The sequence below is a fragment of the Kribbella antiqua genome, assembly GCF_004345665.1.
In the GTDB taxonomy this organism is placed as follows: domain Bacteria; phylum Actinomycetota; class Actinomycetes; order Propionibacteriales; family Kribbellaceae; genus Kribbella; species Kribbella antiqua.
Window position 1 is genome coordinate 168,222 of sequence record NZ_SLWR01000008.1, and the last position, 56,709, is coordinate 224,930.

The following is a 56,709-nucleotide window of genomic DNA, read 5'->3' on the forward strand; positions in this document are numbered from 1 at the left end:
ACGGGTGTCGCCGGGCTCACGCTCGGCGGGGGATTCGGCAACCTCAGCAGGCGATTCGGCTGGACCGTGGACAACCTGGAGGAGGTTGAGATCGTCACCGCCGACGGCCGGCTGGGCAGAGCGGCCGCGGACGAACGCGAGGATCTGTTCTGGGCTTTGCGTGGGGGCGGCGGCAACTTCGGAGCGGTCACGCGCTTCAGCTTCCGCCTGCACGACATCGGCTCCCTGATGACCGGCGGGATGATCGCCTGGGACGCGGAAGACTTCGACGCCGTTGCCACGCTCTACCGGGACCTCTGCGCTACCGCACCGCGGGAGCTGAGCCTGCACCTCATCATGCAGCTCGCACCGGCGACCGCCCTCATCCCTGACGTATGGCGAAACCGGCCGATCGTCGCCGTGGTCGCCTGCCACACGGGTAGCGAGTCGGCCGCGGCGAAAGACCTCGCACCGCTTCGAGCCCTTGGTACGCCGATCGTCGACACGATCACGCGCAAGCCGTACGTCGAGCAGCAGAGGACGTTCGACGCCGGGCAGCCCGACGGCCTGCATCAGTACTGGAAGTCGGAGTTCTTGCCCGGCCTGCCGGACGGTCTGTTCGACATGTTCCGCAAGCACGCAGCCGAGATCACTGCGCCGATGTGCCAGCTGTGGTTGGCGCAGCTCGGCGGCGCGGCGGCCGACCTGGGCAACGAGTCCACTCCGTTCGGGAACCGCGATGCCGAGTACATCTGCCTGATCGCGAGCGGGTCGCCACCGGATGCGCCCGACGGCCCTCGCCGACGCGAATGGGCACGCACGGCCTGGGAGGCGATCAAGCCGTACTCGACCGGCGGCAACTACATCAACGTGCAGACCACTGACGATGACGACCTGCGGATCCGGCAGGCATACGGTGCAAACCTGGACCGGCTGGCCCGCGTGAAGAGTGCCTACGACCCGGACAACCTCTTCCGCGTCAACCGCAACATCCGCCCGGCGGCCGTCGTCAGCGCACCGTAGAGGTCCGAACACGCCTGGTGGTGGGTACCGGTTGGAGAATAGCCCTCCACCAAGGAGTCTCAATGTTCGCGATCATCGCCGCCGTCATCTTCGGGCTCGCGCTCATCCTCGACTGGGCCAACGTGAGCGCCAGCGACGCGTTCACGCCACAGACCCTCCTCACCGCCGGTCTCCTCTGCCTCGCGCTTCACCTCGCCGGCATCGGCTCGGCCCGCCGCTGGGGTCGTCGCCGCTGACTAGCTGAGCCAGACAACGATGCCGGTGTGGCCGGTTAGAACGCTGGCAGCTCCGGCGCGGATGGCGTTGGCGGCTCGGGAGGGTGTGAATGTCGAGGCGTCGTAGTTGGAGGACATGCCCAGGCCCTCGCCTCGGAAGGAGGCGCCGGTCCAGTCGGCGGCGGTGACGTTGGCGGTGGGCTCGGCCAGTTCGGCGCCGACAACGAGGAACTGCTGGTCGAGATGGCTGGCGGTCACCAGGGCCAGCGGATCGATAAGAGTGTTGCCGGCGCTGACGATGAGGTCCGGCTTCAGACCGATGGCCTCGGTGATCTTCGGAACGTAGCTACCAGAGGCCGCCTCCACCGTCTTCAGGCTGACCTTCTCTGCCGCAGCCCAGTCCCGTACGGCGGTGACCAGCGTCTGCGTCTGAGCGTCGTCCCCAGCAGTGAGCAGGACCACGCGGTAGCCCGATGGCGGATGTACGTCGTTCCAGGAGCCAGGGCTCGGCGTGATCGTCGCCTCCGGTGAGGGCGGCGCCGCCGGGTTCAGGAAGCCGGGGCCGAGTGTGCCAACTGGCGTCGGTGCGGCGTGGGGCCGGGACCAGTCGTCAGCGGTGTTGCAGCCACTGGCCAGGACGACGATCGCGAGTACGACGGCCACAACCCAGGCAGGCCGAACTCGCTGATGCACGAGGACTTCTTACCTCATGAATCCCCGTTCCCAGAGGGGGTGCGTCCAGCGTTCGCTCACCGTCCCACAGTCGTTCACCGAACAGGTGCAGCGTGCGCTGCATGCTGGCCTTCACCCGCCGGTGCGCCTCCGTCCTCGCCGCCGCACTGGTCCTCCTGCTGAGCGCCGTACCCGCTCAAGCCCACGGCTTCAGCTCCACCGTGTACGTCGACCTGACCGCGCCGGCCAAGGGACATGTCCGGGCCGAACTCGGCCTCGAGTACGACCTGCTCGTCGTATCCACCGCTGACTACCAGAAGAACGATGCGCTCTTCAAACTCGGTACGGCGGCCTTCGACGCCGGCGACTCGGTCAAACAAGCCGCAGCGCTGACGACCGACGCCAGCTCGGTCACCAAGTACGTCACCGATCGCTTCGCAATCGCCGTCGACGGTCACGCCTGTACGGCGACGCAGCAAGGCGACTTCAGGATCGAGCAGCGCGAGGGCGTCCCGTACGCGTTCATGGACCTGGACTACAGCTGCCCAGAGAAGGCCGACGCGCACGAGGTACGGAGTGGTCTGTTCCCTGACAGCGAGGGCTATGTGAAGGGGACCAAGACGATCGTCACCTACGACCTCGATCTGCAGAAGGGTAGTAGTGCGCTCGACTCCGAGCACCCGTCGTTCTCCACGCACCAGTCCTGGACAGAGCGGTTCTGGGAGTTCTTCCGGCTCGGGGCGGAGCATCTGCTCACCGGACTCGACCACATTCTGTTCCTGCTCGCCCTGATCGCAGGATCACGCCGGCTCCGCGAGATAGTGCTGGCGGCAACGACCTTCACGCTGGCCCACTCGGTCACCTTCATCCTGGCGGCGCTCGGCGTCGTACACGTGTCTCCGTCGTTCATCGAGCCGGTGATCGCGCTGTCGATCGCGATCGTCGCGTTCTGGCACTTGTGGCGGCTCTGGCGGCGCGGACGGCTCGCGACAGACCTCGAGACCAGTGGTCGCAGTCATGTGAGCCTCGACCGGGCCGGATGGACCCGGCTGGGCGTCGTGTTCTGCTTCGGCCTCGTCCACGGCGTCGGCTTCGCGGGTGCGCTGGGGATCCAGCAGGCGTGGTCGTGGACGCTGCTGTGGTCGCTCCTGGTGTTCAACGTGGGCATAGAGACCGTGCAACTGACGCTGATCGCACTAACATTCCCCCTGCTGGCTCTGCTGCGTCGCAAAGCGCCGACGGTCGCACTGTGGACCACTGGCTTCATCGCGGCCGGTGTGTCGGTAGCTGGCTTGGTCTGGTTTGTGCAGCGGCTCTGAGACGGGTGTTGTAGCGCGGGTGGTAAACCCTCGTTCACCCGTGATCCACCGGCGAGGCGGACGCTCTCCGATGGGCCTGTCTGGCTCAACTCGTCACTAGTAACGGACGGACACTCGATGAAGCTCAGCAACTGGGCACGGACCCGTGTGGCCACGTGCGTCACGGCGGCGGTCGTTGCGACCGCCACGGCGTTCGGGGGAGCGGCCCACGCAGCCGACCCCGTCACCACCTCCGGCATCATCCTCGGCGTCGGCGCCAACGAGTCCCAGCGCGTCGTCAGCTGGTACTCCTCGGCCGGCACGGCACAGGTGGTGCAGGTCGCTCCCACCTCGCGACTGGTTCACGGCCAGTTCCCGAAGAACGCGACCACCTTCTCGGCCAGTGTGGCCGCGAACAGCGTCAACGGCGGCTACAACGGGCACGCGACGATCGACGGTCTCCGTGAGCACACGTCGTACTCGTACCGCGTCGGCACCGGCGGCGGCTGGAGCCCGACGTACTCGTTCAAGACGCAGGACTTCGACGGCGACTTCAGCTTCCTGTTCTTCGGCGACCCGCAGATCGGCTCGTCCGGCAACGTCGCCAAGGACGGCGCCGGCTGGCAGGACACCCTGAACGTCGCGCTCACCGCCAACCCGAACACCGAGCTGCTGGTGTCGGGTGGTGACCAGGTCGAGACCGCGAACACCGAGACCCAGTGGGACGCGTTCCTCGCCCCGGACAAGCTCCGCCAGTACCCGTGGGCCGCCACCATCGGTAACCACGACGTCGGCGGCAAGGCGTACGAGCAGCACTTCTGGACTCCGAACACCGACCGCTCGACGGCCTTCTACAAGGGTGACCCGGGCACGACGTCCGGCGGCGACTACTTCTACATCTACAAGGACGTCCTGTTCATCGACCTGAACAGCAACGCCTACGCCAGCGGTGCGGACGCCGCACACGTCGGCTACATCACCGACGTCGTCAAGAAGTACGGCGCCAAGGCGAAGTACACGGTGCTCGTGTACCACCACTCGATCTACTCGCCGGCCGACCACGCCAACGACGCCGACAACCAGCAGCGCCGGCAGGACTTCCCGACGGCGTTCTCGAAGCTGGGCGTCGACCTGGTGCTGCAGGGGCACGACCACAGCTACTCCCGCAGCTACGTGATCAAGAACGGCAAGAAGGCCAACCCGGCCGAGCAGCCTGGCGCGACCCAGGTGGCGCAGGGACCCGGCGGAGTCATCTACGTGACGGCCAACTCGGCGTCCGGTTCGAAGTACTACGACCTGACGGCTCCTGACACCACTCAGGACCCGAACTACGGTCCGGACCCGCTCAACCCCAAGAACCACTGGGCCAACTCGGTGGAGAACCAGGAGCACGTCCGTACCTACGTCAAGGTCGACGTACACAAGAACAAGCTCGTGGTGGAGGACGTGCGCAGTGGTACCTGTGCCGCTCCCGACGCGGCCGTGGAGCTCGGCAAGGTGTCGTGGTGTGGTCCGGACAGCGGAGCCACCCCGGCCAAGCCGGTCGGCTCGCTGGTCGACAAGGTCGTCGTACACCCGTACCGCGGCAACGGCCACTTCGGCGATCCGGCACCGGTCCAGGGCTGGACGACTCAGCAGAACGATGACACCACAACCCTCACGTCAGTGAGCTGACACCGGATGGGGTGGGCTCTGTCGGAGCCCACCCCGTCTAGAAGGACCACTCGATGTTCCGTACGACGGCAGCCGTCTTGCTCGCGGCACTCGGCTTCATCAGCCCCGTATCAGCTGCGGCAGCTGACGACGTCCCCTGGACAGTCAGTACGGCGGCCAACAGCCTCGGCTCGGATCGCCCGAACTACAGCTACACCGTCAACCCAGGCGATCAGGTCCGTGACGGGCTCGTGGTCGCCAACCACGGCAAGACACCGCTCGACCTGGCCGTCTACGCGGCAGACGGCTTCACCAACGACGCCGGGAAGCTCGACCTGCTCACCAAGGACGCGAAGTCGACCGGCGTAGGCGCGTGGGTCTACGCGAACCAGAGCCAGGTGAAGGTCGCACCGGGCCAGTCCGTCCAGGTGCCGTTCACCGTCACGATCCCAGCCGACGCCACGCCAGGCGACCACGTGGGCGGCATCATCACCTCGCTGACCTCCAACGACGTGGACCGCCGCCTCGCGCTCCGCATCAGCCTCCGAGTGAGCGGTGCACTCCAGCCAGCTCTGTCGGTGGAGAAGCTGAAGCTGAACTACGCAGGCGGCAACAGCACGATCACCTACACGGTCCACAACACCGGCAACACCGTCCTGGCGGCCCGGCCCACAGCCACCGTCGCAGGCCCTTTCGGCCTCAAACGCGTCAGCGCCCCTGAATCCGCCGACTCACCCGAGCTCCTCCCCGGCGAGTCCTGGCAAGCCTCCCTACCCATCCACGGCCTGACCCCTTTCCTCCGCCTCACCGGCACAGTCTCCGTAACCCCCCTCCAAACCGACGCAGCCGGCTCCACCGCCCCCCTCCCAGCCCAAACCGCCACAACCCACACCTGGACCCTCCCCTGGTGGCTCCTACTCGTCATCACCGCCCTGATCGGCGGTGCCGTCGGCCTGTTCCTCGTTCGCCGGCGTCAGGGTCGATCCCTGTCGCAAGTCGTCGAAAACCCTGATGTGGTGGCGGCTGGGGGTCAGTAGTGCTGTCGGAGGGGTCGGGTGGGCGGTTCGGTGAGTACCGAATCGAGCGTGGCGGCTGATACTGGTCTGGTGGACGGGGTAGCGGAGGCCAGGAGTGCCTATGAGGCGCGGGCCTGGTCTCGTGCGTTTGAGCTGTACGGCGCCGCGGGTGAACTGGACGCCGACGACCTCGACCGGTACGCGATCGCGGCGATGCTGGCGGGGCGGATGGACGAGTACTACGCCATCAGGGAGCGCGCGTACGAGCAGCAGCTAGCCCAGGGGGACCTGCTCGGCGCGGCTGGCGCGGCGCTCTGGGCGGGGATGCAGCGGATGGCTTCCGGCGACGTGGTCGTCGGTGGCGGCTGGCTGTCGCGCGCCGCACGGCTGATCGAGGAGGACGGCACCGACTCGATACCCGCGGCCGTCCTGGGCATGAGCCGGGCGTTCACAGTCGACGACCTCGAGCAGGCGGTGGCTATCAGCGCTGAGGCGGTCGCCGCTGGCCGGCGGCTCGGCAGCAGCGATCTGGTCGGCCTGGCATTGCACCAGCAGGGCCTGCTGCTACTCCAGTCCGGTCGTACGGCGGACGGCCTGGCGAAGCTCGACGAGGCCATGGTCGAGCTGAACTCCGGCTCGCTCTCGCCGATGGTGACCGGCATCGTGTACTGCGGTGCAATCTCCGGCTGCTGGACGGTGTACGAGCTCACCCGCGCCACCGAGTGGACCGCCGCGATGACCCGCTGGTGTGAGAGCCAGCCCGAGCTGGCCAACTTCACCGGCGAGTGCAAGGTACGACGTGCCGAGCTCAAGCAGTTGCGGGGCGCCTGGACCGATGCCCGTGCCGACTTGGCCCGGGTCAGCTCGGCAGATGTCGACGTCTGGGCGGCTGGTTGCGCGGCGTACGTACGCGGGAACCTCGATCGGCTTCAGGGACGCTTCTCAGAGGCTGAGGAGTGCTTCTCCGAGTCAGGCCGGCTCGGCTACGACCCGCAGCCAGGGCTGGCGCTGCTGCGCCTGGCGCAGGGCAGTGTGGAGGCAGCTGCCGCGATGATCCGTCGCTGCCTGGCTGAGGGGCAGGACGATGCCAAGCGGGTGGAAGTCACCTACGCCGCGACCGAGATCCTGCTGGTGGTAGGTGACACCGAAGCGGCCACCTGTGCGGCCGACGACCTAAACAAGCTGGCGGACAAGTGCCGCACCAGCATCGTGCACGCCCTGGATGCCCAGGCGCAGACGATGCTCCGGCTCGCCGAGGGCCGGCCGGACGCTGCGCTGACCCCGGCGCGGTCGGCGCTCCGCCGTTGGGTCGAGCTACACGCGCCGTACCAGGAAGCACGTACGCGTCTGCTGATCGCGGATGCCTGCCGGGCGCTCGGCGACACCGAGTCGGCAGAGCGCGAGTCGGTGACAGCTGCGCAGCTGTTCGAGCAGCTTGGCGCCGTACCGGATCTCAAGCTTGACCACCAGCTGCTCTCTCCGCGTGAGGTCGAAGTACTGCGACTTGTCGCGACAGGTGCGACCAATCGCGCTATCGCGGCCCGCCTGGTGCTGAGTGAGCGGACTGTCGACCGGCACGTGAGCAACATCTTCACCAAGCTGGGTGTTTCGTCCCGGTCCGCGGCAACGGCGTACGGCCTCGAACACAAGCTGGTCTGACAGGTACCCAGTCACCCACTACCGGCGGTTGGGTGATTTCACCGACGCGGCGCCGACGCTCGCGCTCCTACCTTCGACACAACCGAAGGAGGGGCTATGCAGTACGAAACAGTAGTGATCGGGGCCGGACAGGCTGGTCTGTCAGCCGGCTACCACCTCGCCCAGCGCGGCGAGCCGTTCGTGATTCTGGACGCGGCGGACCGAGTCGGGGGATCGTGGCTCAACCGCTGGGACTCGCTCGCACTCTTCACACCGGCCATACGGGACAGCCTGCCTGGCGCCGAGTTCGGCGGCGGCTACACGTTCCCGTCACGGGAAGAGCTGCTCAGCTATCTGGAGCGGTACGCCGAGCAGTTCGAACTGCCGGTACGCCTCGGAGTGCATGTGGACGGGCTGTTCCGCGAGGGCGAAGGTTTCCGGGTGACCGCCGGCTCGGAGTCGTTTCTCACCCGCAACGTCATCCTGGCGACCGGTGCACACCGCGTGCCGAAGATCCCGGCCTTCGCCGGCGAACTGTCGCCGGACATCGTGCAGCTGCACTCGGCCGACTACCGCAACCCCGGTCAGCTGCAGCCGGGCACGGTGCTCATCGTCGGCGCCGGGAACTCGGGTGCCGAGATCGGGGTCGAGGTCGGCAAGACGCACAAGGTGCTGCTGGCCGGCCGCAACGTCGGCTACCTGCCGATCGAGATGCGTGGCTGGCAGGGAAAGCTGACGTTCCCGGTAATCTGGTGGGTCTGGGAGCACATCCTGACCGAGAAGAAGAAGCCGGGCCGCAAGGTGCAGGCCGAGGCGCTCGAGGGCCACGGCGAGCTCCTGATCCGGCAGAAGGAGAAGGACCTGCTGGCGGTCGGGATCGAGCGCATCGCCCGCATTGCCGGCGTGGTCGACGGCGTCCCGCAAACCGAGGACGGCGACCTGGTGGACGTAGCGAACGTCATCTGGTGCACGGGCTTCAAGTCCGACTTCGCCTGGGTCGACCTGCCAGGCTTGGACTCGTCGGGGCGGCTCGCCAGCGAGCGTGGCTGCGTGACCGGGCAGCCCGGGCTCTATGTACTGGGCCAGGAGTTCCAGTACATGTTCAACTCGCACACGATCGGTGGCGTCGGCAAGGATGCGGCGTACGTCGTCCGCGACCTCAGTCGGCGGGCCCCGGCCCGGGAGCTTGACCTCAAGTCAAGTTGAACTTGCACGATCTGGGGCATGAAGATCGAAGGTCAGATCCCTGGTCAAGCCGATGTCGACGCGATCCTGGCGCTGGTCGACGCCGTTCAAGAGGCCCAGAGCAACGAAGACGTGGAAGCCTTCGTTGCTCTGTTCCGCAAGGACGCGTTGTGGGTGACGGGACACGGCAAGCGTCTCTACGGTCGCGACACCATTGCCGAGTTCACCAGTCGCGTGTTGCCTGGGGCAACGAAGGATTCGTACGCCAGCTACGTCCCGGACCACCTGCTGTTCGTCCGCCCCGACATCGCGGTGGTCAACGTCAACCAGACCTACGCGCGCCGGGTCGGCTCGACCGCCGAACTGCCGGTCGAACACGGCAGCCCGGTCTACTTCCTCGCCAAGGACGACGACACCTGGCGGATCGCAGCCGCCCAGAACACCGTCGTCGTACCGTCAAACAGCTAGTTCGCCCAATTCGGACCAGTCGTCCTGGGGGAGTTTGAAGTTGACGATGCGAGGAGTCTCGACCAGGCACGGCGGGAGCGTCTGCTGGGCGGCTTTGAAGTGGGCCGAGGTGACGTGGGCGGAGGCGGCGTCGTCGTCGGCGAAGGCTTCGACCAGAACGTACTCGTCGGTGTCGTCGATCGAGCGGGACCAGTCGAACCACAGGCAGCCCGGCTCCGCGCGAGTCGCCTTGGTGAAGTCGGCGGCGATGGACGGCCAGTTCGAGGCGTGTTCGGGACGGACGCGGAACTTGGCGGTGATGAAGATCATGAGCAGCAACCTCCGATAGGCAACAGTCCCGATGCTAGTGCCCATCCCGCATCGCCTTCAGTACGCCGCAAGCCTCCGCCGAGACGGTGAGGTCGCGCCAGGTGGTCAGCGCCGGGATGGTCGGCGGCTGGGATTGTCAGCGCAGGGTGAAGCCGGTGCCGAGGGGGTCGCGGGGGTCGAGGGTGAACGTGGCGGTGCCGGTGCGGTACGCCGCGCCCTCGACCTCGGTGACAACCCCGCCGGCCACCTCCTCGACCACCCGCCCGAGGAACGTCGTACCGACGATCGACTCATGCCGCAGCACCTGACCAGGCCCGATTCGCCCCTCGTCGTACAGCAGCGCAAGCCGCGCCGACGTACCCGAGCCACAAGGTGACCGGTCCACCTCGCCATCCGCGAAGACGGCGACGTTCCGCTGATGCGGACCAGCCGCGCCCTGTCCGAGATCGTCGTACAGAATCGTCCCGTAGAGACCGCTCAGCCGTGGATCCGTCGGATGCACGGTCTGCGAGTCCAGCGCCCACTTGATCTCACGCCCGACCGCGATCAAATCGACATAGTTGGAAGGCGTCACCGACAGCCCGACCGACGACGCCGCGACCGAGGCGTAATACGCGCCCCCGAAACTGATATCCGCCTGCACCTCGCCACGCGAGGTCGACACCGGCACGCCACGACGATCGACGTACGACGGAACGTTGCGAAAGGCAACCCTGTCGACCGCACCACCAGAACAGGTGACCCGGGCAACGACTCGTCCGGACGGCACGTCGATCACGACCTCCGTATCCCCATCGGCCGGAGCCGGAACTCTTCCGCTCTCGACCGCCCAGGTGCCCAAGGCAATCGTCCCGTGTCCGCAAGCGGTTGAGTATCCGTCCTTGTGCCAGAACAGCACACCGAGGTGCGCGCCATCGTCGTTGCCCGGCACAACGAAGCCGCCGTACATGTCCGCGTGCCCACGCGGCTCGTTCACCAGTAGTTGCCGGATCGCGTCAACGTCCGCGGAGCCCATCGCGTACTCACGCCGCTCAGCCACCGTCGTACCGCGGATCTCCGGGAAACCCTCGGTCACGATCCGGAAAGGCTCGCCCGCTGTGTGGTAATCGGTCACGTTCATGAAAGCCCCAGATACGTCAGGACGGCGAGCACGCGGCGATTGTTGCTGTCGTCATCGGTGAGGCCGAGCTTGCCGAACAGCGACGTCGTGTACTTGCTGATGGCACTGTCACTGAGGAAGAGCCGTTGCCCGATCGCCTGATTCGACAGACCTTCGGCCATCAGGCTGAGTACGTCGTGCTCGCGCTCGGTCAGCCGGTCGAGTCGCCGGTTCGACGAGCCGCTGGACAACAGCTTGCTGATGACCGCCGGGTCCATGGCAGTCCCACCGGCCGCGACACGCTCCAGCGCGTCGATGAACTGATCGGCGTCGAAAACGCTCTCCTTGAGCAGATAGCCGATGCCCCCAGCGCCGTCGGCCAGCAGCTCCCGCGCGTACAACTGCTCGACATGCTGGGACAGAATCAGAACCGGCAAGCCAGGCACCTCGCGCCGAGCGGCCAGCGCGGCTCGCAGGCCCTCGTCAGACTGACTCGGCGGCATCCGTACGTCGATGACGGCAACGTCCGGCCGCCACTTGAGCAGGGCGTCGACCGTCTCTGGCCCGGTGCTTGCGGTCGCCACGACTTCGTGTCCGTAGGCCTCGATGAGACGGACCATTCCGTCCCGCAGGAGATAGAGGTCTTCGGCTACAACGATTCGCATGGCACCGTCATCTTCGCACGAGTCGGCCCGCCGGCCGGGCTGCTGACCTCCAGAGTGCCGTCGAACGCGGCGAGCCTCCGCCGCAGCCCCGCGAGGCCGCCCGCCGCACTCACCTCCGCGCCACCCCGACCGTTGTCTTCGACTTCTACGACTATGGCGACGTCGTCCAGCGCGATGGAAATGTGAGCCTGGGTCGCGTGCGCGTGCTTGACCGCGTTGGTCAGCAGTTCGGCGGTTCCGAAGTACACGGCGGACTCGATCGGCGGATCCAGACGCAGCTCACCCTCAGCAGTGACGGCCGTCTCGACCGGGCAGTCCATGGCCAGCGCGCGTACGGCGTCGACCAGCCCCCGCTCGTTCAGCACCGGCGGGTTGATGCCGCGGACCAGCTCGCGCAGCTCCGACAACGAACTGGCGGCTCCGACTCGCGCCTCGCGCAGCAGCGCCTTGGCCTGGCGCGGGTCGGTCTCCATCAGCTTCTCCGCGGTCGCCAGCGAGAGTCCGAGCGCGACCAGGCGTGCCTGCGCGCCGTCGTGCAGATCCCGCTCGATCCGGCGGATCTCGGCGGCCTGCGCGACCGTCGCGTCGGCCCGCTGCGCGGTCAGCTCATCGACCCGATCCGCCAGCGCCATCGCCGGCGTCGGCCGCAGGAAGCGTACGGCGACCGGCGCGAACACTCGCCAGGCGTACGGCGCACTCGCTACGGCCACGACTGCTCCGATCGCGCCGAGCAGCGGCTCTGACTGGGAGAAGCCGAGGACGGCGGTCACGACTCCGGCGGGCGGAACTGCCGCGGCCAGGCCGGCGGTGACTGCGAGGATCGCCGTGAACCTCAGGTCACGCCAGTTCGCGGGATCCTTCCAGCGCACCCGCATCGCCAGATCCTTCTCCGCATCCCGGCGACTGCGCTCGTACGAATAGCCGTTCCACCAGTAGCCGGTGGACAGTTGCGTCACCGCCCCGGGCTCCCGATAACCGGCGAGGATGACCGTGCCTGTCCAGCGGGCGACGAGGGAGCGAGCGATCCGGCAGACCGGCCGGGCCAGCAGGAGAGTGCCGACGCAGACCCACACCAGCGGTGCGATCCACGTCCACGGGTTCCGCCACCAGATCGCCAAGCCCACGCCGGCAGCCCAAACGGCGGGCACCAGCATGCTGACGACCAGCACCACACATGCCCGGACGAACCCCACGAAAACGTTCACCACCGGAAAAACCCTCCTAGCTACTGTCAGTAAGTTCACTGTGCACCAACCGGAACGCGAAATCCGCCAGATCGGCAGAGGAGTGGGGCTAGCCCCACCCAACCGTGCATCCAGCCCCACGCCAGACAGACGTCAGCCGCTGTCGCCCGGGATGGGCAGCAGCGGCTGACGTTTGCTTCTGGAGCGCCTGAAGAGGTGAGCAGGTTCAGGCGGCTTGCGGAACGCGGGTGCGGTTCTTCTGCGCCCAGACCGCCCGGCGCAGCTTGGCCTTGTCCGGGTAGCCGGCGGCTCGGCCGATCATGTAGACGTCGTGACTGCGCATGTTGACCATGCCCGCGACGTACCAGACCGGGCTTCCCTCGGCCAGCATGGTGACGATCATCGTGGTGACGGTGGTGTCGGTGGTGGTGTTCATTCTGACCCTCTCCTTTGGTCGCTCTTACTGATACGTCGGACCAGCGGAGCCGGATTCGACATCACCTCGACAAGTTTTTTGCGCGGATTTTCCCGGGCTCCGGAGCAGGCCGTCGTACGCCGAAGCCGCCTCTCCGGCGCAGGCCGTCGTACGCCGGATCCGACCGCCGTACGCCGGATCCGACCGCCGTACGGCGATTCCGGACCAGACCGGCGGCGGAAGAACTCCCGGCGCAACAGACCCGGCGGCGGAAGAACCCCGAGCAGCAGACTCGGCGGGCCGGCAACTGCCCCTGAACAACAGAGCGCCCCGATCGGAGATCGGGGCGCTTGTCCGTGTGGGTCCCGGGGGGAGTGGGACCTCCACACGTTGGGGGGACCTCGACGGTAACCCCGGGGCGGGGTCATCACCGAATCGATTCGTCCTGCAGCGAACCACTCAAACGCCGAACGGTGCGAAAACTGCGCTCAGCGGCCAGTGCGGCGCCGGTACAACGATGTCGCCAGAACGACCGAAAACAGGAGCAGACCACAACACCACGCCAGCGCGATCCAGCCGGCATTGCCCATCGGCGTTCCGATCAAGAAGCTGCGCACGGCCTCGACCGTCGGCGTGATCGGCTGATGCTCGCTGACCGGCCGCAACCAGGACGGCATTGTCTCGGGCGGCACGAACGCGCTGCTCAGATACGGCAGGAACAACATGAAGAAGCTCAGTGTGCTCGCCGACTCCACCGTCTTCGCGATCACCCCCAGCCCGGCGGCGAGCCACGAGAGCGCGACCACATACAGCAGCAGCAAACCGATTGCCGCCAGCCACTCGCCGGCGCTCGCCGTCGGCCGGAAGCCCATCGCCAGCGAGGCGAGGATGACGATCGCCGTCGACGCTGCGTTACGCGCGATACTCGCAGTAACATGCCCGGTCAGCACGGCGAAGCTGTGGATCGGCAGCGACCGCAGCCGGTCGATCATCCCGCTGGTCATGTCGTCGGTGACCGCCATCGCCGTCGACGCGGCGCCGTACCCGGTGGTGAGCAGCAGGATTCCCGGTACGACGTAGTTGACGTATTCCGTGCCGGTGTTGATCGCACCGCCGAAGACGTAGACGAACAGCGCCATCATCAACAACGGCAGCAGGATCGCGGCGAACAGCGTGTCCAGATTGCGCCGGGCGAGCCGCACGCTGCGATCGATCATCGTGGCCGCATCGGTGAGCGCAGCACCTACTCCTTGATGTGACATCGCGATCTCCTAGGCGGTCAGAGTGAGAAACACGTCGTCGAGCGTCGGCCGATGCGACGACACCCGCTCCGGCTCCACTCCGTTGTCCCGCAGAACGTCGAGCACCTGATGCAGGTGACCCGCCGACCCGTCCGACGGCACGCTGAGCACCAACCCGTTAGCTGCCGCAGCTCGCAGTACGCCGGTTGCCTTGAGCAACTGCGGTTCGTCGGCGAAGCGTAGGTCGATGCGTTCGCCACCCACCTGCGCCTTCAGCGAGTCGGCGGTGCCGGTGGCAACGATCCGGCCGTGGTCGAGGAGCACGATGTGGTCGGCGAGCCGGTCCGCCTCCTCGAGGTACTGCGTGGTCAGCAGGATGGTGGTGCCGTCGCGGACGAGCTCCGCGATTGCGTCCCACATCGTTGACCGGCTGGCCGGATCCAGGCCAGTAGTCGGCTCGTCCAGGAAGATCACCCGCGGCCGTGCGATCAGACTCATCGCCAGATCGAGCCGCCGCCGCATCCCACCGGAGTACGTCTTCACCCGCCGGTCCATCGCATCGCTCAGCCCGAACCTCTCCAGCAGCTCGCAGGTACGACGTCGCGCGGTGGGCCGGCCCAGATGCATCAGCCGGCCGATCATGACCAGGTTCTCCCGGCCGGTCTGGTTCTCGTCGACCGCGGCGTACTGACCTGTCAGGCTGATCACGCCCCGGACCTGCGCCGGTTCGCGGAGTACGTCGTACCCGGCGATCCTCGCGCGGCCGCCATCCGGCTTGGTCAGGGTGGTCAGGATCCGCACGGTCGTGGTCTTGCCCGCGCCGTTCGGACCGAGCAGAGCGAGCACCGACCCCTCGCGCACCCCGAGGTCCACCCCGGCCAGCACCTCGGTCGAACCGTACGACTTCCGCAGCCTGGTTGCCTCGACGATCATCGCCCCCTCCTTACTGCGTATCTAATACGCTAAATAGCGTAGCACGTACGCTATATCGATCCGCAACCCCTAGACTGAGGCGGTGGAGAACAGTGAGCTGCCGGCCGAGGTCGCGCTGATGTGGCGGCTGCGGGACACCGGCCGGCGCGGGCCGAAGCCGTCGCTGACGCTCGACGACATCGTTCGGGCCGCGATCGAGCTCGCTGACGCCGAGGGCCTCGCCGCGGTCTCGATGGCCCGGGTGGCGGAGCGGCTGGGCAACTCGACGATGGCGCTCTACCGGCACGTGAAGAGCAAGGACGAGCTGCTCGTGCTGATGTCGGACGCCGCGCTCGAGCGCCCCGAGCCGCTACCCGACGGCATCGACTGGCGGACCGGCCTGACCTTCTGGGCCGACGGCGTACTGACCGCGATCCGCAGACACCGCTGGTACGCGAAGCTGCCCATCTCCGGCCCGCCGGCCGGCCCGAACAACCTCGCCTGGTTCGACTGCGCCCTCGGCGCGCTGAAGGACACCGGCCTGCCTGAGGAAGCCAAGGTCGGCGTCGTGATGGGCCTGATCACCTACGTCCAGGGCCAGATCCGCGTCGCCTTCGACCTCGCCGCCGGGTACGACGAGAACCCGGCCGCCTTCAGCCAGTACGGCGCCACCCTCGCCCGGGTCGTCGATCCACGCCAACTCCCGGCCGTGGCCCGCGTCCTCGAGGCGGGGGTCTTCGACGAGGTGGGAAGCTTCGAGGAAGACAGCGAGCAGGACTTCCACTTCGGTCTCCAGCTCTACCTGGACGGCATCGCCGCCTTCATCGAGCGAGTCGGCCAGGACCGGGCCCGTTAGGGCAACGACGACGACCGGTAGGCACCGCGGGGCGGGGTCGGTCAGGCCAGCTGAATGATCGCGTCAGCGGCCGGCGCGGTGGCCGCGATCAGCCTCGCGTTCCGCTCGTCGGTGCCGTACGTACGCTCGTGCGCTTCCTCGGCCGATCTGCCGAACTGGCGATGGCGAGCCTCCAATCGCTCATGCCGCAGCTCTTCGGGAACCTCGACGTACCAGCACTCGTCGAGCAGCGTCCGGACGGTTGCCCATGGCATCTCGTCGAAGAGCAGATAGTTGCCCTCGGTCGCCACCAGCGTCACCTCCGGCGCGATACCGATGCTCGCGGCAATCGAATCCTCCAGCCCGCGGTCGAATCGAGGCGCCCAGATCTGCTCGTCCGGTGCCTCCTTCAACCTCTTGAGCAAGGCAACGAATCCGAATCCGTCAAACGTGCGCGGCGCACCTTTCACGTCCGCCAGTCCAAGCTCCTCCAGCACCGACTGCGCCAGGTGATACCCATCCATCGGCACCAGTGCCACCTGATGCCCGTCCGCGACCAGCTTTCCCACGAGCTGCTCGGCGTACGTCGACTTCCCCGCCGCGGGCGCTCCGGTGATCCCCAGAATCGACCGCTGCCCGCGATTGGCGAGGCCGACGGCTCGGTCATAAGCGGCGGCCGCGTCGAGTGTCTGCACACGAAGATCCTAAGAGCTCAGCTGAAGATCGCTCTCGTGTTGTTCGTGGACCAAGCGGCGGGCGATCGATCCGGGTCCCTCGAGCTGCAAGATGTGAGCGTCCTCAGGCAGGCGGAAGCCGAGTGCGGTCACAGTGTCCAAACACCTCGTAGTGCCCAGAATCGCCCACCCGCTCCGACTCTCGGGCGACAGATCCAGATCCTCGGCCAACACGAGCTCGTCCCCGATCCATGCCCGCATCATCGTCTGCAGCGCGCCGCCAACTTCCCCGTGCCGCCCGAGTACGAGCGACTCCCGCAACTCGGCCGTGCACCCGGTCTCCATCCGTACGACGGTCGACCGCGTCACGTCCGCATCGGCCGAGACGACGAACGGTTCGCCGTACCATCGCAAACTCGCCCCGCCGGTGAGCCGGATGTCGACATCCCAAAGCGCCGACGCCCCGCGCATCCCGTAAGCGACGGTGCCGGCCGTCTCGACGATCTCCACGCGCACCGGCCCCGACACCACGATCTCGATCCGCACCTGATCGCCGGCCAGCAGCAACGCGCCGGCCGCAACCAATGCGATCCGTACGACGCCAGTCGGCCCACCGAGCCGGCGCGGTGATATCTGATCAGTTGTCAGCACGCACCGATCCCGAACCGGATCCGCGACAACCTCAATGCGCGCAGCCATCCAGCTCCCTCAATCCTCCCGGCGCGTCCGCCCCACGCCCGCTCCACCAAGCGTCGGTGCGGGTGAGCCACTCGATGTGCGGCCTCTCAGTGCGCGTGGGCATGGGTGTGGGTGATCAGTTCGCCGTCCTCACCGACGTGTGAGTGGGGTGCCATCGGGCCGGGGTCGACCGGGGTGTGGTCGCCGCTGTGGACGACCTTCGCCATCGACAGGACCCATTGCTTCAGGCGGGCGACCGACGCCGGGTCGTTGCGGGAGAGCGCGAGTACCGGCTTCCCGTCCCGCGCTGCCTCCGCGTCCTTCACCATCTGCTCGACGTCCACGCCGACGTACTGTGCGAGATCGGTCTTGTTTACTACGAGTAAGTCCGCCCGCGCGATCCCCGGACCACCCTTCCGGGCGACGTCGCCCCCGCCCGCCACATCGAGCACAAAGATCTGCGCGTCCACGAGCGCGGGGGAGAAGGTCGCGGTCAGGTTGTCCCCGCCGGACTCGACCAGTACGACATCCAGTGGGGCGAAGTCGCGCTCGAGGTCCTCGACGGCGATCAGGTTCGGCGTCACGTCATCGCGGATCGCGGTGTGCGGGCAGGCGCCGGTCTCGACCGCGCGAATCCGCTCCGGATCGAGTACGCCGGCCGACCGCAACAACCGCGCATCCTCGTCGGTGTAGATGTCGTTGGTGATCACCCCGAGCCGCAACTCGTCGGCGAGCTCACGACAGACGGTCGCGATCAACGAACTCTTCCCGGTGCCGACCGGCCCAGCAACCCCAAGCCGGAATGACCTACTCGGGCTTGAGTGCGACTCTTCGCCGTACGCCAGGTGCTCGTGCTGGTGGGATGGCTGGTCAGGCATGGAACAACCTCATTCTCTCGGTGGCATGGTTCTGCGCGAACAGATCGATCAGCGGTGCGCCGTTCGCGGGGATCTTCTCGATCTCGGTCAGCGGCGCGACGTCGGTGACGAGCCGCTCGATGTCGTCCTGCAACCCGGCCAGCCAGCACGCCGCGTCGGCCGGATCTACTGGGAGTAACTTCAGCGACGCCGCCACCACGGTCTGTACGTCGTCGTACGCGATCAACCGGGCAACCTGCTCCGCCGACAACCCGTTCACCGCCCCGATCACCCCCACCACAACCGGCCGCGCGACCTCGCCGTTGGCCGGCAGATACCGCAACACCTCCGGCCAAACCCGCGCAGCCAACCGCAAATACACCCGCCCCTGCCGCCGCGAAGCCCCCCGCAAAGCTTGGCTCGGCGTCCGAGCAGCCCACGCCCCCTCAACCATCCCCAGCCCTTCAGCCACCTCCGCCCCCAACCGCTCGACCACCTTCGCCCCCGACCGTTCGCCGGCCTCCGCCCCGGACCCGGCAGGCTCCGCCCCGGATGCCTCTGACCCGGATGCCTCTGACCCGGATGCCTCTGACCCGGATGCCTGTGACCCGGGCGCCTCCGGACTGGCCGTCTCCGGCGTCGACTGTTCAGACGCCTCGCGCGTCGAGTGTTCGACCGCCCCTGGCGCCGGGCGCGCACTCACCTGCAGCTCCGGCAGCTGAGGCACATCCAACCCCGCCCGGTCCGGCACCCCGAGCCGCGCGCTCTCGCCTGCGGCCTCGACTGAGTTGGCGCTCAGTCGTGGATCTTGGCTGCCGACATCGAGCACAAATCCACGACTCGGCACCGGGTGCTCACTCGCCCGCAGCTTCGGCGCCTCAGGCACATCCAACCCTGCGCGCTCCGACAGCCCGTGCCGCGCGGTCTCGGCTGAATCGGCGCTCAGTCGTGGACTTGTGCTTGCAACACGCGGATTTTCGAGCACGAATCCACGACTCGGCGACGGGGAACGGTCTGCAGTCGAGGTTAGGACGACATGGCGGGCGACGACGGCGGTGGCTGCTTCGACGCGGACGATGGTGCGAAGGCGATCCCGGGCGTACGAGGCAACATCACCGAGTTGCTTGCCGTCGGCACCCAATCCGGCCCGGACGGCCGGCTCGAGACCGGCCGACTGGGTGTGCCCGCCGGTGGGCAACCGACCATCGGCCAGCATCAAGGCGACTACCTCAGGCGAGTTCATCAGAACATCGCATAGAGCTGGGCGAGTGGCAGCACCTCGGCCGGGGACGGTTCGACCAGGTCGCCGTCGACCTTGATAGCAAACGTTTCCGGGTCGATGTCGATACTCGGCAGTGCACTGTTGTTCTTCATGTCCGCCTTGCTGATCTCCCGCGTCGGTCGTACGGCGGCCAGTCGTCGGCGCAGGCGCAATCGCTCGGCGAGACCGTTGTCGAGCGCAGCGGGGGAGACGAATGTGAACGACAGATCCGCACCGATCGCATCGCCGAACGCCGGTCGCATCAGCACCGGTTGCGGTGTCGGGATCGACGCGTTCGGATCGCCCAGCGCGGCCCACGCAATCGTGCCGCCCTTGATCACCACGCTCGGGCGCACCCCGAAGTACCGCGGATCCCACAGCGCGAGATCCGCCAGCTTGCCCGCCTCCACCGAGCCGACAACATGATCGATGCCGTGGGCAACAGCCGGGTTGATCGTGTACTTGGCGACGTACCGCCGAGCGCGTTCGTTGTCGGCCGGCAGGTCGTTGCCGAGGGCACCACGGCGATGCTTCATCACATGGGCGACCTGCCAGGTACGGGTGATCACCTCGCCGATCCGGCCCATCGCCTGCGCGTCCGATGAGGTGACGGACAACGCGCCCAGGTCGTGCAGGATGTCCTCGGCCGCGATCGTCGTCGCCCGGATCCGCGACTCGGCAAACGCGAGATCCTCCGGCACGTCGGGGCTCAGGTGGTGGCAGACCATCAGCATGTCGAGGTGCTCGGCGACGGTGTTGACGGTGTGCGGCAGTGTCGGGTTGGTCGAGCCAGGGATGACATGCGCGTACGACGCGATCGACAGGATGTCCGGCGCGTGACCACCACCCGCGCCCTCGACGTGGAACGCGTGAATCCCGCGGCCCGCGATGGCGTTGAGGGTCGATTCGACGAACCCGGCCTCGTTCAGGCTGTCGGCGTGCAGGGCGACCTGCAGCCCCCACTCGTCCGCGGCTCTGAGCGACGCGTCGATCGCGGCCGGCGTGGATCCCCAGTCCTCGTGGACCTTGTAACCGGCGGCGCCCGCAAGTGCCTGCTCCGCGAGAGCTTCCATGCTCACCGTGTTGCCCTTGCCGAGCAGCAGCACGTTGATCGGGTATGCGTCGAGGCTCCGGTGCATCTGCTCGAGGTGCCACGCACCCGGCGTCACGGTGGTCGCCTTCGAACCTTCGCTCGGCCCGGTCCCGCCGCCGACGATCGTGGTGATGCCGGTGGCGATCGCTTCGTGCAGTTGCGACGGCGAGAGCAGGTGCACGTGGGAATCGATGGCACCCGCGGTCAGGATCCTGCCCTCGCCGGCGATCACATCCGTCGACGGGCCGATCCGCAGGTCCGGGTGCACGCCGTCGGCGATGTCCGGGTTCCCGGCGCGGCCGAGCGCGACGATGTGCCCGTCCCGGATCCCGACGTCCGCGCGTACGATGCCCCACCAGTCGAGCACCAGCACGTTGGTGATCACCGTGTCCGGCGCACCTTCCGCGCGGGTCGTCGTACCCTGCCCCATCGACTCCCGGATCGACTTCCCCCCGCCGAACACAACCTCCTCACCCCCGACCGTGAGGTCCTGCTCCACCTCGATCCACAGATCCGTATCCCCCAACCGAACCTGATCTCCAACCGTCGGCCCATACAACGCCGCATAAGCAGCCCGCGAAATCTCAACCATGGTCGACCTCGCCTGTCGGCGCGGGCTTTAGCTGGATGCCTGGGACTCGGCGGTTGCCCTTGAGCGCTACCAGGTGTACCTCGCGGGACGCTCCTGGTTCGAAGCGCTGCGAGGTGCCGGACGGGATGTCGAGGCGGAAGCCCTGGGCTGCTTCGCGGTCGAAGGCGAGGGCGGTGTTGGCGTCGGGGAGGTGCAGGTGCGAGCCGATCTGCACGGGGCGGTCGCCGGTGTTGACGATCACGAGGCTGAGGCGTTCGTCCTCGGTGCGGTCGGCGTTGAGCTCGATCGTGCCGAGTGCGACCCGTACGGCGCCTGGCCCGGGGGTGGCGGCCGGGTTGGCTGCTGCCTGCGCCCCCTGACCTTCATTGCTAAGTCTAACGTCGCCCGTCATCGATTCTTCCTTAAATTATTGGGCTGTGGATAGTCACGAGTTTGCGGCCGTCGGGGAAGGTTGCTTCTACTTGCACGTCCGTCAGCAGTTCCGCGACGCCGGGCATGACGTCGTCGCGGGTGAGGACGGTGCGGCCGCGTTCCATCAGGTCGGTGACGCGGGCGCCTTCGCGGGCTCGCTCGATCACCCAGGTGCTGAGTAGGGCGACGGCTTCCGGGTGGTTGAGCCGGACTCCCCGGGCCAGCCGGTCGCGGGCGACCATGCCGGCCACGGAGAGCAGCAGCTTCTCGGTTTCGGACGGGGTGAAGTTCACGGTGCCGCCGGGAGGACGTGGTCGGCGACCTTGTCGGTGCTGAGGCAGAGCGAGCAGACGGCCGCGTCGTGGGTCTCGCACGCGGTCATGTCGGGCCGCTCGTAGTCCTGCCGGCACACGTGACACGTGAGTACGGCGCCCGACGGGTTGCCGTGTTCGTCGTACATCGGCAGGTCGAGGCCGTCGTCGGTACGGCGGAGGTAGTACTTACCGCGAGTAACAACGGCGAGGATCGACGGCAGCACCAACGCGAGGCCGATCGCGACCAGCGGTGAGTACGGCTTGATCGTGTCGCCGAGGCCGCCGAAGAAGACCAGGATCGAGACACCGGCGGCCGCGGCCATCGAGACGAAGCCGACCGGGTTGACGGCATATAGCATCCCGCGCCTGAACTCTGGCTCGCGAGGCGACAGCTTCAGCAGGTACTTGTTGAAGACGATGTCGGAGGCAACGACCACGATCCACGCCATCCCGCAGTTGGCGTAGAAGCCGAGGATGGTGTTGAGGAAGTCGAACATGTTTGCCTCCATCAGCACCAGCGCGATCACCAGGTTGAAGCCCAGGAACACGAGCCGCCCGGGGTAGTGCCGAGTCAGTCGCGTGTACGAGTTGGTCCACGCGAGCGAACCGGAGTACGCGTTGGTGACGTTGATCTTCACCTGGCTGATCACCACCAGCACGACGGCCAGCGTCATCGCCAGCCACCCCGGCAGGAACCCGTTGTAGATCTCCAGGAACTGATGCACCGGCTGGTTCGCGATCGCGGAGGAATCGGCAACGTTGGCGATGATGTAGACGGCCAGGAACAGCCCGATCACCTGCTTGATAGCGCCGAAGATCACCCAGCCCGGTCCGGCCAGCAGCATGGCGGTCCACCAGCGCCGCGAGTTCTCCGGCGTCTTCGGCGGCATGAACCGCAGGTAGTCGATCTGCTCGGCGATCTGCGCGATCAGCGACAGGCACACACCGGCGGCGAGGAGCATCGAGCCGAGGTCGGCGTCGGGACCGTAGTCAAAGAACGTCGAGACCGAAGAAGGGTGCGAAACAACCAGATAGACAAAGGGCAGCACCATCAGGATCAGCCACAGCGGAGTCGTCCACACCTGCAGCGTCGACAGCACCTTCATGCCGTAGATCACCAGCGGAAAGATCACCAGTGTCGAGACGGCGTACCCGAGCCACAGCGGAACATGCAGCCCGAGCTCGAGACCCTGCGCCATGATCGAGCCTTCGAGGGCGAAGAAGATGAAGGTGAACGACGCGAAGATCACGTTCGTCACGACCGAGCCGTAGTACCCGAAGCCGCTGCCGCGAGTGATGAGGTCGAGGTCGATGTTGTACCGGGCGGCGTAGTACGCGAGCGGCAGGCCGGTCGCGAAGATCACCACGGCGAAGATCGCGATTCCCCACAGCGCGTTCGTGGTGCCGTAGGAGATGCCGATGTTCGCGCCGATCGCGAAGTCGGCGAGGTAGGCGATGCCGCCGAGGGCCGAGACGGCCACGACGCCGGTCGACCATTTGCGGTAACTACGTGGCGCGAATCGGAGGGTGTAGTCCTCCAGCGTCTCGCGGGTGGCGGTGGTTTGAGTCGCTGCGGTGGTGCGGTGGTCGATCGAGGGTTCAACGGTCATGCGGAACTCCTGCGGCACCTTCGGGCGGTGGGTGCTCCGGCGAGCCCGGCGACGCTGCCGGGGTGGATGCACCCGAATGGAAGGAACCTAGGAACGCGGTGTTACCGCCGTGTTGCCGATCCGCTACGTTCGTGTATTTCCATCTGGAAGTAATCCCCGAGATCGGCCTCGAGCGATCGCTGGGCGGTCGCGATCCGTTCCGCGACGGTCGCGCCGACGGGGGAGAGGGCGGTCACGATCCGCCGCTTGTCGTCCGGGTGGATACGGCGCAGGACCAGACCGCGCTCGACCAGCTTGTCCACGTGCCGGGTCAGGCTGGCTGGCGGCAGTACGGCGGACTCCGCGAGTACCGACATCGGCTGCCCCGGCTCCTCGTGCAGCGCCAGCATCACCCGCCACTGCTCGACGGACAGCCCGAACTCGTCGAGCAGCGGCTGCAGACCGAGCTCGATCCGGCGCTCGGCCTGCTTGAGCAGCAGGAGCAGGCTGGACGGCATCCGCACTCCTCCCGGTCGTAGGTGCTGGGAAATATAACCCAGCACTCGGACATTCGCCTCAGCTTGAGCCACACTGGGCAGACTGCCGGTGGGTGGTCGTCTCAGCAAGTGGTACGACGCCTGTGCCGCAGAACGCGACTGTACGACGCTCGACCGGTACGACGACCGCATGCGGCGTACCGCGGCTGGAATGCGGCGGTCTGAGTGGAGGAGGTGCTTGTGCGGCGAACTGACGTGGTGTCCATCGCGTTTGTGGTGCCGTTGCAGGGGCCTACCGGGATTTACGGGCCCTCTTGTCTTGCCTGCGGTCAGCTCGCCGTTGAGCAACTCAATGCCCGCAACGGCATCGCTGGACGTCAGATCGAGCTTGTTCAGGTTGACGCCGGCCGGGCGCCCGAGGTCGTCGCCGAGGAGGTCGGTCGCCTGGTCGACACCGGCCGGGTCGACGCGGTCGCCGGCTGGCACATCTCCGCCGTACGCGTCGCCTTGACCAAGCGGATCGGCGGTCGCGTGGTCTACGCCTTCGCCGCGATGCACGAGGGCAGCGACGACACGCCGGGTGTGTTCATGCTCGGCGAGCGGCCGGTCAACCAGTTGCTCCCGGCAACCCATTGGCTCCGCGAACATCACGGCGCTCGCCGCTGGGTTGTCGTCGGCAACGACTATGTCTATCCGCGAGTCACCGGTTCGGTGGCTCAGGAGGCCTTACAGGGAACGGCTTCCGAGATCGTCCAGTCGGCGTACATCCCGCTCGGCACGTCGGACTTCCAAAGCGTCCTCAACGACCTGAGCGATGCAAGGGCCGACGGCGTGATCATGCTCCTGATGGGTCAGGACGCCGTACATTTCAATCGCCAGTTCGCCCGCCGAGGTCTCAGCGACAAGCTCCTGCGCCTGAGCCCGGCGATCGAGGAGAACACTCTGCTCGGTGCCGGCGCGGGAGCCAACGACAACATGTACGCCGCCGCGGCCTACTTCGACGGTCTGCAGACGGTCGAGAGCGGCGAGTTCGCCAAGCAGTACTACGCCCGCTTCGGCCGCTGGGCGCCGGCCCTCAACGCGGTCGGCGAATCCTGCTATGAGGCGATCCGCTTCCTCGCCCGCCTCGGCGAGGTGAGCGGATCGATCGCGATGACCGCCGCCCTCCCCACCGGCCACTTCTACGACAGCCCCCGAGGCCTGATGCGCCTCGACGGCAACCTCGTCGACCAAGACGTCTACCTGGCCACCGCCGACGGCCTCGAATTCAAGATCCAAGAACAAATCGCCCACACCGCATGATCCGCTGCCCGGGAACGGTCGACGAAGACCCACCTTGAGCACTGGCCAACCATGTTCTGGGTCGAGGAGTGGTTGGCTCGTGCTCAAGGTGGGCGATCAGGCTTATGCGAGGTAGCCGTCGGGGCGGATGAGGATTTCCGCGCCGTCTGACGCGTGGTAGTGGGCGAAGGCTTCGGGCGACGCACAGGTCCCGTCCGAAGCGTCCCGTCGTACGACGTCAATCGTATGGTCACCGGTGGACGGCGTGGTCGGGTTGAAGCGCAGCAAGGTGAAGTGAGGGCCGCGGAAGAAATCGAAGAGGCGGAGGTTGTTGCCGGCGGCATCGACCAGTGGGGCGTCGGGGGCGCGGTCGCCGGGGGCGATCGGGCGGGTGTCGGACAGGTCGCGGTAGGAGACGTCGAGTTGGCGGGTGTTCTCGCCACGCTCCATCGCGGACTCGTCGCCGTCGACGTGCTTCTGCATCAGTTCCTCGCTGATCCCGAGCACGCGGGCGGCGTTCGTATGGCGCTCGCTCTCGTAGGTCGCGAGTACCTCCTCGCGTCCGTCGGCCAGCTTCCAGCCGAGGTTGTACGCGTCCTGGACGCCGGTGTTCAGGCCCTGGCCGCCGGTCGGCGGGTGCACGTGGGCGGCGTCGCCCGCGATGAAGACGCGCCCGACCCGGAACCGCTCGGCCAACCGGACATTCGGCCGCCACACCGTCGACCAGGTCAGATCGCGCAGCTTCGCCACGCCCGGTCCGGCGTACTTGTCGACGAGCTCCTGCAGGCCCTCGATCGACGTGTCGGCGTCTTCGCCGTCGAGCGGCGCGCCGAACTGGAACTGGTCGCCACCCGAGAGCGGCGTCATCGCGATCCCCGCCATCGGGTTGCCCTTGGAAGCGAACCAGTAGCCGTACTCGTGGTCCAGCCCGTCCGCCGCGACGTCGCCGAGCAGAGTCCGGATCGACTCATCCGTCGTACCCTCGAACGCGATCCCGAGGTGCTTCCGAACGAAGCTGCGACCGCCGTCCGCGCCGACCAGGTAGTCCACGTCGACCGTCTCGCCGGTCGAGAGCTCGGCCGTCACGGCGTCGGCGTTCTGGGTGAAGCCGACGATCTCGGTGTTGAGTTCGACGCGTACGCCGTACTCGGCCAGCTTGTCGCGGAGGATCTTCTCGGTGCGGGACTGACCGAGCATCCAGGCGTTCGGGTACGGGACGTCCGGGGTGGGCTCGACGGGCTCGGCCATCCGGCGTTCCATCGCCAGCGTGCCGTCGAGGTAGATCTTCATCAGCGGCATTGAGCGGCCCTGCGCGAGCACCTCGTCGAGTACGCCGAGATCCTCGAACACCTCGAGCGTCCGCGGCTGCAGTCCGTCGCCCCGCGAGCCGTTGAAGTACTCCGTCGCCTTGTCGATCAGACGTACGGCGATGCCACGCCGAGCCAGGTCGATCGCCAGCGTGAGGCCGGTCGGGCCGGCACCTGCGATGAGGACGCTCATCTCTTGTCTCCTTGACTGAATTCTGATTCACTGAATGTGGATTCACTATGAACCTCGCTAGGGTGCGGTGTCAAGGAGGGATTCGGGTGACTGACACGGTGAGCCGCCGGGAGCGGGCGGCGGGGACCGAGGCGGCGCTGAAGCAGGCCGCGCGGGAGGTGTTCGCCGAGCGCGGGTACCTGAACACGAAGATCACCGACATCACCGCGGCCGCGGGCCGGGCGACGGGGTCGTTCTACAACCACTTCGCGAGCAAGGAGGAACTGCTCGAGCAACTCCTGAAGGACATGCTCGCGGCGGCGGACGAGGCGGTCGTCGACGTCGCCGGTCACGACGCGGACTTCAGCAAGATCTCAGCGATCCGCTGGCATGTCGCCGCGTTCTGGGGTTTCTACCAGGCGCATCTGCCGGAGATGGTCGCGGTGAAACAGGCCGCGATGGTCGACCCGGAGCTCGGTCGCCGATTGCAGCGGATCATGGCCGACGACGACCAGCACATGATCGAGCACCTCGCCCACCTGCCGAACCCGCCGGCCGATCCGATCCCGGTCATCTCGGCGATGAACGCCCTGATGGAGGGCTTCGCCTACACCTGGCTGGTGGTCAACCCGGCCGACGGCCAGACCATCCCCGACAACGACGCCATCGACCTCCTCACCAACCTCCTCCACCACGGCCTGACCGGCCGGTCGTAGCAGCTCGCCGTACGGCGGCCTCAGCCTGTACGGCGGACCCAGCCTGTACGGCGGACTGCGGCGGTGCCGCGGACTTGGCCGGTGCGCGGACTGGCTGCGGGCCGGACCGCCAGGCCATCACAACGGGCTGCAGGGCACGGACCTCCCGCGGGCGCACGCCCGAGCTCCGCGATTGTGATGGCCTGGACGTCCGCCACCCCGGACCTGTGGCACTCACCAACGGCGCCTGATGCCGATCCGCCGCGCTTGGCCGTGGGCTGGCAGGGGCCGACGGCGTGGGTTGATGAGTGGTGCAGGTCCGGCGGGCCTACTCGTCCGAGGGCGGGCCTACTCCTCTGGCGGGGGTGGTTCTTCGGCGCCTTCGCGTTCGTCGCGGGCGGCCCATTCCATCAGGGTGTCGAGGGAGTAGACGTTGTCGTCGATCGTCTCGTGCAGGTCGCCCAGCTCGGCGAATCGCGCCGGCACCGTCTCGATCGTGAACGCCTTCGGATCCACGTCGTCGATCTCGTCCCACCGGATCGGTGTGGAAACGGTGCCTTCGGGGTTCCCGCGGACCGAGTACGCTGCCGCGATCGTGTGGTCCCGCGCGTTCTGATTGAAATCGACGAACAGCTTCTTCGGATCCCGATCCTTCCGCCACCACGTCGTCGTCACGTCATCCGGTGCACGCCGCTCGACTTCCCGCGCGAACGCCAGGGCAGCCCGTCGTACGTCGGAGAATCCGTACGACGGCTCCACGCGGACGTAGATGTGGATGCCTTTGCCACCAGACGTCTTCGGGTAGCCGACCGCGCCGAGCTCGTCCAGGACTTCGTGTACGACGTGCGCGACTCGACGTACACGATTGAACGGGCAATCCGGCATCGGGTCGAGGTCGATCCGCCACTCGTCCGGCTTCTCGGTGTCGGCACGGCGCGAATTCCAGGGGTGGAACTCGACGGTCGACATCTGCACCGCCCAGGCCACGTGCGCGATCTCGGTGACGCAGAGCTCGTCGGCGGTTCGGTTGTAGCGCGGGAACTTGACCCGCACGGTCTCCATCCACGGCGGCGCGCCATGTGGCAGCCGCTTCTGGTGCACCTTCTCGCCGGCGACGCCTTCCGGGAACCGGTGCATCATGCACGGCCGCTCGCGCAACGCGTTGACGATCCCGTCGCCGACGGACACGTAGTAGTTGACCAGGTCGAGCTTCGTCTCCCCGCGCGCGGGGAAGTACACCCGGTCCGGATTCGAGATCCGCACCGTCCGCCCGCCGACCTCGAGTTCGATCGCTGGAGACTTCCCCTTGGACTCAGCCATGCTGCCAACTTAACCGCCGCCGGGGACAACCGGCATCAACCCGGCGACGATCTTGTTACTGCGGCAGATCGACCTTCACCGTCATCGAGGGCAGCGTCACCGTGCCGCCGGTCGGGTTCGCTTGTGACGACCAGACCCTCGTGACCGCGAAGGTGGCCGTCGGCGCATACCGCAGGGTGACAGAACGGGTCGTCTCGGGCACCTGGAACACCAGATCGCCTTCGGAGGACATTGTGGTCACCAGTTTCCCGGCCAGGGCGAAGCTGTGGCTCCGGGCGTCCACGAGCTGCGCGGTGCGTGGAGAAGACACCGGACTCGAGTAGAAGTAGTCCCTCGTGCCGGGGAGATTCGTACGCACGTCGGAGCCTTCGGTCCCGACGGCGACCCACATCGTGCCCGATTTCGCCCACCCGAGGCCGTCGGCGGAGGGCAGAACCGTCACCTTGGTGAAGTGGGTCTGGTGCTCGAGACCGAAGTCTCCCTTGACCACCCGGTGCGGGCCGTACGTGCCGGTCAGGTCTGCGGTGCTCTTGGACCGGTAGTAGGTCGCGGCCGTCTTCGAGGTCCGCTCACCGGTGGTGAAGGAGACGGTCTGGTCCACCCCGGCGAAGGTCACGATCAGCTGCGCGTCCTTGCCCTGCGGTACGCCGACGACGACGGTGCCGGCCTGGTCACTTCCCTCGTCCTCCTCGGCCGGAGAGCGCGCCAACTGTAATCAGGCGATCAGGCCGATTGAGCCGGTCGCGCGGCCGACGTGACGCACGCCTCTTCGAAAGGTTGCCTTGAGCAAGGTGAGGTCAGGCGAGCCGGGTCAGCCAGCTCCGGGAGTCGGGGATGCGCCCGTACTGGAGGTCCAGGAGCGTCGAGCGGATCGACTTGGTGACCGGGCCGACCCCGTGGTCGACGGAGTGGTCGCCGATGGTCAGGTCGCCGTCCGGCCAGGCCAGCCGGCCGATCGGCGTGATGACGGCGGCGGTCCCCGAGGCGAACACTTCGGTGATCTCGCCGCTGCGGACGCCGTCCTTCCACTCGTCCGCGGAGACCCTCCGCTCCTCGACTGTGTGCCCGAGATCGGCCGCCAGCTCGATCACCGAGGCCCGGGTGACCCCCTCCAGGATGGAGCCGGACAACTCTGGCGTGGCGATGCGGCCATCGGCGTACACGAAGAACAGGTTCATGCTGCCGATCTCTTCGAGCCACTTGTGCTCGACTGCGTCGACGAAAGCGACCTGGTCGCAGCCGTTGGCTACTGCCTCGGCCAAGCCGGCCAGGCTGGCTGCGTAGTTGCCGCCGCACTTGGCGGCTCCCGTCCCGCCTGGCGTCGCACGGACGGTGGAGGTCGTCAGCCAGATGGAGACCGGCTTGGGGCCAGTAGCGAAGTACGGACCGGCGGGAGACGCGATGACGCCGAACAGCACCTCACGGGCAGGCCGGACGCTCAGCGCAGCCTCCGTGGCGATCAGGTAGGGCCGCAAGTACAGGCTGGTCTCGCCGCTGTCGGCAGACGGCACCCAGGGCTCGTCTACCGTCACGAGCGCGCGCAGAGCGGAGACGAACTCCTCCTCCGGCAGCTGCGGCAGCGCCAGTCGCTCCGCACTCTTGGTGAACCGTGCGGCGTTGCGCTCGGGCCGGAACGACCAGACCGACCCGTCCGCGTGCCGGTAGGCCTTGAGGCCCTCGAAGATCTCCTGCGAGTAATGCAGTACGGCGGCAGCCGGGCTGACCTTGAGCGGCGCGTACGCCGTCACTCGCGCGTCATGCCACCCGCGTTCCGCCGTCCACGGAGCCACGACCATGTGGTCCGTGAACACCTGCCCGAACCCCGGCTTCGCCAGCGCAGCCGCCCGGGCCTCCGCCGTCGCCGGATCGCTCCGCAGCTCGACTGCGAAGTCCCACGCGTCCGTCACTGTCGTTCCCCGCTGTTCACCTGTCACCCAGGGCACGCTACCCCTGCCTTCCTTCGTTCCTCGACCCACTGCCCACACTCCGGTTGCCCAGGTACGCGCGCCGTCCCAGCAGCGCCTGCAACTCCCACGCCCCAGCCGCCTTCCCCCGTACGACGCTCAGTACGCGCTCAGCCGCGTCGTACAAGTAATAGGTGTGCCACTCGTCGGGCAGCTCGACCAGCACCCGCATTGCCAGAGACAGGCCGGCTGCGATCTCTCCGTCCACCACAAGGCACTCCGCCAGCCCCAGCTCCACTCCAGCCCGCTCAGCCAGCCACCCGGCAGGACACAGCTCGAGCGCCCGCGCCAGCAGCACGCACCCGGCAGCGCCGTACCCGAGGCTGGCGCAGACTTGCCCTTCAGCCCACCGCGCCTCGTACGCCGTCAGGTCGCTCAGCTGCGCGCCCGTCGTACTTGCCAAGGGCAACTCATCGGCGACGCCCAGCAGCTGCTGCAGGGTCTGGTGCGCCTCGGCGGCACGCCCCAGCTCGGCAAGCACCCGGGCCCGAGCAGCTTGCGCCTGCACAACGCAGCCGGGCCGCGTCGCAACCGGCCTCTGTGCGGCTCCGTCGGCCAGCGGCGGCTTGGTGAGCTCTAGTGCTTCGTCGGCCAGCTCGAGCAACTCCGTCGGGTCGCGCCGCTCGGCCAGCCCGCTGACCGCTTCCCTGGCCCGAACCACGCTGCGAACCCACGCCTCGCCCGAGCTGTCCGCGGCGACTCGAGCCGCGCGCCACCACCGCCTCGCCGTACCCAACTGGCCGAGCCCGGTCAACGTCTCCGCGATGAGCACACACAGTTGCGCCGACCGAACCGCGGTGCCGGTCGAGCGCTGCCCCTGCAGCAACTGGACCTCTGCGACGAGCTCCGGCAGCAGCTGAGCCGGCGGGATGTCGCGCGCGGCGCCGAGCTCCTCGGCCGGCCGCACGTCGTAGGCACTGGTCAGCGCGAGCCAGGCGGCTTCCAGCGGGTCCGCGGGAGGCTCTGGCTTGCGGTGCATCTCCGCGTAGCTGGCGGTCAGCTTGTCGCCGGTGCCGAGCTCCCGGTCGCACAGGCGGGCCAGATCCGCAGAACCGGGCCGCTGGCCACGCTCCACCTGGGACAGATAGCTGTGGTCGTAGCCGACCCGCACTGCCAACTGCCGCAGACTCAAGGCGGCCGCCTGCCTGGACTGCCTCAACTGCACGCCGAACGCTGCCTCAGCCACAGCATCCTCCCCGTTGTCACTGGGCCGGTCAGGGCCCGCTCACTCGTCACGCCTGGTGGTTGCGGTGCGCACAGTGAAAGCTACAAGCCCTCACCGACAAAACCCGTCAGAACCCAATAGCCAAAGGCAGTGTGGGCTGTTCAGGTAGCCCACAGACCACACCTGTTGTGGGCAGCGTGTGCCGGGCCAAGCTGCAGAGGTGAACACGATGCAGCGGCAGGCCCGTCTCTTCCGGTTGGTACGCCACACCGATGTCTCCGGTGTGAGCGGCACCTCAGACATGCGCGGCGCAGGCACGCTGGCCGAAGGTGTGGAGTGGTCCGACGGCACAGTCGCCGTCCGGTGGCGCGGCCGCTGGCCAAGCACCTCCAGCTGGGACGGCGGCATCGAAGCCCTGCTGGCCGTCCACGGCGCCGGCGGGCGCACTCAGGTGCACTGGTTCCCCAGCGCCACGCCACCCGCGCGTCCGCTGGTCGACCAGGGCACACCGCCGATCGCCGTACCAGCAGACGACCAGTTGGGTGCGGTGTGGCTGCCTGCGCCGAGTGCGGATGGGCTGTGTTCACGCTGCGGTCAGCTCTGGCCCTGCCTGAGCTGCGGCCCATGAGACCTCGGCCAACCGCGCGGGTCCTGTGGATTTCCGGTGCCGCTTTGTGGGCCCGCGCTGGTATGAAGGAGGCATGACAGCGTCAACGACCCGACCGGTGATTCTCACCGTGGACGACGATCCGGGGGTGTCCCGGTCGATCGCCCGTGATCTGCGCCGCCGGTACGGCGAGGAGCACCGCATTGTCCGGGCGGAGAATCCAGGGCAGGCGCTGGATGCCCTCCGCGAGCTCAAGCTGCGCGGCGAGCCGGTGGCGCTGCTGCTCGCCGACTACCGGATGCCACAAATGTCCGGCATCGAGTTCCTCGAAGCCGCGATGGATTTGTTCCCGTTGGCTCGGCGTGTGCTGCTCACGGCGTACGCCGACACCGACGCGGCCATCCAGGCCATCAACGTGGTTGACCTCGACCACTACCTGCTGAAGCCGTGGAATCCACCGGAGGAGAAGCTCTATCCGGTGGTCGACGCGATGCTCGACCTGTGGAAATCGACCCCGGAGCCGTCGACCGACGAGACCCGGGTGATCGGTCACCGCTGGTCGGCGCCGTCGTTCGCGGCCCGCGACTTCCTCGCGCGCAACGCCGTGCCTTATCGCTGGTACGGCGTCGACGAGGAGGAAAGCAAGCGATTGCTGGAAGCGGCCGGGTTGGACGGTTCGACCCTCCCGGTGATCATCACGCCCGACGGCACGGTCATGGTCGCGCCGACCGAGTCCGAGCTGGCCGACAAGGTCGGGCTCTCCACCGCCCCGGCGAAGGACTTCTACGACCTGGTCGTGGTCGGCGGCGGACCCGCCGGCCTCGGTGCTGCCGTGTACGGCGCGAGTGAGGGCCTCCGGACCGTCTTGGTCGAGCAGTTGGCGACCGGTGGTCAGGCCGGTCAGTCGAGCCGGATCGAGAACTATCTGGGCTTCCCGGACGGCGTCTCGGGCGCTCAGCTGACCGATCGGGCCCGGCGGCAGGCGGTTCGGTTCGGCGCGGAGCTGCTGACCGCGCGGGAGGTGGTCGGGCTGGAGACGCTGGGATCCGCTCGTCGGTTGCGGTTCTCCGACGGCAGTGAGATCTCGTCGCACTCGGTGATCCTGGCGACCGGCGTCTCGTACCGGACGCTCGAAGCGCCCGGTGTCGACGACCTGTGCGGCCGCGGCATCTACTACGGCTCGGCGACGACCGAAGGGCCGAGCTGTGCCGGCCAGGAGGTCTACATCATCGGCGGCGCGAACTCAGCCGGCCAGGCCGCGGTCTATTTCTCGAAACATGCCAAACGCGTGCATATGCTGGTAAGAGGACCATCGTTGACGGCCACGATGTCGTCGTACCTGATCAATCAGATCGACGAGATCGACAACATCGAGGTCCACACCTGTACGCAGGTGGTCTCCTGCAAGGGCTCGGACCACCTCGAACGGGCAATCCTGCACAACAGTGCGACCGGTGAGAGCCGTGAGGTGGACACGGAGTGGATGTTCGTGTTCATCGGTGCGGCGCCGCGGACGGACTGGCTGCCGGGTGACCTGCTTCGCGACGAGCGCGGCTTCGTGCTCACCGGCCCGGACCTGCACGGCAAGCCGCCGGGCTGGACGCTGGAGCGGGAGCCGTACCACCTGGAGACGAGCATGCCGGGCGTGTTCGCCGCCGGCGACGTACGGGCCGAGTCGGTGAAGCGGGTCGCCTCCGCGGTCGGCGACGGAGCGATGGCCGTGACACTGGTGCACCGATACCTGGAGATGCTCTGATGACTGTCCACACCGAGGAGCCGCGGCGGCTGCCGCCGGACGAGCTGCGCACGCTGTTCCTGTTCGAGAGCCTGACCGAGGAGCAGCTGAACTGGCTGTCCGAGGCCGGGTACGTCGAGTCGGTGCACGACGGAACCGTGTTCAACGAGGGCGATGAGGCGACCTGCTGTTACGTGCTGCTGTCCGGCGAGCTCCGGCTGTGCAAGCTGTCCCACGGCGAGCTGGTCGAGATCAACCGGACCAGCCAGCGCGGCGTGTACGCGGGTGCGTTCAACGCCTTCTTCGGTGCGATCGACCACAAGTCGTACACGGCAACGATGCAGGTGATCCAGCCGTCGGAGTTCTTCGTCATCAGCGCCGAGACGATGGCGACGATGATGAACACCTGGTTCCCGATGGCGGTGCACCTCATCGAGGGCTTTGTGATGGGTATGCGCCGTACCAACGAGACCCTGGGGGAGCGCGAGCGGTTGCTTGCCCTGGGCTCCTTGTCGGCCGGCCTCACCCATGAGTTGAACAACCCGGCCGCGGCGGCGGTCCGGGCCGCGGCAACGCTGCGGCAGCGAGTTTCCGGGATGCGGTCGAAGTTGGCGATGCTCGCCGACGGCACCCTTGACGCGACGAAACTGCACCAGATCGTCGCGCTGCAGGACGACGCGGTCGAGCGGCTGGACAAGAACAAGGACAAGGACATTCCGCCGATGGAGTTGTCCGACCGCGAGGACGCGCTGACCGACTGGCTCGACGACCATGACGTCCAAGCCAGTTGGGACGTCGCGCCAGTGCTCGCCGCGGCCGGTCTGGATGTGCCGTGGATGGAAGAGGTGCTGACCGCGGTCGGTCCGAAGTACCTCGAAGGCGCGGTGCGCTGGCTGATGTACACGATCGACACCGAGTCGCTGATGAACGAGATCGACGACTCGGTCACCCGGATCTCCACGCTGGTCGGCGCCGCGAAGCAGTACTCGCAGATCGACAGAGCGCCGTACCAGGTCGTCGATCTGCGCGAGCTGCTGAAGTCGACGCTGGTGATGATGTCGGGCAAGCTGCAGGGCCTGGAAGTGGTGAAGGACTTCGATCCCGACCTGCCCGCGATCCCGGCGTACGCCGCCGAGCTCAACCAGGTGTGGACGAACATCATCGACAACGCAGTCAGCGCGATGGGCGGATCGGGCACGCTGACGATCCGGACCCGCAAGGACGGCGCGTACGCCGTTGTCGAGATCGGCGACACCGGCCCGGGTATCCCACCGGAGATCCGCCGCCGCATCTTCGAACCCTTCTTCACCACGAAGCCCATCGGTGAGGGCACCGGCCTCGGCCTCGACATCTCCTGGCGCATCGTGGTCAAGAAACATCACGGCGACCTCCGCGTCGAATCCCAGCCCGGCGACACCCGCTTCAAGATCGTCCTGCCGCTGGATCCCGAGAAGGAGCTGGAGTCAGACCCCGACCTGCTCTCGTAGTCAGGTGGACCGCCAGGCCATCACAACGGTGCGAATTCGGCGACTTCCCGCCGACGGACGGCGTCGGCACCGGCGATTGTGATGGTCTGGGCGTCCGCCGGCCGGACCTGTGACACTCACCAAGCAGCACGGCGAGCCGCACGGCGCCGAGTGGTGGAGCGTTGCCGACCGGCGTGTGAGCTTGGTGAGTGCAGCAGATCCGCCTAGCGGTTGCCCCGCATCCCCAGTGACAAAGCTATCCATTGCTTGGAGCAACCAGTCGAGGGTGTGAGGTCGTCGGCGAGGGACAGCTAGGTGAGTTCTAGCTGGAGTTCGATGATCCAGTGGGATTCGTCGTTGCCGTTTGCTTCGAGGAAGTGGTGGCGCCAGCGGGGGGACTCGAGCAGGGGGTGGTGGCCGTTGGCTTCGGCCCAGTGGGCCAGGTCTTGGTAGGCGGTGGCGATGCCGGCGACCGGGCCCTCGTGAATGGTTGAGGCGACCTCGACGGCTGGCAGGGATTGGGTCTCGAGGCCGGGGACCGCGTCGACGGCGTAGCCCGCGATGATCTCGACGTGTGGGCTGCCGGCGACTGAGACGTAGCGGGCGATCGGTGTGGTTCGGTCGGCGTTGACGGCTTCCATCCGCTCGATGACCTGCTCGAACAGGGTGCGCAGCACGTGGCCGGTGCTCTGGGGACTCGCGTCTTGGGCGGTGGCCGTGAGGGCCGCGATGGTCACTGCGTCGGCTTGCTTGGTTTCGATCTGGGCGTTCATGCGGTTCTCCTGCTCGATCAGTCGGAGTCTCGCTGTGACTCGGTCGAGCACGTGGCGATCGTGCCGCACCCGCCGTTCGAACTCAGCCTGCCGCAGCCGCAGCATCCCCTTCATCTCCGCGGGATCCACGCCTTCGCCGAGCAGTTGGCCGATCTCGTCCAGGCTGAAGCCGAGTCCCTTGAGGGCGATCAGACGGTTCAGCGTCGGCAGTTGTGCTACGTCGTACGAGCGTCTGTTGCTGTGTGGGTCGACGTGAGCAGGCTTGAGTACGCCGATGGCGTCGTAGTGCCGCAGCATGCGCGTCGACACCCCGCCGAGCCGAGCAAATTCTCCGATGTTCACCATGACACCCTCACTGTCCAACCTCACACAGTGTCAACTGCAACCCTCCCGGCCCCTGCAGGTTCCGCGGCTGCCCCGAGCCGACTGACGCGGGGATGGTGCTCTCATCTGCCCTTGGGTGTCGGTCGGCGTACCGAAGGACGGGTAGTAGTCCCGGGCCAGTGAAGCCGCACGCCGCGTTGCGGCAGCTCGCGGTGACGCCAACGGGAGTACTACCCGTTGGCCGGTCCGGCGGCCTGTTGCCTGGTGCAGGCCGCCCGATCCGCCATGGGGTGCGTCGGGGACCAAGGGATAGGAGGTAGTGGTGATCCGGGACGCGGCATACGCCGGACCCACGCTCAGCGGGCACCTTGAGGTGGACTACCTCCTGTCCTTGCGCACCGTTGTGCGCAAACCGCTGTGTCCGCCGGGGATTTCGGGCTGTTAGCGGTGGCTGTCGTTCGGTACCGATTCAGCGGAGGGCGGTGCCGTGGGAGTGGGAGAGGAGGGTCAGGTCGTCTCGGGTGGGGAGGGATTCCCAGTCGCCGGTGGCGGTGACGCAGAAGGCGCCGGAGGTGGTGGCGCGGTCCAGGCGGGATTCGGGGGAGAGATCGTCGAGGCTGGCGGAGAGGTAGCCGGAGACGAAGGCGTCGCCGGCGCCGATGCTGTCGACGACAGTGACGGGAAGGGCGGGGCGGTGGATGACGCCGGCCGCTGAGTGGGCCCAGGCGCCCTTGCCGCCGGCGGTGACGACGACCTCATCGATGCCGTTGGCAAGTAGTTCGCGGACCGGCTCGGTGGCGTCGGTAAGGATGTCGAGCTCGTCGTCGGACGCGAAAACCGTGCGTACGAAGGGAAGTAGCTCACGCAACGCACTAGCCCCTTCGGCTCGCGACCAGAGGCGAGCGCGGTAGTTCACGTCCAGAGACGCCCGTACGCCGGAATCCGCAGCGGCTCGTACGACGTCCAGGATCGCGGCGCGGGCGGAGTCGGAGAGCGCGGGGGTGATGCCGGTGACGTGGAGGAGTCGTGGCGTGGACGCCTCCAGAGCGGCGAGGCACTCCGCGCTGGTGAGAGTGGAACCGGCCGAGCCGCGACGGTGGTAGCTGACCCGGGTGATGTCGTGCGACGGCTGGTCGAACGCGATGAACCCGGTGAACGACTCGTCCGAGAATCGCAGCCAGCTCGTGTCGACGCCCTCGGCCTTGAGCGTCCGCTGGATCAGCCGCCCCGGCTCGTCGTTGCCCACAGCTCCTACCCACGCGGCCCGATGCCCCAGCCGGCTAAGTCCGATCGCGACGTTGCTCTCGGAACCGGCGATCGACAAATGAGCATCCCCGCCCAGCCGCATCGCCCGAGCAGTCCGCAAGGAAACCATCGTTTCGCCGATGGTCAGGAGGTCGGTCATCCATGTGCTCCGTGGTGCGAGTCCAGTGCCTATGAGGCAGCGGCGGTTGGTTGGTCGGAGGTTAGTTCGCCGGCGGACCGCCCGCGCTACGGGTTGAGCGGGCGTTGGCTGGTGCGTTGCAGGGCGGTCACGGGCAGGCCTATTCGACTGCTTTGAGGAAGGTTGCGGCTCGGGTGGCCAACTCCGACTGGGGGCCGCCAGTGGCGGCGTTGCCTAGGAGGGGGGAGGCTACGCCTACTGCCAGGGCGCCGGCGGCTAGGTATTCGGGGGCGGTTTGGGCGTCTACGCCGCCGACGGCGATGAGTGGGGTGCCGGGGAGCGGGGCCAGGAGTTCGCGGAGGTAGCCGGGGCCGTAGACCTTGGCGGGGAAGATCTTGACGGCGGTGGCGCCGAGGTCGAGCGCGGCGACTACCTCGGTGGGGGTGAGGGCGCCGCAGAGGAGAGGCAGGCCGAGCTCGACGCTGCGGTGGGCGCCGCGGGTGATCGCCGGGGTGACGGCGAAGCCGGCGCCGGCGGCCGCGACCTCGTCCGCTTGGGCAGCGGTGACGACGGTACCCGCGCCGATCAGGATGCTCGGGTCGTATTCCTTCCGCGCGGTGGCGATGGCGTCGACTCCGTCGGGCGTAGTGAGCGAGACCTCGAGCGCGGTGATGCCCGCGTCGACCAGGGTGCGGATGCATTCAAGGGCGCGGTCGGCGCCGTCCGCGCGGATGATGGCGAGCAGCTTGCGGGCCCGCAGTTCGGGAAGCAGATCCATGGGTTCCTCCTCAGGGGTCCACGCTATTGGATCGATAAAGACATAGGACGTCCGATGTGCCGCGTTTTGGACGGTGGCGAGGTGGATAAATTACCTATCGAACAACCCGCCCCGTTGTTTACTTTCAGTTTCCTTGGAGGCATCCGCCCATGCCTAAACCACTTCCGCTCCTCATCGCCCTCAGTCTCCTCATACCGGCTGTACCCGCGTCTGCGGCCCAGAACGAGATGGCCCAGAACGAGATGGCCCAGGACGAGATGCAGCCGACCGCCATCACCCAGACCGTGCTCTTCAACAAGGGGGATGCCGGCTACGGCTGCTACCGGATCCCCGCCATCGTCAAGACCAAAGCAGGCACGCTGCTCGCCTTCGCCGAAGCCCGCCGCGCCTGGTGTGCTGACTCGCAGGAGATCGATCTGGTGATGCGCCGGTCTGACGATGACGGGCGTACGTGGTCGGCGGCGCAGACCGTGCTGTCCGGCACCGATGCTGACCCGAACGCCGTCGCCACCCGCGGCAACCCGGCGCCGATCGTCGACTACGAGACCGGCCGGATCGTGTTGCTCACCACAATGGATCCCGGTACGACAAGCCGGCCGAGGACGCCGTACGTGCAGTTCAGTGATGACGACGGCAGGACCTGGAGTACGGCGAGAAATATCGGTGATCAAATCGACGATCCGGCCTGGGGTTGGTATGCGACCGGCCCGGTGCATGGCATTCAACTGACTCGCGGTGCGCACGCCGGCCGGCTGGTTGCCGGCACCAACTACGACAACGGTGACGGTGGTCAGGCTGGCCAGCTTGTCTACAGCGACGACCACGGCGCGACCTGGCACAAGGGTGCGACAGACGTCCGGACGGATGGCGCCGTGCCGCAGGAGATCAGCGTGGTCGAGAAGGTTGACGGCGGCATCTATGCCGGTGCCCGCAACAACGGTGGAAGCTCCGGTGCGAGCCGGATGTTTGCGGTCAGCAACGATGGCGGTGAGACGTACACGGCGCCGTACGCAACGATTTCCGGACTGACCACCCCGGTGGTGCAGGGTTCGTTGCAACGCCTCAGGGCAGTTGACCGAGGCGACAAGTACAACCGGATTCTGTTCGCCGCGCCGGCCGATCCGGACCGGCGCCGGTACATGACGATCCGGTCCAGCTTCGACGAGGGCAAGACCTGGCAGTCGGTTGCCGACGGCACGAGAATCACGAGCGACTGGTCGGGTTACTCCGACATGGCGATCCTGGACACCGGTGAGATCGGGCTGCTGTACGAAGGCGGCTCGGTCGACGCGCGTGATCAAATCCGGTTCGCGCGGTTCACCGAGACCGACATCGGTCACCCGGACGCGCCGCTCGGGACCACCACGCCTGACGTCTCCGGCCTCGGCAACAACAGCTACCTCCGTGGTGGCACCACCGCGGTCACCGGGAAGTACGGGCAGGCGCGCGATCTCGATGGAGTCGACGATGCGATCCAGCTGCCGTTCGCCGAGTCGCTCGCGGTCGGCGCAGGTGATTTCACCGCGATGGCGTGGATCAAGTACGGCGCGAGTACGGCGAACCAGGCCATCTTCTGGGGCTACGGGATCAACGAGTTCTCGCAGTTCTGGCTGCGCGCCGAACCCGCGGACAGCCGCATCCGCGGTTTGATCACAACCACCGGCAACACCGCCGCCGTCGCGACGACCAAGGCCTATAACGACAACGCGTGGCACCACGTCGCCCTGCAACGCAAGGCCGGCACCCTGTCGATCTGGGTCGACGGCACCCAGGCCGCATCCGTTACCGCGCCGACCGGCTCGGTCAGCCCGGCCCGACCCTTCAAGATGTACGTCGGCCAGCGGCTGGACGGAGCGCATCACTTCGACGGCTCGATGGACGAGGTGCGCATCTACAAACGAGCCCTGACCGCGACCGAGATCAACAGCATCCGCACAACCAACACCACGACGGTGCCGAACGTCGTACTCGATCTGCCCCTCGGGTAACCCCATCACCATTCGGCGAAGGAGCCGTCTTCGTGGGTCCAGACCGGGTTGCGCCAGGCGTGACCGGTCTTGGCGGCGGCGCGGACGGCTGCTTCGTCTACCGTGACTCCCAAGCCAGGCAAGGGATTCCACTCCGCGTGGCCGTTGACCCAAGTGAAGGGCGCGGGATCCGTCACGTACGACGTGAGGTCGCTGGCGACGTTGTAGTGGATGCCGCGGCTCTGCTCCTGGATGAGGAAGTTCGGCGTAGCGAACGCGACCTGCAGACTGGCTGCGAGCGAGATAGGCCCCAGGGGACAGTGCGGCGCGACCATCGCTCCGTGCGTATCGGCCAGTACGGCGATCCGGCGCAGCTCGGAGATCCCACCCGCATGGGACACGTCAGGCTGCACCACCGCGACACCCGCATTCAACGGCGCCAAGAAGTCGGCCCGATGATAGAGCCGTTCGCCGAGAGCGACCGGAACGGTCGATGTGCTGACCACCTCGGCGAGGTGAGCCATGTGCTCAGGCAACACCGGCTCTTCGACGAACAGCGGCTGCAGATCTTCGACAGCGCGCAGAATCCGCCGCGCGCCGGCAACCCCGACCCGGCCGTGCAAGTCGATGGCGACGTCGCGGGTATCGCCGAGTGCGCCGCGGGCGGCACCGAGCCGCGCGACGATGTCGTTGATCTCGGCAACTGACGGTGACGGCGAGATCCGCCCGCTCCCGTTCATCTTCACCGCGGTCATCCCCGCCTCGACCTGTTCAAACACCTGGTCGGCCACCGCGGCAGGCTCGTCCCCGCCGACCCAGGCGTAGACCCGGACGCGATCACGCACGCGTCCACCGAGCAGCGAGGCGACCGGAGCGCCGTACACCTTGCCGGCGAGGTCCCACAACGCGTGGTCGAGCCCGGCGACAGCACTGCTCAGGACCGGACCGCCGCGGTAGAAGCCGCCCTTCGAGAGCACCTGCCAGTGCCGCTCGATCTGCAGTGGGTCTTGGCCGATCAAGTACTCCGACAGTACCTCGATCGCGGTCTGGACGACCTCGGCGCGGCCCTCGACGACCGGTTCGCCCCAGCCGACCACGCCATCGCTTGTCTCGATCCGGCAGAACAGCCAGCGGGGTGGCACGAGGAAGGTCTCGATGCGCTCGATCTTCACCGGCGCCGCCCCGACTTGCGCACCTCGGTCAGGTCTTCGGCCGCCTTGGCGAGCAGCTCCCGCATCGCCAACTCGGCTGCCGATGGATCATGCGCGCGTACGGCGTCCACCACCCGCCGGTGGCTCGGCACCGGATCGTCCGACGGCTTCAGCTTGTGCACCAGCCGGTCGCGATCGGCCAGCCCGGTCTCCATGATGACTTCCATCTTGGTCAGCAGCTCGTTCCCCGTTGCCACCAGCAACGCTCGGTGGAAGGCGAGATCCGCGGCAACCGCCGCGCGATCGTCAGTTGCCGAGGCCATCGATTCCAAGGCCTTGTCCAAGGCAACCAAGTGGGATTCCTCGGCACGCAAGGCGGCCAGCCGGGCCGCGGCCGGCTCGACGATCCCGCGAACCTCGTGCAGTTCCTCGAGCAGTTCCGGCCGTACGTCGTCGTCGAGGTGCCAGCGGATCATGTCCGCGTCGAGCAGGTGCCAGTCCGACCGCGGCCGTACGAACGTCCCGCGCTTCTGCCGCGCGTCGACGAGCCCCTTCGCGGTCAGTACCTTCAACGCCTCGCGCACGGCGGTCAGGCTCACCCCGAGATCGGCTTGCAGATCGGGCACGTTGATGGTCGCTCCCTGTGGGATCTGCCCGGACAGGATGCGCTGCGCCATCGTCTCGACGATCTGCCCGTGGAGCCCGCGCTGAATCCCCGTCACACCACTCTCCGTCTCATGCCGAGATCTCACGCCGAGTCCTTCACCGCGGACCAACCACCGTCGACCACCACGCTGGCTCCAGTCACGTACGACGCCTCCTCGGACAACAGGAACGCAACGACCTGCGCCACCTCGTCCGGCCGGCCAATCCGCCCCATCGCCGTCGCCTGCGCACTGCGCTCCTTGCCTTCGGAGCTGACGCGATCCCACGCAGCGGTGTCCACCGGCCCGGGAAGCACTGTGTTCACCCGGATCGAGCCGCCGTACTCGACCGCCAATTGCCGCCCAAGAGCTACCAGTGCCCCCTTGCTCGCCGCGTACGCCGGATGCCCGGGGATCCCGGCCAGTGCGTGCACCGACGACACCAGTACGACGGACCTCAGGTCGTCGTACAGAGCCTGGAAGCCAAGGAAGGCGGCGGTGAGATTCACGTCGAGCTGACGCTGCCAGCTCGAGGGTGACAACTCGTGCGCCGGCCGGACATCGACGATGAAGGCGTTGCTGACGAGCCCGTCGATCGGTCCGAGTTCGTCACGGCCGCGCGACCGCACCTCGGCCCAGGTGTCCTGCGCGGTGACATCACCCAGTACGGCGATCGCCCGGCCCGGCAGCTCCTTACACGGCTGCACGTCGACCTGCACCACCGAAGCGCCGTCGGCCAGCAGTCGCTCGACACAGGCAGCACCGATCCCGGACGCGGCCCCGGTCACCACGATCACCCGCCCCGTCAATCGCACCGACGCCTCCTCAGTCGAAACATAATTTATGAATTAACGGTGGCACATCCGAGCCTGCTGAGCAAGCCGCGCAGTCAGGCGTTCAGCAGACGCTGGTTCCAGCGCCGCTGCCACTCGACGTTGCGCCAGCCGGGATGGTGAGGTGCCGAGTTGGAGCCGAGGACGGTGCCCCAGAACCCGTGCTCGATACACTTCTCGACCGCGTACTCCGCGATGCCCTGCCCGACGGGCCCGTCCTCGAACTCGGCGAGCAGCGGCGTGTAGCCGATCCACCCTTCGCCGATGACCGCCGGAACGTCGTGACGGTCCGCCCAGCGCCCGATCACGTCCAGCCGATCGTCGATCGCCTGTCGCATCGCGACGCGGAATGCGCCGTAGTTCTCGTAGAGCCAGCGATCCCACTTGACCGGGTCGACCCAGTCGTAGCTGTAGAACATGCTCGCCGACACGCCGGTCGCTTCGAGCCGCCACTGTTCCGCCGCCGTGGCGTAGGTGGCGAATTCCGGCGCGTCCTCCCGCAACAGGGATCGCAGTGCGGGACGCGGAAACTCCGGCGGTGGCACCCGTACGCCTGCCCATTCCTCCAGCGCCGAGAGCACGCCGTACACATAGACGTGGAAATGCGCGATCTGCCCGTTGTCCGGAACGGCGTCCATGTCGAGGTACGGCGTGATGCCGTAACAGGAGGTCGACAAGACATCGGAGTGGCGCTTGCGCATCAGGTCGACGGCCTCCGAGACGTGGCCGCGTTGCCCCCAGTACGGATCACTGCCGACGTCGCGCAGCCGGCTCAGGTCGACCTCGTTGTGCAGCTCCGCGTACGCGATGCGATCGGCAAGGTCGCAGTCCTTGAGGTATTGCACGAGATCCGACATCGCCAAGGCCATGGTCCGATGTCGCTCTTCGGGCGCGACGTTCACCAGAGCGTCGTACCAGTCGCGGGTCTCGAGGAAGGCGGGGCTCTGCTGGTACTCCCAGGACGACAGGATCACGAAGCAGTCATGCCGCCGCGCCGACTCGAAGAGTTCGCGCAGTCGTTGCCGGCCGTCGATGACGGCACCACCCCGTACGTCGTACCAGCGGGTGCGGGCGCCGACCGAGCCGCCCATACCGGCGATGCGCAGCCGAGTGGTGTCGATGCCGTGGTCGCCGAAGAGCAGGTACGGCATGGCGCAGATCCGGACCGTGTTGTAGCCGCGGTCGACGGCCTGGCCGAAGGCCGCGTCGAGATCGTGGAAGGGTTCGCCGGCTGCGGTCTGGGTGTACCACGAGAAGTCCCAGAGCGTGATCGTCAAACGCTGTGGCAGGTGTGCGGGAATCATCGGTCATCGGCCTTCCGGGAGCGCCGCGGCGGCGAAGTCGTCGTACACGAGTCGTCGGGTGGTGGAGTCGAAGCCGAGCAGGCCCATGGTGGAGATGCCGTTGAGCTCCTCGTTGTAGCCCAGCCGCTCCTTGTAGTCCTTCAGCACCCAGAACAGGTAGCCCGCCACGTAGTCCGGGCGATCTGTGACCTGGTGCCAGTGCGAGCGGAAGTTGGCGGCCTGCCACTCCTCGTTGCCCTGCTCGGTGTCCGGACCGTGCTGGCCGAGATACGACCACGATCCGTTCTCGGTGATGATGATCGGCTTGTCCGGGTGGTTCTGGTGCACCGCGTCGATGGTGGGGCCGAGGTCCTCGTTCTTGCCGTAGAAATAGCCGAAGTACTCATTGAAGCCGACGACGTCGGCGATGTCGAACGCCGGGTCCCAGGACGTCGCCGACGCCCAGGTGACGGGCCGGTTCTGGATGTCGAGCGCCCTGATCGCGTCCTTCATGTCCTGCAGCCAGGCGCGATACACGGGCGCGCCGTTCGCGTCGATCTCGGACTCGTTCTGCAGGCACCACAAGATGACCGACGGCCGGTTGTGCTGGTTCCACGCCATCGTCGCGGCCAGCGCCCGGGACAGTCCGTAGCGCTCGGTCTGGACGCGTTCCTGGTCGGTGTTCAGCCACATGTTGTCGATGTCGTCCATGACGAACACGCCGTGCCTGTCCGCCCAGTCGTACACGAACGGATGGCGGTTGTACACGCAGTTGCGCAGGAAGTTCGCGCCGGTCTCCAGCGCGTGGCCGAGCTCGTGCTCGTACTCGCTGATCGTCATCGAACGACCATGTGCGGCGGACTCCTCGTGCCAGTTGAACCCCTTCAGGAACTGGGGTTCACCGTTGACCTTCAGCAACGTGCCGTCCACGTGCACCGACCGTACGCCGTACGTCGTCGACAGCTGGTCAACGACGGCCCGGTCCCGCGAGCGCAGCTGAACAGTTGCCCTGAGCAACCGTGGACTGTCGGCGCGCCACGGTGGCGCCCCGGCGATCTCCAGCGATGTGGTCACGACGGTCACCTCACCAGGCGCGATGTTCACAGGTACGACGCTTCGTCCGGTACCGTGACCCGGTTGCACCACCAGGTCGCCGCTGAACTGCCGAGTGCCATGGTTGGCGACGATGACGCGGGATTCGAACTCGCCGTCCTGGGCCGAGACGAGCACCTTCGCGATCGTCACCTGCGGAACGGCTTCCAGCCAAGCCGAGCGAGTGATACCCGCGTAGGGCCAGTAGTCGACCGGCTTCCACGGCACGGCCAGCGGATCGTCGAGGGGGCCGGTGCCCGTCCGGTAGTCCGTGAAGTCGGCGCGACGGTGGACGCGAACCGCTATCACCGCGACGGAACCGGGCTGCAACGCATCGCCGACCGACAGCGCGAACGGTGTGTGACCGCCCTCGTGCGCCCCGGCGAACCGGCCGTTCACCCATACGTCCGCCCGGTAGTTCACGGCAAGGAACATCAGCCGGACCAGCTTCCCGACCCATGCGCCCGGCACCCGGAGCTCGGTGCGATACCAGGCGTACCCGTCCTGGAACGCCGTACCGGTGCCGAAGCCTGTGCCGTCATAGCTGCCCCAGTCCGGCTCGTCCTTCAGATCCCAGGAGGAGGGGACGGCGATCCGATCCCAGCCGGCGAGGTCGCCGCCGGGCAAGTGCCATCCGCGGGGGAGTCCTTCATTGTCCGGATCGAAGCGGAACGCCCAGGTGCCGTCGAGGCTGCGGTAGGCCCTGGTCGGCTCCTGGTGTGCCCATCCGTCGAAGGACGGCACCACGTCGTCGTACTGGAACAGGACGCCGGTGCCGGCAATCCGCTCGATCCGCGTGCCCGCGGGCTCCCGTTCTCCGTGTGGTGGCAGCGAGGGCGTCGTACCGGCGTAGGCGCGCGGGAGGGTGAGACTCGGCAGTGCCGCCGTGAGCACGCCGGCTTTGAGGACGGTTCTTCGGGTGGGCATGGAGATTCCGTTCAGGGGTAGGCGGGTCATCCCTTGAGGCTTCCCTCGGTCAGACCGCTGCGCCAGAAGCGCTGCAGGACGAGGATCGCGACCATGAGCGGGATGACGGACAGGAAGGCGCCGCCGACGGTCAACTGGTACAAGTCCGGCTGACGATCGGCGAAGGACTGCCAGGAGGTCAGGCCGAGGGTGATCGGGTAGAGCTTCGGGTCCGACAGCATCACCAAGGGCAGGAAGTAGTTGTTCCAGATCCCGACGAACTGGAACAGGAAGATCGTCACCAGCGCCGGCGCCATGATCCGCAGCGCGAGCGAGGTAAAGATGCGCGCCTCGCCGGCGCCGTCAATGCGCGCCGCCTCCATCAGCGAATCGGGTACGGCGGCAGCGGCGTAGATCCGGCACAGGTACACACCGAACGGGTTCACGATCGACGGCAGCAGTACGGCGAGGTAGGTGTTCGCCAGACCGAGCTCGGAGAAGAGCAGGAACAGCGGCAGTGCGAGCGCTGTGCCGGGGATGAGGACGCCCGCGAGGATCACGTTGAAGACCGGTTCGCGGCTCCGGAACTCGTACTTGGCCATGGCGTAGCCGGCCATCGCGGCCAGCAGTGTTGCGATCGCCGCGCCGGCACCGGCGTACAGGATGCTGTTGAGGGTCCAGCGCAGGTAGATGGAGCCGTCGTACGTCAGGACGTTGCGCAGGTTCTCCCACAGTTGCGGCCGGGAGAACCACAATCCGAAGCTGCCGAACAGATCGCCGGTCGACTTCGTCGCCGCGACGATCAGCCAGTACACCGGCAGCAGGAAATAGAGCGCGACGACCGTGAGCAGTCCGACGACGACGATGCGCCAGCCCAGCGGGGACTGCTGTGCAGCTCTGGTACGACGCCGGGCACGCGGCGCCGACGGCGGTCGCACCGCCGGGGCAGGTTTGTCCGTGAGCGTGGTCACCGCTTGTCACCCTTCTGCCCCGTGAGGCGGAGGAAGCCGAACGAGAACACACAGGCGACGAACGCGAGAATGACCGCCTGCGCCGCGGCCAGGCCGTAGTTGTTGTTGACGAAGGCCTGCGTGTAGGCGGCCAGGTTCGGCGTGTACGACGTACTGATCGCCGTACTGATCGGGCGCAGGACGAGCGGCTCCGCGAACAACTGCAGGCTGCCGATGATCGTGAAGACCGTGGTCAGGACGATCGCGGGCCGGATCAGCGGGAGCTTGACGTGCCGCACCACCTGCCAGGCGTTCGCGCCGTCGATGCGCGCCGCCTCGTAGAGGTCGGTGTCGATGGCCTTGAGCTGAGCGACCACGACGAGCATGTTGTAGCCGGCGAACTCCCAGGTGACGATGTTGGCGACCGACCACAGCACAGTGCCGGACCCGAGGAAGTCGGCGCGGATGCCGGTCTTGCCGAGGATGTCCACGATCGGGCTCACGCCGGGGACGTAGAGGAATCCCCACAGGATCGAGGCGATCACGCCCGGAACGCCGTACGGCAGGAAATAGGCGCCGCGAAAGAGCGGCACGCCCCACGCCGATGCCGAGTCGAGCAGCAAGGCGAGAGCCGTCGCCAGCGCAATCATCAACGGGACCTGGACGAGAGCGAACCCCAGCACCCGGAGGATGCTGTCGACGAATCCGGGGTCGGTCAGCGCCGTGGTGTAGTTGGAGAGTCCGGCGAACACCCGGTGCGAGCCGCCCAGGCCGAGCGGGCCGGAGCGCTCGGTCTTGAGGAGGCTCTGATAGACCGCGTAGCCGATCGGCAGGATGAAGAACGCCGCGTACAGCAACAGGAAGGGCATCAGGAAGCCCGCGACCGCACGCCGCCGCGTACTCCGTGTCGTCATGTGAGGCTCCAGGGAGTCCGGGTCCGGCGCCCGCCCCGCGGGCAGACGCCGGACGGTGGTTGTCAGTCGGCGCGAACCTTCAGGCCCTTGGCCTTGAGATCGGCGACGGTCGCGGCCTGGGCCGCCTTGACGGCGTCGACGAACGTGCCCTGACCGGCGATCGCCCGCTGGAATCCGTCGTTCAGGTGCTGGTAGGCGGCCGGCGTAGTGGGAATCCACGCCCAGTCCTGATCGATCGCGGCGTCGGCCTCGGCGAACACGTCGTTGATCTTCTGGCCGCCGAAGAACGGGTACGGCTTGTCCAGTGCGGATCCCTGCAACGCGTCCTTGGCCGCGGGCCAGCCGTAGCCGCCCTGGATCAACAGGTCGATGCTCTTCGGGTCGGAGTTCAGCCAGACGGCGAACTTCGTGGCCTCGGTGGGGTACTTCGCACCCTTGAGAACCGCGGTGGACGAACCGCCCCAGTTGGCGGACGCGAACGGCGCGCCGTCCCACTGCGGCATCGGGGCCACCCGCCACTTGCCCGCGGTGTCCGGCGCGTTGCCCGACAGGATCGAGTCGCCCCATTGCGCGCTGACCCAGCCGGCGATCTGGCCGTTCTGCAGGTGTTTGTACCACGCGTTGGCGAAGTCGGGCTCGGTCGCGACCAACTTGTCGCCGACCAGGCTGTCCCAGTATTCGGCCACCTTGAGGGTCTCCGGCGAGTCGATGTTCACCACCCAGGTGTCACCGTCGACGGAGAACCACTTGGCGCCGGCCTGCCACGCGAGCGAGGTGAACCAGGCCGAGTTGCCCGGCGGGAACGTGCCGATGTAGACCTTGGGATCCTTCTGCCGGATCGTCGCCGCGGCGGCCTTGTACTCCGTCCAGGTCTTCGGTACGGCGATGCCCCACTTCTGGAACAGGTCGGATCGGTAGAAGAAGCCCATCGGACCGGACGCCTGCGGGACCGCGTACACACCGTTGCCGTAGGCCACTTGCCGCCACTGCCAGTCGGCGAACTTGCCCTGGCTGTCCGCGACGCCGTACTTCGTCAGGTCGACCAGACCGTCCTCGAGCAGGAACTCGGGGATGTTCTGGTACTCGACCTGCGCGAGATCCGGTGCGCCCTTACCCGCCTGCAGGGCAGCGTGCATCTTGGCGTAGCCACCGCTGCTGCCGGCCGGGATCTTCTCCAGCTTGACCTGCACATCCGGATTCTCCGAGTTCCACAGCGCCACCGCCTTGTCTACGCCGGGTACCCAGGACCAGAAGACGAGCTGGACCTTCTGCCCCGGGGAACGCTGCGTGCCGGCGTCCGTTGTGTCATCCCCGGAGCCGCATCCGCCGAGTGCCAGCAAGAGTGCCAGGCCACCCAGCAACGCCGTACGGCCACGGCGTCCGAGACGCCAACGCCTCATGTCGATCTCCCATCTCACACCAGTCCGTGGTCACCAGCACGAGAGTTGGCGGCCGGTGAGTTCGTGTTGTTGCACGAGCCTGCAGCGGCCGAGGGGACCTGTCAAGATATAGTCATAAAAAATGTATTCATGTAAAGTGCTCGGCGATGCACCAGTCTTGTCGTTTGCGCCGGCCGGGCGTGGTAAGGACTGCGCATGAACAGATCCAGGACGGGCGGCTACAGCGGGCGGGGTATCCACGGGGAGGTGGTCGAGGAGCTCGGCCGGCGCATCGTGGGCGGCGACCTGGCTGAAGGCGAGACGATCGACGTCGTCGCGCTGGAGGCCGAGCTCGACGTCAGCAAGACCGTCGTTCGTGAGGCCCTGCGCGTGCTGAAGGCCAAGGGGCTCGTCGACGCTCGGCAGAAGCGGGGTACGTTCGTCCAGCCGCGTGCCGAGTGGCGCCTACTCGACCCGGATGTGATCCGCTGGCAGTTCGGCGGCCGGGCGGATGCCCAACTGCTCGACGATCTCGCCGAGGTTCGTGGCATCTTCGAACCGGCGAGCGCGCGCCTGGCGGCTCTTCGCCACGACGAGGGCGACCTCGCCGCCTTGGAGCATGCGCTCGAACTCATGTCCGCCGCGGCGGCGGGTCGTGGCAACGCCGTCGAGGCTGATCTCGCGTTCCATCGGGCTCTGCTGGCCTCGACTCACAACGAACTGCTCACCCGCATGGAGGTTGTCCTGGAGGCCGGCCTGGCAGCTCGGGATGCCCTGGTCCACGGTGCCGTAGCCGACGACGACCCGACGCCGGCGCATGCCGCCGTACTGGACGCCATTCGCGACCGCGACCCGGATCGGGCGGCCGATGCCGCGAGCGCTTTGCTCGCCAAGTCCTTGCTCGACGTCGACCGCGCTCGCTCCAACGCCACGCAACAAGAAGGCACCTGAACTCCCGCAGGCTGCGGATTTCTTGCCTTCGGCACCCAGGCGCCGGGATTGCACCCTGGATGTGTTTGGGTGGACGTCGTTTGGTTGTTCCGCCAAAGGTGAGGACTGGATGAAGCGTCGGCAGTTGAAGCTCGGTAGTGCTGTAGTGGTGAGTCTGGGGCTCGTCGTCGGTGGCGTCGTACACGTCGCGACGGCCGATACGACGGCGACCGCGGAGACGCCGCCGGAGAACGGATCGGTTGCCCTCAGCACCGAGGAGGTCGAGGCGGCGACCCCGGCGGAGGCCGGCGGAACGATGCAGCCGGCAACCACTGCCGGCCAGCCGAAGCAGACGGCGATGGCTGCGGAGCAGGCCCCGGCGGCGTCGGCAGCGGCAACTCTGGCCAAGACCGGAAAGCTGAAGATCAAGGGCGTCTACCAGAGCACCAACTACTGGTGCGTGCCGGCGTCCAGCGCGGTCAGCCTCGGGACGTTCGGCGTCAGTGTCAGCCAGAGCACGCTGGCGAAGCAGATGAAGACGACGACCTCCGGGACGTACGACAAGACCGCGCTCCCGGTCATCAACAGCTACATCAACCCGCTCGGGTACTCGACCTGGGACGCCAACACCACCGACAGTGCGACGAACCTGCTGAACTGGGCCGCGCACGACATCGGCATCCTGAAGCGCGCGCCGAAGATCGGCGTGTGGATGGAGAAGCTGCCGTGGAACAAGGGGATGAAGGGCCATTACGGTCACGCCATCCTGATCTACGGCTACGACCTGAACAAGAAAACGCTGACCGTCTGGGATCCGTGGAAGCCCTCCGGCGGCACGCACACACTGTCAGCCGCGACGCTGAACAAGACGATGCAGGAGTACGGCCTGTCCTACGTGTCCGCGCACTCCGACGTGGACCTGGCGAACTCCGGTGACCTGAGCGGCGACGGCCGTGACGACATGGTCGCCGTCGACCGCCAGGACGGCGCGCTGTACCGGTACACGAACAACGGCAAGGGCGCGTTCTCCGGTGGCAGCAGCGCGGTCAAGCTCAGCACCGGCTGGAACGCGATGAAGGAAATCGCTTCCGTCGGTGACCTGACCGGCGACGGAAAGCCGGACCTGGTCGCGGTGGAGAAGTCGACTGGCAAGCTGTGGCTGTTCAAGGGGCCGACGCCGTCCGGCTCGACTCGGGTGCAGGTCGGCGCGTCCGGCTGGAACGGCATGCGGGATCTGACCGGCATCGGCAACATCATCGGCGACTCGCACCAGGACCTGATCGCGATCGAGAAGTCGACCGGCAAGCTGTGGGCGTACCCGGGCAAGGGAGGAGGCTTCGGGCCGCGCAAGCAGATCGGGACCGGGTGGACCAGCCTGACCAAGCTGACCGCGGTCGGTGATCTGTCCCGCGACGGCAAGCCGGACTTCGTTGCCGTCGACACCAAGACCGGAAAGCTGTGGCTCTACAAGGGCCTGAGCTTCTCCGGCGGTACGAAGCGGACCGAGCTGGTCAAGAGCGGCTGGAACGGGATGCGCTCGCTCACCGGCGTCGGCGACCTGAACGGCGACAAGATCCCGGACCTGATCGCGGTCGCCAACTCGACCGGCAAGATGTACCTCTACGCCGGCAAGAAGAACGCCCTCGGCTCCCGCACCCTCCAGGGCTCCGGCTGGAACAGCTGACGTTGCCCGCTGAACTGGAGGGTTGCCCGCTCAGATTCTCAGTGGGCAACCCTCCAGCTTGGGGGTTATCCACTGAGCTGGAGGGTTGTCTCGCTGAGCTGAGGGTGGTGGCCGGAAGCTTCGCGGGACTGCCGGCCACCACTGGGGATATTTGATCAGATCCCCGGGCTGGTGGGCAGATGCCGTCTCAGCACTGGGAGTAAGCGCGTACCCGTCGTCAGATTCCTTCGAGGTTTGGCGACGCGCCGTTTGGTGGTGACGCGCGGTTCATCCTGGGGCAGTCTCCTGTTGTCGGAAAGCGCCGCCCGCACCGCCAACATCTCATGGGTTCACCCACCAGTTTGTGGGTCCGCCGCCCGTATGCAGACGGGGAACCCACAACTTGGCTGGTGGACCCATCAAATGCGCCGCGCGCGGAGAGCACCGCCAGGGCCGGGGGAGCGACGTCGGCGGGGGTCAGGCCTGGGGGTCGGGGGTTGGGGCTCGGCGGATTGGGGCGACCAACGGCACCGGGGAGTTGAGGAGGAAGTCGAGGACGATCTGGTTCACGAGCGCGGGCTTCTCCTGGGTGAGGAAGTGGGAGGTGCCTGGTACGACGGCGAACTCGGCGTTCGGGATGGCGTCGTACATCTCGACCGAGTGCGTCAGCGTGACCAGGTCGTCGTCGGCGAACATCACCAGCGTCCGCGCCTGGATCGCGCCGAGCTCGGACGCTTCCAGGTGCGGCTCCTTGGACGCCATCTCGCCGATCTTCGCCGCCACCACCGGGAAGTGGTCCTCGCCGTCGGGCGACACCTCGCCGTACGTCGGCCCAAGGAACTGCGTGATCGCCTCGACGTCCCACGGCGCGTCCGGCACGGCCTCGCCTGCCTTGCTGAAGCCGCCGCTGATCAGCACCAGCCGCTTCACCAGCTCCGGCCGCTGCATCCCCACCAGCATCGCGACGAACGCGCCGTCGCTGTGCCCGACGATGTCGGCCGGTTCGCGTACGACGGTCTCCAGGAACGCGATCGTGTCGTCGGCCATCAGTTGATAGCTGATCGGACCGTCGACATCCGGCGTGTGACCATGACCGCGCCGCTCCGGCAGGTACACGTGGAAGTGCGGGGTGAAAGCGTCGACGTTCGGGTCGAACCACCGCGCGTCGACCAGCCCGCCATGCATCAGGACGAGCGGCTCGCCCGAGCCCTTCTCGTCGTACCAGGTCTTCACCGCGCCCAGCTGCACGTACATGATTCGCAAGCTACCGCACGCCGGGCGGAGACGGCATAGTCGAGATGTGGTGCTCGCGTTCGACGGAGACCTGGAGTTCGACCCGGCCCTGTTCGAGGTTCGCCGGGCGGGGGTGCCGGTGCCGTTGGAGCCGCAAGCGTTTGATGTTCTCGCCTACCTGGTCTCGCACCGTGACCGGGTGGTCGCGAAAGAGGAACTGATGGACGGCGTCTGGGGCGGCCGGTTCGTCAGCGAGACCGCGGTGACCAGCCGGATCAAGCAGGTACGGCGGGCGCTCGGGGACGACGGCCACAGGCAACGGATGATCCGGACCCTGCACGGCCGCGGCTACCGCTTCGTCGCGCCGATCGAGAAACGGGCCGTCGAGCCGATCCGCTACACCGTCAGCGACGGTCTCCACATCGCGTACCAGGTGACCGGCGGCGGCGACCTCGACATCGTTTTGATCTCGGGCTTCGTGTCGCATCTCGAGCTGGACTGGGGTGATCCACGGCATGCGCATTTCCTGCATCGGCTGGGGTCGTTCGGCCGGCTCATCCGGTTCGACAAGCGCGGCACCGGGATGTCGGACCGGCCGTCGGGCCTGCCGGACGTCGAGACGCGGATGCACGACGTACTCGCGGTCATGGACGCGGTCGGGTCCCGCCGAGCAGTGCTCGTCGGGTACTCCGAGGGCGGGCCGATGGCGATCATGTGCGCGGCGGCCCATCCCGAGCGAGTCGCTGGGCTGGTCCTGTACGGCTGCTACGCCAAGCGGGTCTGGTCGGAGGACTATCCCTGGGCCCAGACCCAGGAGGAGCGGGCGGCCTACACCGACATCCTGGTGAATCGGTGGGACTGGGAGGCCGACATGCGGTTGCGCTGCCCGTCGGCCGACGTACCAATGCAGAAGTGGTGGGCGCAGCGGATGCGTGCGTCGGCGACGCCTTCAACGGTACGCGCGTTGATGGACATGAACTCGCTCGTCGACGTACGGGATGCGTTGCCCGCGGTGCGAATCCCGACGCTGGTGCTGCACCGGGTCGATGACGCTCTCGTCGATGTCGGGGGAGCGCGTTTCCTGGCTGAGCGCATCCCGGGCGCGCGGCTGGAACTGCTCGAGGGCGCCGACCACTTCGTCTCGGGGAACCCGGACCAGATCCTCGACTCGATCGAGCGGTTCGTGAACGATCTGCCGGGGCACACCGGACACCCACTGGCGCTGGCGGCCGTGACCGCGCCGGTCGGACCGGGAGCCGGCGAGCTGACGTCGAGCTTGGTCGAGGCGGGCGGACGCCGGTGCAAAGGGCCAGGCGGCCGGACAGTGGTGCTGTTCGACGGGCCCGCTACCGCGGTGCGTGCCGGCCTCGCCCAGTTGCACAGCGTCGACAAGCTCGGCGTCGCGATTGCCGAAGTACCGCGGGATGAGGCCGAGGTCGACGCGTACGGCGTACAGGTCGCACTCGACCTGGCCGACCAGGCTGCGCCGGGGTCGTTGTGGCTCACCCCGGGTGTTCGCGACTTGCTGGCCGGCTCAGGAGTGGTGATCGAAGAGGTCGATGGAGCCGTTTTCCGGGCGGTCTCCACACAGTGATGGCCGACCTGTCCCAATGGGCAGGCCGGCCAGGTGATTTATGCCGTCGCGACGTCGATCGACACCGGGACGCCGTGGGTGATCACGTCGTACACCGCGGAGCGGTTGCGCGACTGCTCGACCAGGGCCTTCAGCCTCTCCGCCTCGGCGTCGCCCTTGACGTGGAAGGTCACGCGGATCGCTTCGTACCCGTTGCGCACCTCCGGATCGAGGCCGAGGATGCCGAGCAGGTTGATGTCGCCTTCGACCGTCGACGTGACCTCCTCGAGGTCGATGCCCCGGGCGGCGGCGATGTTCGCGAGTCCGCTGGTGAGGCAGGCGGCCAGTGCGTGCAGCAGGTGCTCGGCAGGCGTCGGGCCGTTGTCGCCGCCGACGAGTACCGGCGGGTGGTCGGCGTCGAAGGTGAAGTCGGCCGGACGGGTGTTCTCCTGCCCGGCGCCGTAGAAACTGTTGATCGTGCCGCGGTTGTGGGTGCCGCTGATCCACCGGTTGGTGGCGCGGAACTGGAAGCGGGCGATCTCGGGCTGCGCCTTGACCGCATCGAGGGTGGCGAACAGTGTCGCGGTGTCGACGCCGTTGCGGCGGCTGGCGGTTTCGGTTGCGGTCATGGTTCTGGTCCTCTCAATGCTGAACGGATGGCTTCTCAAGCGGCTGGATCGATGGCTTCAAGGTTGGGAAACGAGGCCAGCCGGTCGGCCTCGTCCTCGAGCGCCTCGCTGAGCTGGAGCTGCAGCTCGACGAACCGGCTCGGTGCGGGGAACTCGGTCAGCGCGCGAGTCAGGCCGAAGATCTCGCGCGCCAGCTCGTCCCTGCTTTCCTGGTACGACGACAGCGCGGCAGCCTCGGTGGTCGAGTCACGGAGGCCTTGATCGATCGCGGTCGCCAGCAACTCGGCATCGCGGAACGCGTCGGTGATGCCGTGCCCGGTGATCGGATCGCGGTGGTAGCCGGCGTCGCCGACGAGCGCCCATCCGGGGCCGTACGCCTGGCGGCGGTAGTTCGGCAGCTCGGCGGCGCCGCGCAGGCGGGTGGTGATGCGGCCGGCTCGGACTTGGTGGCCGAGGTTCGGCACCAGGAGCTCGAGTTGTTCGACGAAGGCGGCGCTGCGTGCGGAACCCGCGGTACGGATCGGCTCCAGGAGGGGAGTCGGCCGGATCAGCCAGACGCAGGCCTGGCCGTCGTTCGTCGGGAAGACGCCGGCAAAGGTCTGAGGCGCGATGTGGAACTGGTAGGTGTCCGGTTCGAGATCGGTCACATAGGTGTAGAAGACCGCGCAGGGGGAGGTGAAATGCTCGAGGGTCTCGGCATTGACGTACTGCGCCATCCGGGAGCCGCGGCCGTCCGCGCCGACGACCATTCGGGCGGGCAACTCGATTTGCTCTCCGGCTGCTGACCGAGCGGTGACGCCGATGATCCGGCCGTCCTT

General features: G+C 67.3%; 55 protein-coding genes (2 of these 55 running past the window's edge). 19 read left to right on the forward strand and 36 right to left on the reverse strand.

Annotated features, from left to right (window positions below; genetic code table 11):
* Together EV646_RS23130 and EV646_RS39430 are read left to right on the forward strand one after the other, a co-directional pair.
* Positions 1–1,002 carry the 3' portion of an FAD-binding oxidoreductase gene (locus EV646_RS23130; RefSeq protein ID WP_199237136.1) on the forward strand. It extends 444 nt beyond the left edge of the window, so only the last 1,002 of its 1,446 coding nucleotides appear in the window; its start codon lies off the left edge, out of view; its stop codon occupies positions 1,000–1,002.
* A 62-nt stretch (positions 1,003–1,064) separates the two neighbouring features.
* Positions 1,065–1,238, forward strand: coding sequence for a hypothetical protein (locus tag EV646_RS39430; protein ID WP_199237137.1), 174 nt, complete (start codon positions 1,065–1,067; stop codon positions 1,236–1,238).
* Here EV646_RS39430 and EV646_RS23135 read toward each other — a convergent pair whose 3' ends face one another.
* Positions 1,239–1,910 carry a type 1 periplasmic-binding domain-containing protein gene (locus tag EV646_RS23135; RefSeq protein WP_132151911.1) on the reverse strand — a complete coding sequence of 224 codons (672 nt, stop codon included), beginning with the start codon at positions 1,908–1,910 and terminating at the stop codon, positions 1,239–1,241. It lies immediately after the preceding gene.
* Positions 1,911–2,011: 101 nt separating this feature from the next.
* Between EV646_RS23135 and EV646_RS23140 the strand changes: the two genes are divergently transcribed.
* The 6 genes from EV646_RS23140 (at position 2,012) to EV646_RS23165 (ending at position 9,147) form a co-directional block, all read left to right on the forward strand.
* Positions 2,012–3,208: a HupE/UreJ family protein gene (locus EV646_RS23140; RefSeq protein ID WP_132151913.1), complete on the forward strand. Its 1,197-nt coding sequence runs from the start codon at positions 2,012–2,014 to the stop codon at positions 3,206–3,208.
* Positions 3,209–3,325: 117 nt separating this feature from the next.
* Positions 3,326–4,861, forward strand: a complete 1,536-nt coding sequence (locus tag EV646_RS23145; protein ID WP_132151915.1) for a purple acid phosphatase family protein — start codon at positions 3,326–3,328, stop codon at positions 4,859–4,861.
* 53 nt (positions 4,862–4,914) lie between these two features.
* Complete coding sequence (locus EV646_RS23150) at positions 4,915–5,877, forward strand: COG1470 family protein (RefSeq protein WP_132151917.1); 963 nt, start codon at positions 4,915–4,917, stop codon at positions 5,875–5,877.
* Between the two features lie 69 nt (positions 5,878–5,946).
* Complete coding sequence (locus tag EV646_RS39710) at positions 5,947–7,515, forward strand: helix-turn-helix transcriptional regulator (protein ID WP_132151919.1); 1,569 nt, start codon at positions 5,947–5,949, stop codon at positions 7,513–7,515.
* Positions 7,516–7,611: 96 nt separating this feature from the next.
* Positions 7,612–8,700, forward strand: a complete 1,089-nt coding sequence (locus EV646_RS23160; RefSeq protein WP_132151921.1) for a flavin-containing monooxygenase — start codon at positions 7,612–7,614, stop codon at positions 8,698–8,700.
* Positions 8,701–8,718: 18 nt separating this feature from the next.
* Positions 8,719–9,147 carry an SgcJ/EcaC family oxidoreductase gene (locus tag EV646_RS23165; RefSeq protein WP_132151923.1) on the forward strand — a complete coding sequence of 143 codons (429 nt, stop codon included), beginning with the start codon at positions 8,719–8,721 and terminating at the stop codon, positions 9,145–9,147.
* Here EV646_RS23165 and EV646_RS23170 read toward each other — a convergent pair.
* The 7 genes from EV646_RS23170 to EV646_RS23200 form a co-directional block, all read right to left on the reverse strand.
* Complete coding sequence (locus tag EV646_RS23170) at positions 9,136–9,501, reverse strand: putative quinol monooxygenase (RefSeq protein WP_241996270.1); 366 nt, start codon at positions 9,499–9,501, stop codon at positions 9,136–9,138. The genes EV646_RS23165 and EV646_RS23170 overlap by 12 nt on opposite strands.
* 91 nt (positions 9,502–9,592) lie before the next feature.
* On the reverse strand, positions 9,593–10,576 hold the full coding sequence (locus tag EV646_RS23175; protein WP_132151925.1) for a proline racemase family protein: 984 nt from the start codon (positions 10,574–10,576) through the stop codon (positions 9,593–9,595).
* The gene (locus EV646_RS23180) at positions 10,573–11,220 is read right to left on the reverse strand and encodes a response regulator transcription factor (RefSeq protein ID WP_132151927.1); all 648 of its coding nucleotides are present in this window, start codon (positions 11,218–11,220) and stop codon (positions 10,573–10,575) included. The genes EV646_RS23175 and EV646_RS23180 overlap by 4 nt, the downstream gene beginning before the upstream one ends.
* Positions 11,205–12,425: a sensor histidine kinase gene (locus tag EV646_RS40675; protein ID WP_277875132.1), complete on the reverse strand. Its 1,221-nt coding sequence runs from the start codon at positions 12,423–12,425 to the stop codon at positions 11,205–11,207. The genes EV646_RS23180 and EV646_RS40675 overlap by 16 nt, the downstream gene beginning before the upstream one ends.
* A 205-nt stretch (positions 12,426–12,630) precedes the next feature.
* Positions 12,631–12,840: a hypothetical protein gene (locus tag EV646_RS23190; RefSeq protein WP_132151929.1), complete on the reverse strand. Its 210-nt coding sequence runs from the start codon at positions 12,838–12,840 to the stop codon at positions 12,631–12,633.
* A 467-nt stretch (positions 12,841–13,307) separates the two neighbouring features.
* Positions 13,308–14,081 (reverse strand): ABC transporter permease, encoded by a 774-nt coding sequence (locus tag EV646_RS23195; RefSeq protein WP_132151931.1) that lies wholly within the window; start codon positions 14,079–14,081, stop codon positions 13,308–13,310.
* A gap of 9 nt (positions 14,082–14,090) precedes the next feature.
* On the reverse strand, positions 14,091–14,993 hold the full coding sequence (locus tag EV646_RS23200; protein ID WP_132151933.1) for an ATP-binding cassette domain-containing protein: 903 nt from the start codon (positions 14,991–14,993) through the stop codon (positions 14,091–14,093).
* 82 nt (positions 14,994–15,075) lie between these two features.
* On the opposite strand from EV646_RS23200, the gene EV646_RS23205 reads away from it, so the two are divergent.
* Positions 15,076–15,828 carry a TetR/AcrR family transcriptional regulator gene (locus EV646_RS23205; protein ID WP_241996271.1) on the forward strand — a complete coding sequence of 251 codons (753 nt, stop codon included), beginning with the start codon at positions 15,076–15,078 and terminating at the stop codon, positions 15,826–15,828.
* 41 nt (positions 15,829–15,869) lie between these two features.
* Here EV646_RS23205 and EV646_RS23210 read toward each other — a convergent pair whose 3' ends face one another.
* The 4 genes from EV646_RS23210 to EV646_RS40850 form a co-directional block, all read right to left on the reverse strand.
* Entirely contained in the window at positions 15,870–16,502 is a 633-nt protein-coding gene (locus tag EV646_RS23210) for a nucleoside/nucleotide kinase family protein (protein ID WP_132151935.1), read from the reverse strand.
* A gap of 9 nt (positions 16,503–16,511) precedes the next feature.
* Positions 16,512–17,180 carry an urease accessory protein UreD gene (locus EV646_RS23215; protein WP_132151937.1) on the reverse strand — a complete coding sequence of 223 codons (669 nt, stop codon included), beginning with the start codon at positions 17,178–17,180 and terminating at the stop codon, positions 16,512–16,514.
* An 86-nt stretch (positions 17,181–17,266) separates the two neighbouring features.
* Positions 17,267–18,037: an urease accessory protein UreG gene (gene ureG, locus EV646_RS23220; RefSeq protein WP_241996272.1), complete on the reverse strand. Its 771-nt coding sequence runs from the start codon at positions 18,035–18,037 to the stop codon at positions 17,267–17,269.
* Positions 18,030–19,001, reverse strand: coding sequence for an urease accessory protein UreF (locus EV646_RS40850; protein ID WP_338419273.1), 972 nt, complete (start codon positions 18,999–19,001; stop codon positions 18,030–18,032). Before EV646_RS40850 ends, ureG begins: the two co-directional genes overlap by 8 nt.
* A 51-nt stretch (positions 19,002–19,052) precedes the next feature.
* Here EV646_RS40850 and EV646_RS38935 point away from each other — a divergent pair, with 51 nt between their 5' ends.
* Positions 19,053–19,274, forward strand: a complete 222-nt coding sequence (locus tag EV646_RS38935; protein ID WP_158291003.1) for a hypothetical protein — start codon at positions 19,053–19,055, stop codon at positions 19,272–19,274.
* On the opposite strand, the gene EV646_RS23235 is transcribed toward EV646_RS38935, so the two are convergent.
* The 5 genes from EV646_RS23235 to EV646_RS23255 form a co-directional block, all read right to left on the reverse strand.
* A complete protein-coding gene (locus EV646_RS23235) occupies positions 19,259–20,962 on the reverse strand; it encodes an urease subunit alpha (RefSeq protein WP_132151939.1) in 1,704 nt (567 codons plus the stop codon). The genes EV646_RS38935 and EV646_RS23235 overlap by 16 nt on opposite strands.
* Entirely contained in the window at positions 20,955–21,353 is a 399-nt protein-coding gene (gene ureB, locus EV646_RS23240) for an urease subunit beta (protein WP_132151941.1), read from the reverse strand. Before ureB ends, EV646_RS23235 begins: the two co-directional genes overlap by 8 nt.
* A 10-nt stretch (positions 21,354–21,363) precedes the next feature.
* On the reverse strand, positions 21,364–21,666 hold the full coding sequence (locus EV646_RS23245) for an urease subunit gamma (protein ID WP_132151943.1): 303 nt from the start codon (positions 21,664–21,666) through the stop codon (positions 21,364–21,366).
* Positions 21,663–23,297 carry a purine-cytosine permease family protein gene (locus EV646_RS23250; protein WP_132151945.1) on the reverse strand — a complete coding sequence of 545 codons (1,635 nt, stop codon included), beginning with the start codon at positions 23,295–23,297 and terminating at the stop codon, positions 21,663–21,665. The genes EV646_RS23245 and EV646_RS23250 overlap by 4 nt, the downstream gene beginning before the upstream one ends.
* Before the next feature lie 101 nt (positions 23,298–23,398).
* Positions 23,399–23,794 carry a MarR family winged helix-turn-helix transcriptional regulator gene (locus EV646_RS23255; protein ID WP_132151947.1) on the reverse strand — a complete coding sequence of 132 codons (396 nt, stop codon included), beginning with the start codon at positions 23,792–23,794 and terminating at the stop codon, positions 23,399–23,401.
* Positions 23,795–24,013: 219 nt separating this feature from the next.
* On the opposite strand from EV646_RS23255, the gene EV646_RS23260 reads away from it, so the two are divergent.
* A complete protein-coding gene (locus EV646_RS23260; RefSeq protein WP_241996273.1) occupies positions 24,014–25,075 on the forward strand; it encodes a substrate-binding domain-containing protein in 1,062 nt (353 codons plus the stop codon).
* A gap of 102 nt (positions 25,076–25,177) precedes the next feature.
* Here EV646_RS23260 and EV646_RS23265 read toward each other — a convergent pair whose 3' ends face one another.
* Complete coding sequence (locus EV646_RS23265) at positions 25,178–26,554, reverse strand: FAD-dependent monooxygenase (RefSeq protein WP_132151949.1); 1,377 nt, start codon at positions 26,552–26,554, stop codon at positions 25,178–25,180.
* Positions 26,555–26,640: 86 nt separating this feature from the next.
* Here EV646_RS23265 and EV646_RS23270 point away from each other — a divergent pair, with 86 nt between their 5' ends.
* Positions 26,641–27,249 carry a TetR/AcrR family transcriptional regulator gene (locus EV646_RS23270; RefSeq protein WP_199237138.1) on the forward strand — a complete coding sequence of 203 codons (609 nt, stop codon included), beginning with the start codon at positions 26,641–26,643 and terminating at the stop codon, positions 27,247–27,249.
* Positions 27,250–27,576: 327 nt separating this feature from the next.
* Here EV646_RS23270 and ligD read toward each other — a convergent pair whose 3' ends face one another.
* The 4 genes from ligD to EV646_RS23290 all read right to left on the reverse strand — a co-directional run bounded on the left by ligD (position 27,577) and on the right by EV646_RS23290 (position 31,698).
* A complete protein-coding gene (gene ligD / locus EV646_RS23275; protein ID WP_132151953.1) occupies positions 27,577–28,548 on the reverse strand; it encodes a non-homologous end-joining DNA ligase in 972 nt (323 codons plus the stop codon).
* A gap of 55 nt (positions 28,549–28,603) precedes the next feature.
* Entirely contained in the window at positions 28,604–29,257 is a 654-nt protein-coding gene (locus tag EV646_RS23280) for a hypothetical protein (protein ID WP_132151955.1), read from the reverse strand.
* A gap of 88 nt (positions 29,258–29,345) precedes the next feature.
* Positions 29,346–30,491, reverse strand: coding sequence for a branched-chain amino acid aminotransferase (locus tag EV646_RS23285; protein ID WP_132151957.1), 1,146 nt, complete (start codon positions 30,489–30,491; stop codon positions 29,346–29,348).
* A gap of 1 nt (position 30,492) precedes the next feature.
* On the reverse strand, positions 30,493–31,698 hold the full coding sequence (locus EV646_RS23290; protein ID WP_132151959.1) for a helix-turn-helix domain-containing protein: 1,206 nt from the start codon (positions 31,696–31,698) through the stop codon (positions 30,493–30,495).
* Positions 31,699–31,906: 208 nt separating this feature from the next.
* Between EV646_RS23290 and EV646_RS39440 the strand changes: the two genes are divergently transcribed.
* The 3 genes from EV646_RS39440 to EV646_RS23305 all read left to right on the forward strand — a co-directional run bounded on the left by EV646_RS39440 (position 31,907) and on the right by EV646_RS23305 (position 35,506).
* On the forward strand, positions 31,907–32,305 hold the full coding sequence (locus tag EV646_RS39440) for a hypothetical protein (RefSeq protein ID WP_422386725.1): 399 nt from the start codon (positions 31,907–31,909) through the stop codon (positions 32,303–32,305).
* Positions 32,306–32,378: 73 nt separating this feature from the next.
* On the forward strand, positions 32,379–34,040 hold the full coding sequence (locus EV646_RS23300; RefSeq protein WP_132151961.1) for an FAD-dependent oxidoreductase: 1,662 nt from the start codon (positions 32,379–32,381) through the stop codon (positions 34,038–34,040).
* The gene (locus tag EV646_RS23305; RefSeq protein WP_132151963.1) at positions 34,040–35,506 is read left to right on the forward strand and encodes an ATP-binding protein; all 1,467 of its coding nucleotides are present in this window, start codon (positions 34,040–34,042) and stop codon (positions 35,504–35,506) included. The genes EV646_RS23300 and EV646_RS23305 overlap by 1 nt, the downstream gene beginning before the upstream one ends.
* Positions 35,507–35,796: 290 nt before the next feature.
* Here the strand turns inward: EV646_RS23305 and EV646_RS23310 are convergent, their stop codons facing one another.
* The 3 genes from EV646_RS23310 to EV646_RS23320 form a co-directional block, all read right to left on the reverse strand.
* Positions 35,797–36,600 carry a MerR family transcriptional regulator gene (locus EV646_RS23310; protein WP_206752045.1) on the reverse strand — a complete coding sequence of 268 codons (804 nt, stop codon included), beginning with the start codon at positions 36,598–36,600 and terminating at the stop codon, positions 35,797–35,799.
* 451 nt (positions 36,601–37,051) lie between these two features.
* Positions 37,052–37,987, reverse strand: a complete 936-nt coding sequence (locus tag EV646_RS23315; protein ID WP_132151967.1) for a sugar kinase — start codon at positions 37,985–37,987, stop codon at positions 37,052–37,054.
* Between the two features lie 139 nt (positions 37,988–38,126).
* Positions 38,127–38,744 carry a bifunctional 4-hydroxy-2-oxoglutarate aldolase/2-dehydro-3-deoxy-phosphogluconate aldolase gene (locus tag EV646_RS23320; protein WP_132151969.1) on the reverse strand — a complete coding sequence of 206 codons (618 nt, stop codon included), beginning with the start codon at positions 38,742–38,744 and terminating at the stop codon, positions 38,127–38,129.
* Positions 38,745–38,893: 149 nt separating this feature from the next.
* On the opposite strand from EV646_RS23320, the gene EV646_RS23325 reads away from it, so the two are divergent.
* Positions 38,894–40,732, forward strand: a complete 1,839-nt coding sequence (locus EV646_RS23325) for a sialidase family protein (protein ID WP_132151971.1) — start codon at positions 38,894–38,896, stop codon at positions 40,730–40,732.
* A gap of 5 nt (positions 40,733–40,737) precedes the next feature.
* Here the strand turns inward: EV646_RS23325 and dgoD are convergent, their stop codons facing one another.
* The 8 genes from dgoD to EV646_RS23365 all read right to left on the reverse strand — a co-directional run bounded on the left by dgoD (position 40,738) and on the right by EV646_RS23365 (position 49,884).
* Positions 40,738–41,883 (reverse strand): galactonate dehydratase, encoded by a 1,146-nt coding sequence (gene dgoD / locus EV646_RS23330; RefSeq protein ID WP_132151973.1) that lies wholly within the window; start codon positions 41,881–41,883, stop codon positions 40,738–40,740.
* Positions 41,880–42,584 (reverse strand): FadR/GntR family transcriptional regulator, encoded by a 705-nt coding sequence (locus EV646_RS23335; RefSeq protein WP_132151975.1) that lies wholly within the window; start codon positions 42,582–42,584, stop codon positions 41,880–41,882. The genes dgoD and EV646_RS23335 overlap by 4 nt, the downstream gene beginning before the upstream one ends.
* A 26-nt stretch (positions 42,585–42,610) precedes the next feature.
* Positions 42,611–43,321, reverse strand: coding sequence for an SDR family NAD(P)-dependent oxidoreductase (locus tag EV646_RS23340; protein ID WP_132151976.1), 711 nt, complete (start codon positions 43,319–43,321; stop codon positions 42,611–42,613).
* A 74-nt stretch (positions 43,322–43,395) separates the two neighbouring features.
* Positions 43,396–44,643: a cellulase-like family protein gene (locus EV646_RS23345; RefSeq protein ID WP_132151978.1), complete on the reverse strand. Its 1,248-nt coding sequence runs from the start codon at positions 44,641–44,643 to the stop codon at positions 43,396–43,398.
* Positions 44,644–44,646: 3 nt separating this feature from the next.
* Complete coding sequence (locus EV646_RS23350) at positions 44,647–46,641, reverse strand: glycoside hydrolase family 2 protein (RefSeq protein ID WP_241996274.1); 1,995 nt, start codon at positions 46,639–46,641, stop codon at positions 44,647–44,649.
* A 26-nt stretch (positions 46,642–46,667) separates the two neighbouring features.
* Positions 46,668–47,591: a carbohydrate ABC transporter permease gene (locus tag EV646_RS23355; protein ID WP_132151982.1), complete on the reverse strand. Its 924-nt coding sequence runs from the start codon at positions 47,589–47,591 to the stop codon at positions 46,668–46,670.
* Positions 47,588–48,484 carry a carbohydrate ABC transporter permease gene (locus EV646_RS23360; protein WP_132151984.1) on the reverse strand — a complete coding sequence of 299 codons (897 nt, stop codon included), beginning with the start codon at positions 48,482–48,484 and terminating at the stop codon, positions 47,588–47,590. Before EV646_RS23360 ends, EV646_RS23355 begins: the two co-directional genes overlap by 4 nt.
* Positions 48,485–48,546: 62 nt before the next feature.
* Complete coding sequence (locus EV646_RS23365; RefSeq protein ID WP_132151986.1) at positions 48,547–49,884, reverse strand: ABC transporter substrate-binding protein; 1,338 nt, start codon at positions 49,882–49,884, stop codon at positions 48,547–48,549.
* 195 nt (positions 49,885–50,079) lie between these two features.
* On the opposite strand from EV646_RS23365, the gene EV646_RS23370 reads away from it, so the two are divergent.
* Positions 50,080–50,814 (forward strand): FadR/GntR family transcriptional regulator, encoded by a 735-nt coding sequence (locus EV646_RS23370; protein WP_132151988.1) that lies wholly within the window; start codon positions 50,080–50,082, stop codon positions 50,812–50,814.
* Positions 50,815–50,923: 109 nt separating this feature from the next.
* Positions 50,924–52,477, forward strand: a complete 1,554-nt coding sequence (locus tag EV646_RS23375) for an FG-GAP-like repeat-containing protein (protein WP_132151990.1) — start codon at positions 50,924–50,926, stop codon at positions 52,475–52,477.
* A gap of 456 nt (positions 52,478–52,933) precedes the next feature.
* On the opposite strand, the gene EV646_RS23380 is transcribed toward EV646_RS23375, so the two are convergent.
* The gene (locus EV646_RS23380) at positions 52,934–53,710 is read right to left on the reverse strand and encodes an alpha/beta fold hydrolase (RefSeq protein ID WP_132151992.1); all 777 of its coding nucleotides are present in this window, start codon (positions 53,708–53,710) and stop codon (positions 52,934–52,936) included.
* Positions 53,711–53,756: 46 nt separating this feature from the next.
* Here EV646_RS23380 and EV646_RS23385 point away from each other — a divergent pair, with 46 nt between their 5' ends.
* Positions 53,757–55,283 (forward strand): alpha/beta hydrolase, encoded by a 1,527-nt coding sequence (locus tag EV646_RS23385; protein WP_158291004.1) that lies wholly within the window; start codon positions 53,757–53,759, stop codon positions 55,281–55,283.
* 38 nt (positions 55,284–55,321) lie between these two features.
* Here the strand turns inward: EV646_RS23385 and EV646_RS23390 are convergent, their stop codons facing one another.
* Together EV646_RS23390 and EV646_RS23395 are read right to left on the reverse strand one after the other, a co-directional pair.
* A complete protein-coding gene (locus EV646_RS23390; protein ID WP_132151996.1) occupies positions 55,322–55,891 on the reverse strand; it encodes an OsmC family protein in 570 nt (189 codons plus the stop codon).
* Positions 55,892–55,926: 35 nt separating this feature from the next.
* A protein-coding gene (locus EV646_RS23395; RefSeq protein WP_132151998.1) for an NAD(P)/FAD-dependent oxidoreductase crosses the window boundary here: on the reverse strand, positions 55,927–56,709 show its 3' portion. 390 nt of this gene lie beyond the right edge of the window; the window shows 783 of its 1,173 coding nt (coding positions 391–1,173); the start codon falls outside the window, past its right edge; the stop codon is at positions 55,927–55,929.

What these genes read in the sequence shown, in the direction of transcription:
- EV646_RS39430 (WP_199237137.1), top strand. Translation starts at nt 1,065, where the DNA reads ATGTTCGCGATCATCGCCGCCGTCATCTTCGGGCTCGCGCTCATCCTC.
- EV646_RS23140 (WP_132151913.1), top strand. Translation starts at nt 2,012, where the DNA reads ATGCTGGCCTTCACCCGCCGGTGCGCCTCCGTCCTCGCCGCCGCACTG.
- EV646_RS23145 (WP_132151915.1), top strand. Translation starts at nt 3,326, where the DNA reads ATGAAGCTCAGCAACTGGGCACGGACCCGTGTGGCCACGTGCGTCACG.
- EV646_RS23150 (WP_132151917.1), top strand. Translation starts at nt 4,915, where the DNA reads ATGTTCCGTACGACGGCAGCCGTCTTGCTCGCGGCACTCGGCTTCATC.
- EV646_RS23160 (WP_132151921.1), top strand. Translation starts at nt 7,612, where the DNA reads ATGCAGTACGAAACAGTAGTGATCGGGGCCGGACAGGCTGGTCTGTCA.
- EV646_RS23165 (WP_132151923.1), top strand. Translation starts at nt 8,719, where the DNA reads ATGAAGATCGAAGGTCAGATCCCTGGTCAAGCCGATGTCGACGCGATC.
- EV646_RS23170 (WP_241996270.1), bottom strand. Translation starts at nt 9,501, where the DNA reads ATGGGCACTAGCATCGGGACTGTTGCCTATCGGAGGTTGCTGCTCATG.
- EV646_RS23175 (WP_132151925.1), bottom strand. Translation starts at nt 10,576, where the DNA reads ATGAACGTGACCGATTACCACACAGCGGGCGAGCCTTTCCGGATCGTG.
- EV646_RS23180 (WP_132151927.1), bottom strand. Translation starts at nt 11,220, where the DNA reads ATGCGAATCGTTGTAGCCGAAGACCTCTATCTCCTGCGGGACGGAATG.
- EV646_RS23190 (WP_132151929.1), bottom strand. Translation starts at nt 12,840, where the DNA reads ATGAACACCACCACCGACACCACCGTCACCACGATGATCGTCACCATG.
- EV646_RS23195 (WP_132151931.1), bottom strand. Translation starts at nt 14,081, where the DNA reads ATGTCACATCAAGGAGTAGGTGCTGCGCTCACCGATGCGGCCACGATG.
- EV646_RS23200 (WP_132151933.1), bottom strand. Translation starts at nt 14,993, where the DNA reads ATGATCGTCGAGGCAACCAGGCTGCGGAAGTCGTACGGTTCGACCGAG.
- EV646_RS23215 (WP_132151937.1), bottom strand. Translation starts at nt 17,180, where the DNA reads ATGGCTGCGCGCATTGAGGTTGTCGCGGATCCGGTTCGGGATCGGTGC.
- ureG (WP_241996272.1), bottom strand. Translation starts at nt 18,037, where the DNA reads ATGCCTGACCAGCCATCCCACCAGCACGAGCACCTGGCGTACGGCGAA.
- EV646_RS38935 (WP_158291003.1), top strand. Translation starts at nt 19,053, where the DNA reads ATGGCGGGCGACGACGGCGGTGGCTGCTTCGACGCGGACGATGGTGCG.
- EV646_RS23235 (WP_132151939.1), bottom strand. Translation starts at nt 20,962, where the DNA reads ATGGTTGAGATTTCGCGGGCTGCTTATGCGGCGTTGTATGGGCCGACG.
- ureB (WP_132151941.1), bottom strand. Translation starts at nt 21,353, where the DNA reads ATGACGGGCGACGTTAGACTTAGCAATGAAGGTCAGGGGGCGCAGGCA.
- EV646_RS23250 (WP_132151945.1), bottom strand. Translation starts at nt 23,297, where the DNA reads ATGACCGTTGAACCCTCGATCGACCACCGCACCACCGCAGCGACTCAA.
- EV646_RS23255 (WP_132151947.1), bottom strand. Translation starts at nt 23,794, where the DNA reads ATGCCGTCCAGCCTGCTCCTGCTGCTCAAGCAGGCCGAGCGCCGGATC.
- EV646_RS23265 (WP_132151949.1), bottom strand. Translation starts at nt 26,554, where the DNA reads ATGAGCGTCCTCATCGCAGGTGCCGGCCCGACCGGCCTCACGCTGGCG.
- ligD (WP_132151953.1), bottom strand. Translation starts at nt 28,548, where the DNA reads ATGGCTGAGTCCAAGGGGAAGTCTCCAGCGATCGAACTCGAGGTCGGC.
- EV646_RS39440 (WP_422386725.1), top strand. Translation starts at nt 31,907, where the DNA reads ATGCAGCGGCAGGCCCGTCTCTTCCGGTTGGTACGCCACACCGATGTC.
- EV646_RS23300 (WP_132151961.1), top strand. Translation starts at nt 32,379, where the DNA reads ATGACAGCGTCAACGACCCGACCGGTGATTCTCACCGTGGACGACGAT.
- EV646_RS23305 (WP_132151963.1), top strand. Translation starts at nt 34,040, where the DNA reads ATGACTGTCCACACCGAGGAGCCGCGGCGGCTGCCGCCGGACGAGCTG.
- EV646_RS23315 (WP_132151967.1), bottom strand. Translation starts at nt 37,987, where the DNA reads ATGACCGACCTCCTGACCATCGGCGAAACGATGGTTTCCTTGCGGACT.
- EV646_RS23320 (WP_132151969.1), bottom strand. Translation starts at nt 38,744, where the DNA reads ATGGATCTGCTTCCCGAACTGCGGGCCCGCAAGCTGCTCGCCATCATC.
- EV646_RS23325 (WP_132151971.1), top strand. Translation starts at nt 38,894, where the DNA reads ATGCCTAAACCACTTCCGCTCCTCATCGCCCTCAGTCTCCTCATACCG.
- EV646_RS23345 (WP_132151978.1), bottom strand. Translation starts at nt 44,643, where the DNA reads ATGATTCCCGCACACCTGCCACAGCGTTTGACGATCACGCTCTGGGAC.
- EV646_RS23350 (WP_241996274.1), bottom strand. Translation starts at nt 46,641, where the DNA reads ATGCCCACCCGAAGAACCGTCCTCAAAGCCGGCGTGCTCACGGCGGCA.
- EV646_RS23360 (WP_132151984.1), bottom strand. Translation starts at nt 48,484, where the DNA reads ATGACGACACGGAGTACGCGGCGGCGTGCGGTCGCGGGCTTCCTGATG.
- EV646_RS23365 (WP_132151986.1), bottom strand. Translation starts at nt 49,884, where the DNA reads ATGAGGCGTTGGCGTCTCGGACGCCGTGGCCGTACGGCGTTGCTGGGT.
- EV646_RS23370 (WP_132151988.1), top strand. Translation starts at nt 50,080, where the DNA reads ATGAACAGATCCAGGACGGGCGGCTACAGCGGGCGGGGTATCCACGGG.
- EV646_RS23375 (WP_132151990.1), top strand. Translation starts at nt 50,924, where the DNA reads ATGAAGCGTCGGCAGTTGAAGCTCGGTAGTGCTGTAGTGGTGAGTCTG.
- EV646_RS23380 (WP_132151992.1), bottom strand. Translation starts at nt 53,710, where the DNA reads ATGTACGTGCAGCTGGGCGCGGTGAAGACCTGGTACGACGAGAAGGGC.
- EV646_RS23390 (WP_132151996.1), bottom strand. Translation starts at nt 55,891, where the DNA reads ATGACCGCAACCGAAACCGCCAGCCGCCGCAACGGCGTCGACACCGCG.